Origin of the sequence: Brevibacterium linens ATCC 9172 (assembly GCF_900169165.1) — a bacterium.
GTDB classification, from domain to species: Bacteria; Actinomycetota; Actinomycetes; order Actinomycetales; family Brevibacteriaceae; genus Brevibacterium; species Brevibacterium linens.
Map to the genome: position 1 here is coordinate 57,672 of NZ_FXYY01000012.1, position 55,527 is coordinate 113,198.

The 55,527-nt window shown below is 66.6% G+C and carries 50 protein-coding genes and 3 tRNA genes; 27 read left to right on the forward strand and 26 right to left on the reverse strand.

All coding sequences use genetic code 11. The features are described 5' to 3' along the window. Positions 1–40 precede the first annotated feature (40 nt). The 3 genes from BLIN9172_RS10655 to BLIN9172_RS18130 are packed head-to-tail and all read left to right on the forward strand — an operon-like array spanning position 41 to position 2,103. On the forward strand, positions 41–943 hold the full coding sequence (locus BLIN9172_RS10655) for a PhzF family phenazine biosynthesis protein (protein ID WP_101555066.1): 903 nt from the start codon (positions 41–43) through the stop codon (positions 941–943). Continuing rightward, a complete protein-coding gene (locus BLIN9172_RS10660; RefSeq protein ID WP_101555067.1) occupies positions 940–1,911 on the forward strand; it encodes a methyltransferase family protein in 972 nt (323 codons plus the stop codon). Before BLIN9172_RS10655 ends, BLIN9172_RS10660 begins: the two co-directional genes overlap by 4 nt. Before the next feature lie 45 nt (positions 1,912–1,956). Next, positions 1,957–2,103 (forward strand): hypothetical protein, encoded by a 147-nt coding sequence (locus tag BLIN9172_RS18130; RefSeq protein ID WP_170286892.1) that lies wholly within the window; start codon positions 1,957–1,959, stop codon positions 2,101–2,103. Positions 2,104–2,181: 78 nt separating this feature from the next. On the opposite strand, the gene BLIN9172_RS10665 is transcribed toward BLIN9172_RS18130, so the two are convergent. Further along, positions 2,182–2,613, reverse strand: coding sequence for a VOC family protein (locus tag BLIN9172_RS10665; RefSeq protein WP_101555068.1), 432 nt, complete (start codon positions 2,611–2,613; stop codon positions 2,182–2,184). A 99-nt stretch (positions 2,614–2,712) separates the two neighbouring features. On the opposite strand from BLIN9172_RS10665, the gene BLIN9172_RS10670 reads away from it, so the two are divergent. Continuing rightward, positions 2,713–3,195, forward strand: coding sequence for a MarR family winged helix-turn-helix transcriptional regulator (locus tag BLIN9172_RS10670; RefSeq protein ID WP_101555069.1), 483 nt, complete (start codon positions 2,713–2,715; stop codon positions 3,193–3,195). Between the two features lie 81 nt (positions 3,196–3,276). Here BLIN9172_RS10670 and BLIN9172_RS10675 read toward each other — a convergent pair whose 3' ends face one another. The 4 genes from BLIN9172_RS10675 to BLIN9172_RS10690 all read right to left on the reverse strand — a co-directional run bounded on the left by BLIN9172_RS10675 (position 3,277) and on the right by BLIN9172_RS10690 (position 7,449). After that, positions 3,277–3,750: a VanZ family protein gene (locus BLIN9172_RS10675; RefSeq protein ID WP_101555070.1), complete on the reverse strand. Its 474-nt coding sequence runs from the start codon at positions 3,748–3,750 to the stop codon at positions 3,277–3,279. Positions 3,751–3,829: 79 nt separating this feature from the next. After that, positions 3,830–4,297, reverse strand: coding sequence for a VanZ family protein (locus BLIN9172_RS10680; protein ID WP_240812057.1), 468 nt, complete (start codon positions 4,295–4,297; stop codon positions 3,830–3,832). A 156-nt stretch (positions 4,298–4,453) separates the two neighbouring features. Then, entirely contained in the window at positions 4,454–5,533 is a 1,080-nt protein-coding gene (locus BLIN9172_RS10685; protein WP_101555071.1) for an NAD(P)-dependent alcohol dehydrogenase, read from the reverse strand. A gap of 83 nt (positions 5,534–5,616) precedes the next feature. Beyond that, positions 5,617–7,449, reverse strand: a complete 1,833-nt coding sequence (locus BLIN9172_RS10690; protein ID WP_101555072.1) for a bifunctional 3'-5' exonuclease/DNA polymerase — start codon at positions 7,447–7,449, stop codon at positions 5,617–5,619. A gap of 173 nt (positions 7,450–7,622) precedes the next feature. Between BLIN9172_RS10690 and BLIN9172_RS10695 the strand changes: the two genes are divergently transcribed. From BLIN9172_RS10695 to BLIN9172_RS18565, 9 genes are all read left to right on the forward strand, one after another. Next, complete coding sequence (locus tag BLIN9172_RS10695) at positions 7,623–8,996, forward strand: FAD-binding oxidoreductase (RefSeq protein ID WP_101555073.1); 1,374 nt, start codon at positions 7,623–7,625, stop codon at positions 8,994–8,996. A gap of 159 nt (positions 8,997–9,155) precedes the next feature. Then, positions 9,156–9,590 carry a YciI family protein gene (locus BLIN9172_RS10700; protein ID WP_101555074.1) on the forward strand — a complete coding sequence of 145 codons (435 nt, stop codon included), beginning with the start codon at positions 9,156–9,158 and terminating at the stop codon, positions 9,588–9,590. A gap of 10 nt (positions 9,591–9,600) precedes the next feature. Beyond that, the gene (locus BLIN9172_RS10705) at positions 9,601–10,848 is read left to right on the forward strand and encodes an RNA polymerase sigma factor (RefSeq protein ID WP_101555075.1); all 1,248 of its coding nucleotides are present in this window, start codon (positions 9,601–9,603) and stop codon (positions 10,846–10,848) included. A gap of 84 nt (positions 10,849–10,932) precedes the next feature. After that, positions 10,933–11,895, forward strand: a complete 963-nt coding sequence (mvk, locus tag BLIN9172_RS10710; protein WP_164742731.1) for a mevalonate kinase — start codon at positions 10,933–10,935, stop codon at positions 11,893–11,895. After that, positions 11,892–12,908, forward strand: a complete 1,017-nt coding sequence (gene mvaD, locus BLIN9172_RS10715) for a diphosphomevalonate decarboxylase (protein WP_101555077.1) — start codon at positions 11,892–11,894, stop codon at positions 12,906–12,908. The genes mvk and mvaD overlap by 4 nt, the downstream gene beginning before the upstream one ends. After that, complete coding sequence (locus BLIN9172_RS10720; protein WP_101555078.1) at positions 12,905–14,008, forward strand: phosphomevalonate kinase; 1,104 nt, start codon at positions 12,905–12,907, stop codon at positions 14,006–14,008. Before mvaD ends, BLIN9172_RS10720 begins: the two co-directional genes overlap by 4 nt. Next, positions 13,998–15,158 carry a type 2 isopentenyl-diphosphate Delta-isomerase gene (gene fni / locus BLIN9172_RS10725; protein ID WP_101555079.1) on the forward strand — a complete coding sequence of 387 codons (1,161 nt, stop codon included), beginning with the start codon at positions 13,998–14,000 and terminating at the stop codon, positions 15,156–15,158. Before BLIN9172_RS10720 ends, fni begins: the two co-directional genes overlap by 11 nt. Further along, positions 15,155–16,258 carry a hydroxymethylglutaryl-coenzyme A reductase family protein gene (locus BLIN9172_RS10730; protein ID WP_101555080.1) on the forward strand — a complete coding sequence of 368 codons (1,104 nt, stop codon included), beginning with the start codon at positions 15,155–15,157 and terminating at the stop codon, positions 16,256–16,258. Before fni ends, BLIN9172_RS10730 begins: the two co-directional genes overlap by 4 nt. Beyond that, the gene (locus BLIN9172_RS18565) at positions 16,255–17,544 is read left to right on the forward strand and encodes a hydroxymethylglutaryl-CoA synthase family protein (RefSeq protein WP_101555081.1); all 1,290 of its coding nucleotides are present in this window, start codon (positions 16,255–16,257) and stop codon (positions 17,542–17,544) included. Before BLIN9172_RS10730 ends, BLIN9172_RS18565 begins: the two co-directional genes overlap by 4 nt. Before the next feature lie 179 nt (positions 17,545–17,723). On the opposite strand, the gene BLIN9172_RS10740 is transcribed toward BLIN9172_RS18565, so the two are convergent. Beyond that, positions 17,724–17,807: transfer RNA gene (locus BLIN9172_RS10740), tRNA-Leu, on the reverse strand. Positions 17,808–18,206: 399 nt separating this feature from the next. On the opposite strand from BLIN9172_RS10740, the gene BLIN9172_RS10745 reads away from it, so the two are divergent. The 7 genes from BLIN9172_RS10745 (at position 18,207) to pknB (ending at position 27,911) form a co-directional block, all read left to right on the forward strand. Beyond that, complete coding sequence (locus tag BLIN9172_RS10745; RefSeq protein WP_101555082.1) at positions 18,207–19,073, forward strand: DUF3662 and FHA domain-containing protein; 867 nt, start codon at positions 18,207–18,209, stop codon at positions 19,071–19,073. After that, on the forward strand, positions 19,070–19,579 hold the full coding sequence (locus tag BLIN9172_RS10750) for an FHA domain-containing protein FhaB/FipA (protein WP_101555083.1): 510 nt from the start codon (positions 19,070–19,072) through the stop codon (positions 19,577–19,579). Before BLIN9172_RS10745 ends, BLIN9172_RS10750 begins: the two co-directional genes overlap by 4 nt. 53 nt (positions 19,580–19,632) lie before the next feature. Further along, the gene (locus tag BLIN9172_RS10755; protein ID WP_240812056.1) at positions 19,633–21,000 is read left to right on the forward strand and encodes a PP2C family protein-serine/threonine phosphatase; all 1,368 of its coding nucleotides are present in this window, start codon (positions 19,633–19,635) and stop codon (positions 20,998–21,000) included. After that, positions 21,000–22,592, forward strand: coding sequence for an FtsW/RodA/SpoVE family cell cycle protein (locus tag BLIN9172_RS10760; protein ID WP_101555085.1), 1,593 nt, complete (start codon positions 21,000–21,002; stop codon positions 22,590–22,592). Before BLIN9172_RS10755 ends, BLIN9172_RS10760 begins: the two co-directional genes overlap by 1 nt. Then, positions 22,589–24,058, forward strand: a complete 1,470-nt coding sequence (locus BLIN9172_RS10765) for a peptidoglycan D,D-transpeptidase FtsI family protein (RefSeq protein ID WP_101555086.1) — start codon at positions 22,589–22,591, stop codon at positions 24,056–24,058. Before BLIN9172_RS10760 ends, BLIN9172_RS10765 begins: the two co-directional genes overlap by 4 nt. Then, positions 24,055–25,893: a protein kinase domain-containing protein gene (locus BLIN9172_RS10770; RefSeq protein ID WP_101555087.1), complete on the forward strand. Its 1,839-nt coding sequence runs from the start codon at positions 24,055–24,057 to the stop codon at positions 25,891–25,893. Before BLIN9172_RS10765 ends, BLIN9172_RS10770 begins: the two co-directional genes overlap by 4 nt. A 116-nt stretch (positions 25,894–26,009) precedes the next feature. Next, positions 26,010–27,911 (forward strand): Stk1 family PASTA domain-containing Ser/Thr kinase, encoded by a 1,902-nt coding sequence (gene pknB, locus BLIN9172_RS10775; RefSeq protein ID WP_101555088.1) that lies wholly within the window; start codon positions 26,010–26,012, stop codon positions 27,909–27,911. Positions 27,912–27,974: 63 nt separating this feature from the next. On the opposite strand, the gene BLIN9172_RS10780 is transcribed toward pknB, so the two are convergent. The 4 genes from BLIN9172_RS10780 to BLIN9172_RS10790 form a co-directional block, all read right to left on the reverse strand. Continuing rightward, positions 27,975–28,487, reverse strand: a complete 513-nt coding sequence (locus BLIN9172_RS10780) for a GyrI-like domain-containing protein (protein WP_101555109.1) — start codon at positions 28,485–28,487, stop codon at positions 27,975–27,977. Positions 28,488–28,646: 159 nt separating this feature from the next. Beyond that, entirely contained in the window at positions 28,647–29,291 is a 645-nt protein-coding gene (locus tag BLIN9172_RS10785) for an anthranilate synthase component II (protein WP_101555089.1), read from the reverse strand. After that, positions 29,288–29,458, reverse strand: a complete 171-nt coding sequence (locus tag BLIN9172_RS18135; protein WP_167193066.1) for a hypothetical protein — start codon at positions 29,456–29,458, stop codon at positions 29,288–29,290. The genes BLIN9172_RS10785 and BLIN9172_RS18135 overlap by 4 nt, the downstream gene beginning before the upstream one ends. 1 nt (position 29,459) lies before the next feature. Then, positions 29,460–30,533: a class E sortase gene (locus BLIN9172_RS10790; protein WP_101555090.1), complete on the reverse strand. Its 1,074-nt coding sequence runs from the start codon at positions 30,531–30,533 to the stop codon at positions 29,460–29,462. A gap of 309 nt (positions 30,534–30,842) precedes the next feature. Between BLIN9172_RS10790 and BLIN9172_RS10795 the strand changes: the two genes are divergently transcribed. Next, positions 30,843–31,535 carry a cell division protein CrgA gene (locus BLIN9172_RS10795; protein ID WP_101555091.1) on the forward strand — a complete coding sequence of 231 codons (693 nt, stop codon included), beginning with the start codon at positions 30,843–30,845 and terminating at the stop codon, positions 31,533–31,535. A gap of 395 nt (positions 31,536–31,930) precedes the next feature. Here BLIN9172_RS10795 and BLIN9172_RS10800 read toward each other — a convergent pair whose 3' ends face one another. Together BLIN9172_RS10800 and BLIN9172_RS10805 are read right to left on the reverse strand one after the other, a co-directional pair. Continuing rightward, the gene (locus BLIN9172_RS10800) at positions 31,931–32,626 is read right to left on the reverse strand and encodes a rhomboid family intramembrane serine protease (RefSeq protein ID WP_101555092.1); all 696 of its coding nucleotides are present in this window, start codon (positions 32,624–32,626) and stop codon (positions 31,931–31,933) included. 37 nt (positions 32,627–32,663) lie between these two features. Then, complete coding sequence (locus BLIN9172_RS10805; protein ID WP_101555093.1) at positions 32,664–33,206, reverse strand: peptidylprolyl isomerase; 543 nt, start codon at positions 33,204–33,206, stop codon at positions 32,664–32,666. Here BLIN9172_RS10805 and BLIN9172_RS18140 point away from each other — a divergent pair. Further along, positions 33,205–33,366, forward strand: coding sequence for a hypothetical protein (locus tag BLIN9172_RS18140; RefSeq protein ID WP_170286893.1), 162 nt, complete (start codon positions 33,205–33,207; stop codon positions 33,364–33,366). The genes BLIN9172_RS10805 and BLIN9172_RS18140 overlap by 2 nt on opposite strands. A 16-nt stretch (positions 33,367–33,382) precedes the next feature. Then, on the forward strand, positions 33,383–34,123 hold the full coding sequence (locus BLIN9172_RS10810) for a hypothetical protein (RefSeq protein ID WP_240812055.1): 741 nt from the start codon (positions 33,383–33,385) through the stop codon (positions 34,121–34,123). A 139-nt stretch (positions 34,124–34,262) separates the two neighbouring features. On the opposite strand, the gene BLIN9172_RS10815 is transcribed toward BLIN9172_RS10810, so the two are convergent. Both BLIN9172_RS10815 and argS read right to left on the reverse strand, forming a co-directional pair. Beyond that, on the reverse strand, positions 34,263–35,519 hold the full coding sequence (locus tag BLIN9172_RS10815) for an MFS transporter (protein ID WP_101555094.1): 1,257 nt from the start codon (positions 35,517–35,519) through the stop codon (positions 34,263–34,265). 29 nt (positions 35,520–35,548) lie between these two features. Then, on the reverse strand, positions 35,549–37,288 hold the full coding sequence (gene argS / locus BLIN9172_RS10820; RefSeq protein ID WP_101555095.1) for an arginine--tRNA ligase: 1,740 nt from the start codon (positions 37,286–37,288) through the stop codon (positions 35,549–35,551). An 87-nt stretch (positions 37,289–37,375) separates the two neighbouring features. Between argS and BLIN9172_RS10825 the strand changes: the two genes are divergently transcribed. Further along, positions 37,376–40,723 carry a S41 family peptidase gene (locus BLIN9172_RS10825; protein ID WP_240812054.1) on the forward strand — a complete coding sequence of 1,116 codons (3,348 nt, stop codon included), beginning with the start codon at positions 37,376–37,378 and terminating at the stop codon, positions 40,721–40,723. A 168-nt stretch (positions 40,724–40,891) separates the two neighbouring features. On the opposite strand, the gene BLIN9172_RS10830 is transcribed toward BLIN9172_RS10825, so the two are convergent. The 4 genes from BLIN9172_RS10830 to BLIN9172_RS10845 form a co-directional block, all read right to left on the reverse strand. Beyond that, positions 40,892–41,482 (reverse strand): hypothetical protein, encoded by a 591-nt coding sequence (locus tag BLIN9172_RS10830; protein WP_101555097.1) that lies wholly within the window; start codon positions 41,480–41,482, stop codon positions 40,892–40,894. 221 nt (positions 41,483–41,703) lie between these two features. Continuing rightward, entirely contained in the window at positions 41,704–42,141 is a 438-nt protein-coding gene (locus BLIN9172_RS10835; RefSeq protein ID WP_240812053.1) for a hypothetical protein, read from the reverse strand. Between the two features lie 123 nt (positions 42,142–42,264). Then, entirely contained in the window at positions 42,265–43,065 is an 801-nt protein-coding gene (locus BLIN9172_RS10840) for a family 1 encapsulin nanocompartment shell protein (protein WP_101555098.1), read from the reverse strand. Beyond that, positions 43,062–44,165: a Dyp-type peroxidase gene (locus tag BLIN9172_RS10845; RefSeq protein ID WP_101555111.1), complete on the reverse strand. Its 1,104-nt coding sequence runs from the start codon at positions 44,163–44,165 to the stop codon at positions 43,062–43,064. The genes BLIN9172_RS10840 and BLIN9172_RS10845 overlap by 4 nt, the downstream gene beginning before the upstream one ends. Positions 44,166–44,384: 219 nt before the next feature. On the opposite strand from BLIN9172_RS10845, the gene BLIN9172_RS10850 reads away from it, so the two are divergent. Continuing rightward, entirely contained in the window at positions 44,385–44,750 is a 366-nt protein-coding gene (locus tag BLIN9172_RS10850) for a DUF488 domain-containing protein (protein WP_101555099.1), read from the forward strand. A 66-nt stretch (positions 44,751–44,816) separates the two neighbouring features. Then, on the forward strand, positions 44,817–45,335 hold the full coding sequence (locus tag BLIN9172_RS10855) for a DinB family protein (RefSeq protein WP_101555100.1): 519 nt from the start codon (positions 44,817–44,819) through the stop codon (positions 45,333–45,335). Positions 45,336–45,472: 137 nt separating this feature from the next. Here the strand turns inward: BLIN9172_RS10855 and BLIN9172_RS10860 are convergent, their stop codons facing one another. Next, positions 45,473–45,850 carry a VOC family protein gene (locus BLIN9172_RS10860; RefSeq protein WP_101555101.1) on the reverse strand — a complete coding sequence of 126 codons (378 nt, stop codon included), beginning with the start codon at positions 45,848–45,850 and terminating at the stop codon, positions 45,473–45,475. Between the two features lie 114 nt (positions 45,851–45,964). Here BLIN9172_RS10860 and BLIN9172_RS10865 point away from each other — a divergent pair, with 114 nt between their 5' ends. Next, positions 45,965–47,338: an aldehyde dehydrogenase family protein gene (locus BLIN9172_RS10865; RefSeq protein WP_101555102.1), complete on the forward strand. Its 1,374-nt coding sequence runs from the start codon at positions 45,965–45,967 to the stop codon at positions 47,336–47,338. A 195-nt stretch (positions 47,339–47,533) separates the two neighbouring features. On the opposite strand, the gene BLIN9172_RS10870 is transcribed toward BLIN9172_RS10865, so the two are convergent. From BLIN9172_RS10870 to BLIN9172_RS10900, 7 genes are all read right to left on the reverse strand, one after another. Then, complete coding sequence (locus BLIN9172_RS10870; RefSeq protein WP_101555112.1) at positions 47,534–48,208, reverse strand: metal-dependent transcriptional regulator; 675 nt, start codon at positions 48,206–48,208, stop codon at positions 47,534–47,536. Positions 48,209–48,218: 10 nt separating this feature from the next. Then, positions 48,219–49,529, reverse strand: coding sequence for a calcium:cation antiporter family protein (locus BLIN9172_RS10875; RefSeq protein WP_101555103.1), 1,311 nt, complete (start codon positions 49,527–49,529; stop codon positions 48,219–48,221). Positions 49,530–49,669: 140 nt separating this feature from the next. Continuing rightward, a complete protein-coding gene (locus BLIN9172_RS10880; protein WP_101555104.1) occupies positions 49,670–52,291 on the reverse strand; it encodes an excinuclease ABC subunit UvrA in 2,622 nt (873 codons plus the stop codon). A gap of 125 nt (positions 52,292–52,416) precedes the next feature. Beyond that, the gene (locus BLIN9172_RS10885) at positions 52,417–53,865 is read right to left on the reverse strand and encodes an MDR family MFS transporter (RefSeq protein WP_101555113.1); all 1,449 of its coding nucleotides are present in this window, start codon (positions 53,863–53,865) and stop codon (positions 52,417–52,419) included. Positions 53,866–54,074: 209 nt separating this feature from the next. Next, the gene (locus tag BLIN9172_RS10890; RefSeq protein ID WP_205751045.1) at positions 54,075–54,848 is read right to left on the reverse strand and encodes a potassium channel family protein; all 774 of its coding nucleotides are present in this window, start codon (positions 54,846–54,848) and stop codon (positions 54,075–54,077) included. A gap of 176 nt (positions 54,849–55,024) precedes the next feature. Further along, positions 55,025–55,097 (reverse strand) — tRNA-Ala (locus BLIN9172_RS10895). Positions 55,098–55,268: 171 nt separating this feature from the next. Then, a tRNA-Ile gene (locus BLIN9172_RS10900) sits at positions 55,269–55,342 on the reverse strand. Positions 55,343–55,527: the final 185 nt, after the last annotated feature.

Consider the following 55,527-nt stretch of genomic DNA (forward strand, 5'->3'; position numbering starts at 1 on the left):
CCCGCTCGCCGCGTGGTCCGCATCTTGCGAAGGAGTGTCATTGTCACAGCACCGCCGATTCGCCCAGGTCGATGTCTTCTCTGCCGTGCCCTTCCAGGGCAACCCCGTCGCGGTCATCGTCGATGCCGATGGCCTCGATGAGTCGCAGATGGCTCGCATCGCGAACTGGACGAACCTGTCCGAGACCACCTTCGTCCTCCCGCCCGACGACCCCACCGCCGACTACCGCCTGCGCATCTTCACCCCGCACCGGGAGTTGCCCTTCGCCGGCCACCCCACCCTCGGTTCGGCCGCGGCCTGGCTCGACGCCGGAGGCGCCCCGAAACACGAGGACCGCATCGTCCAGGAATGCGGTGCCGGGCTCGTCGACATCCGCAGAACCCCTCGCCGAGGCGGCCCGACCGACCCGAGCGCCGATTCCCTGACCACGGCGACCGCCGAACCCTCCGAAACTCTCGCCTTCGCCGCCCCCGACCGCCTGCGCTCGGGTCCGCTCGACGACGCGTATGTCGATCAGATCGCGGTCGCCCTCGGCGTCGACCGCTCCGAGATCCTCGGCCACCAGTGGGCCGACAACGGCCCGGGCTGGGCGGCCGTGCGGCTGGCCGGCGCCGAGCAGGTGCTCGCGCTGACTCCCGACTTCTCGGCGATTCCCGATGCGAAGCTCGGCGTCCTCGGCGCCCACCCGGAAGGGTCGGAGCACGAGTACGAGATCCGTGCCTTCGTGCCCGGAGTCGGCGTCGCCGAGGATCCGGTGACCGGCAGCCTCAACGCCTCCGTCGCCCAATGGCTCATCGGTGAGAACCTGGCCCCGAACAGCTACACCGCAGCCCAGGGAACCGCCCTCGGTCGTTCCGGAGTCGTCTCCATCACGGCCGAGGACGACGAGATCTGGGTCGGCGGAGCCACGTCCGTCTGCATCCGCGGGGCGGTGCACACATGAATCGACATCTCACCGAAGTGAACAGACCGAAGAAACGACTGCGCATCTTCCACGGCCGCATGTACTTCGCCCTCCAGGCCCTCGCCGGAGCGGCGTGGTGGCTGGGCACCGCGATGATCCCCGGAGTGGCGACAGCGACGCTCGGCGGCATCAATCCGGTGCTCATCGCGATCGTCGACATCCCGCTCTTCGTCATCGCCTCCGCCCTGGCCGCGCTCAACTTCCGCTGGGCGGTGTGGATCGCCACCGGCTGGACCGTGCTCGTGGCGCTGGCCATGGTCATCTATGCCACCGCCACCACCGAGGCGGGACTCGGCGCCGTCCTCATGATCCTCGCCGCGCTCGGCAGCCTCCTTGCCGGGGTGCTCATGATCGTCGGCCGCATTCCGTCCGAGAAGCTCCTCATCGGGCCTTTTGCGTTCCACAGCTCCCACACGCGGGTGCGTTCCCGCCTACTCGTGCACACCACGGTTCAGATCGTCGTCTTCTGGGGCGTCTTCCTCATCATCATCCCGGTCATCATCAATGCCTTCGAAGACCGGTGGAACCTCGCCTACAAGTTCCCGATCCTACTGGTCGTCGTCGGCTTCGCCCTGCTCGCCGTCTCCAGCGTCATCGGCGTGTGGTCGGCGCGGGCGATCGCGAACTTCGGCTCCGGCACCCCGCTGCCCTCGCAGATGGCCCACCACCTCGTCGCCCGCGGCCCCTACGCCTTCGTCCGCAATCCGATGGCCATCGCCGGCGTCGTCCAAGGCATGGCGATGGGTCTGCTCATCGGTTCGTGGCTCGTCATCGTGTACGCGCTCATCGGCTCACTGCTGTGGAACTGGCTCATCCGCCCCCACGAGGAGACCGACCTGATCGAGCGCTTCGGCGACGAATACCGCGACTACGCCAAGCGGGTGCGCTGCTGGTGGCCGACCTTCTCGACCGCCGAATCGTCGCCCGACCTTGTCGACGAGGACTGATCGGCCTACGCTCGGTCAAGACCATCCACTCACCGAGGAGGCCGCATGGTCACGTTCACCACTGAACTCCTGACACTCGGCAACAACGTCGACATCGAAGTTCCCGAAGACATCGTCACGATCGAAGGCTGTTCCTATCCCTCCACGACCGCGGTGATGGGTGGGAAGTACCTGCTCCCGCTCGCCACGTAACACCGGGAGCAAATCGGCGTCGCCGGCGGTGAGACCCGTGACCGCCGGATTAAGAAGATCGTCGATTCGCTGCGCTGATCACCCCGCGTCGTGGAACGTCACCGCATAACCGTCGGGATCGGCGATCGCGAAGGTCAGCCCGAAGGGGCTGGGAGCGGGCGGCCGGAGGATCTCCACCCCCGCCTCGGCGAGGGAATCATGCAGTGCCTGCGCATCATCGCACCTCAGCCACAGTGCCACCCCGTTTCCCGGACGGTCACCGGAGTCGAGGTCGACGCCGGGCAGCGGCTCGCGCACGGCGAAGGGGATCGGTGAGGTCGTGAACACGACCGCTCCGGGAGGAGCAGCCGGGGCACGGGTGAGTCCGAGCCTGGTTTCGTAGAACTGTGCGGCCGCTTCCACGTCTCGGACCTGCAAGGCGACGAAGTCCGGTCCGCTCACGGTGCCGGTCTCCTCGGTGTCGGCGTTCGCGGCATCTGTATTCACAGTGTCGGTCGTCGATGCACTCATGTTCGTTCCTTTCTCTCGACGCCTCTCCACCTCATAGAGAGTCCGTCCTTCGAATGTGTCAGTATCCTGACATAGGCGAATGTATGTCAGAATACTTACATGAGTCAAGGGTCGAAGGATCACACTGCGGGAACCGGCGATGGACCGGTGGAACTCGAGTCGCTGCTGGGCTATCAGCTCAAGCATCTGCAGACGGCGCTGCGATCGACGATGGACGAGACGCTGCGGCCGCTGCAGCTGACCACCCCTCAGTACAACTGCCTCGAACAGCTGCGCAGGCGGCCGGGGGCCTCGAATTCCGAGCTCGCGCGCGGCGCCTTCGTCACCCGGCAGACGATGAATACGCTGCTGCGCGGACTGCAGGACCGGGGACTGATCACGAGGCCGGCCACGGCCGAATCCGGTCGCGTCCTGCCCACACGTCTCACCTCGGCCGGCGTTGAGCTGCTCGCTCGGGCCGTCTCCCGCGTCGAAGTGGTCACGACCCGAATGGTCTCACCGCTCGACGATGAGACTCGGACGATGGTCACCGAGGCGCTCGGCCGGTGCATCGCGGCCCTCGAAGAGCCTGAGAACCGCTGAGGACTGGAAGGTCGGGCCGTCAGCGACAGGACGCCTGGAAAGCCAACGGACAATCGGGGACCGGGACTGTCGTGATCGGACCTACACCAGCGCGAGCTCGTTTTCGGAGTCTCTCCTCGTCGACCGTTTCGGCCATGCGGCCAGGCAGCACAGGCCGAGGAGCGCCCCGATGCCGGCGCCGAGAGTGTTCGTGACGAGGTCGCTGAGCGTGGCGAAGCGGGTCTGTGTGAGCACAGCGCCTTGGAAGATCTCGATGACGGCGCTGAAACCCGCGCCGACGAGGAATCCGAGCCACCACCGTCGGCGTCCGAAGTGCAGGGCGGCGAGGAAGCCGAAGGGAATGAACATCGCCACATTGCCGAGCTTCTCGACCCGCTCATAGGTCAGCCACGCTGTCTCCCGATGAGCCGCGAAGAGGTCGAGCGCGTGCCCGATGAGAGTATCCGGGCCGGTGCCCATCTGCTGCGGGGTCAGCGTGATGGCGGCGATGAAGAGGGTGTAGAGGACGAGAAGGGCCAGCGGCGCACCGACTGTGCGCTGATCACGATCGGTCATCACCGCCAAATCTACGGCCGAATCCTGGGCACATCCTCAGATGCGGACCTGGCCCGCTCTCACCAAACCCCAGGATCCCTCACCGAACCTCATGGTCGATGGGGACTCTGTCCATCCTCGGCGGCCAGATCCTCATCACGATGAGTCCGACCACCGCTCCGATGCCGGCACCGAGGCTGTTCGTCACGAGGTCGCTGATCGTGGCGTAACGCGTCGGTGAGAGCAGGGTCGCCTGCGTGCCCTCGATGAGGCAGGTGAAGGCGATGCCCGCGACCCAGCCGACCCACCAGCGGTGAGGTCCGCACTGGAGGGCCACAAGCAGGCCGAAGGGAATGAACATTCCGACGTTCGCGAGCTTCTCGAGGATGACGTAGTCGATCCACGCGGTCGCTCGGTGGGAGGCGAGGAACTCGAGCAGTCCGGCGATGAACGACCCGGGGCCCGTGTCCAGCTGATTCGGTGTGAGCGTGACGAGGCCGATGAAGATCGTGTAGAGGATGAGCAGCGCCAAGGGCACCGTCCGCAGCTGTCGCCTCGCACCCGTCATCGTTCCCCTGTCCCTCGGCCTCCTTGTCCCTCGGCCCGGTCTCATTGTGCCCGCCTGCCGCATGAGGGTCGAGGGATTCCCGCATCGATTGCGGGAATCACCCCGACCATTGCGGATTCGCGCGGCATCACGCCGACGCATGTCAGCGGAGGCGGATCAGGCGATGGCCTCGACGTCATCGAAGCTCGCGGTGTCGATGACGACGCGGAAGCGCACGTCTCCGGCCACGACCCGATCGTAGGCGGCGTCCGCCTCGGTGACGGGGATCGTCTCGATCTGCGCGGCGATGCCGTGTTCGGCGCAGAAGTCGAGCATCCCCTGGGTCTCGGCGATGCCGCCGATGTTCGATCCGGCGATCGCCTTCGCCCCGCCGATGACGGCGCCGAACGAGAACTCCTGCTTCTCGGGCGGGAGGCCGACGACGGCCATGACCCCGCGCGGCTTGAGCAGACGCAGGTAGCGGTTGACGGGAATGTCGGCGCTGATCGTGTTGAGGATGAGGTCGAACTCGCCGGCGTGGTCGGAGAAGAAGTTCTCCTCGGTGGTGGCGAGCATCCGCGTCGCCCCGAGCTCCAGGGCCGACGCTTCCTTCTTCAGCGTGCGGGAGAGCACGGTGACCTCTGCGCCCATGGCCGCGGCGATCTGCACGCCCATATGGCCGAGCCCGCCGAGCCCGAGCACGGCGACCTGCTTGGGAGCGCCGTTCTTCTGCTCACCGGCACCCCAGCGGTTGAGCGGCGCGTAGGTGGTGATTCCCGCGCACAGCAGCGGGGCCGCGACGTCGAAGTCGAAGACGTCGGGGATCCGGCAGACGAAGCGTTCGTTGACGACGACCTTCTGCGAATACCCGCCCTGGGTGATCGTGCCGTCGACGTCTTCGACGTTGTAGGTGCCGACGCTGCCGTTCAGGCAGTTCTGTTCCTGACCGGCCCGGCATTCCTCGCACTCGCCGCACGAGTTCACCATGCAGCCCACGCCCACGCGGTCGCCGACCTTCCAATCAGTGACATCGGAGCCGACGGCCTCGACGACGCCGGCGATCTCGTGGCCGACGGTGAGCGGGAAGTGCGCCTCGCCCCATTCGTTGCGGATGGTGTGGATGTCGCTGTGGCAGATACCTGCGGCCTTGATGTCGATGACGACGTCATCGGGTCGGGGATCCCGGCGGTCGATCGTGGCCACGCGGAACGGCTGGTCCGGTCCCGTCTTCTGCAGTGCCTTGACGCTGATGCTCATGTGATCTCCTTGGACTTGCGTATCCGTTGCTGGGCCACGTCGTCCAGCGCTTGCGGCTGGCAGTCTATTCCATGCACATGGACTTATTCTTTGAGCGCCCGCTCACCGATGCTCAGGTCGAGAGGGAAATCGACGGGGGCATCCCCGAACAGCAGTCGACCCGCCGAGGCGGACGCCGCCCTGATCGCCTCCGCCGCCTGGTCGGCCTGCTCGGCCGGGGCATGGACGATGACCTCGTCGTGGAGGAAGAACGCGAGGTGGGCTCGGCGGGAGAAGACCGGCCCCGAGGCGGCCGCCGGGTGAGAGCCCGCCCCACCGTCTGGTGCCGCATCGATCTCCGGCAGCCGCGCCAGGCGCAGCCGCAGATCGGCCAGCCAGGCCAGCGCCCATTCGGCCGCTGTGCCCTGAACGACGAAGTTGCGGGTGAATCGTCCCTGGTCACCGGCGGCCCGCCGGGCCCGCTGCTCATCGGCACCGGTGGCATCGAAGCGGTTCGCCGCCCTCTGCAGTCTCTGCCACCCCTCGCCGGGCGGTGGGGAGGTCCGTCCCAACCAGGTGGACACGACTCCTCCCGCTCGTCCCGCCTCGGCGGCGGAATCGACGAGGTTCATCGCGGCGGGGAAATTCTGCCGCAGACGCGGCACCAAGGCCCCGGCCTCCCCGGTCGTCGATCCGTACATCGCCCCGAGCACGGCGATCTTCGCCTCCTGCCGGGTCGCGACGATCCCGGCGTCGACGAGCCCTGAGTAGAGGTCGCGGCCACGACCGGCCTCCGCCATCGCCCGGTCTCCGGACATGGCGGCGAGCGCACGGGGTTCGAGCTGGGCGACATCGGCGGAGACGAGCCGCCACCCGTCGTCGGCACGCAGGGCCGGACGCAGGTGCCGGGGGATCTGCAGGGCCCCTCCCCCGCTGGCCGCCCAGCGCCCGGTGACGACTCCGCCGGGCACATACACCGGCCTGTACCGCCCCTCGTCGACCCATTCATCGAGCCAATGCCAGCCGTTGGCACTCAGCAGCCGCGCCATCTTCTTGTACTCGAGCAGGGGCGCGATCGCCGGATGGTCGCTCGTCTGCAGCTCCCATTTCGAGGTCGAGGCGACGTTGATGCCGGCATTGCGCAGGGACGCGAGCAGCCGGTTCGGCGAATCGAGGTTGACCCGCGGATCGTCGAGTGCGGCTCGGACTTCCTCGGCCTTGGCCAGCATCTTCTGGGGCTTCCCGTCGCGGATCGGTCGGGGACCGAGCAGCTCGGTCAGGATCCGATCATGTTCGGCCTCGTCCCACGGCACTCCAGCCGCGCGCATCTCCGCGGCGACGAGCCCTCCGGCCGATTCCGCGGCCAGCAGCAGCCGCAGCCGCCCCGGATCGCTCGCGGAGTCCACGGCCGCCGTCTGCCGGGCGTATTCGGCCAGGGCCGCCTCGAGGTCGTGCGGAACCTGTGGGATGAATCCGCGTCCGGCGTCGACGTCGAAGAGAGCGGCCGCCCGTTCGGGTGCGGCGGCGTCGGCGGGCGCGGCATCCCAGTCGACGGCGGCACGCACCGCCTCCGGTGCAGTGACGAGTTCGGAGCGGGCGAGGATCGCATGGGCCAAGCGCAGATCGTGGCAGCGCTCAATGCTCACCCCGGCCTCCAACAGCGGCGGACACCACTTCGGGGTGTCGCTGACGACCCAGCGGGTCGGGGGTGCCGGAGCGCGATCCACGGTCCCACCGGCTCCGTTCTGCCCTCCCCCGGCCGCGTCCTCTCGGCCACGGACGAACTCGGGCAGGGCCGCCTCGGCGAGGTCGATCCGGCCGATCTCCGCTCCTGTCGCATCGAGATCGACGAGCCCGATCCGAGGCCCCTCGAATCCGTCGCCGGGCAGCGTCCCGAGCACGCAGGCCGCGGGGAGCCGATCGGGGGTGAGGGTCATGGGTTCAGCCTACGCCGCGACGACCTGCGGCTCGGTCCGCCGCGACGCTGTGCGGCACCGGGCGAGCGCGCCCTGTCCGCGCCCCGAGCCGACCGCCGCGGGCGACCGTGATCCTGGTAACGTCGAGAGCGGAATCCGGGTGCCGAACTCCGCTCGAAAGGCCGATACGCAACATGGACGTTGTCTCCGCTCTCACCTCCGCCCTGCCGGCCACGGCCGTCATCACCGATCCCGATTCGATGGACGCCTACCGCTGGGACCGCGCGAACGACCCCGACGCCGGAGTGCCGGTCGCGGTCGTCCGAGCCACCTCCACCGCGGAGGTGCAGACGGTCGTGCGCATCGCCGCCGAGGCGAAGGTCCCGATCGTGCCCCGCGGCGCCGGATCCGGGCTGTCGGGCGGCAGCTCCGCGATCGCCGGCGGGATCGTGCTGTCCCTGGATACGATGCGCGAGATCAGCATCGATCCCGTCACCCGCATGGCCACGGTCCAGCCCGGTGCCTTCAACGCCGAGGTCAAGGCCGCCGCGGCCGAACACGGCCTGTGGTACCCGCCGGACCCCTCGTCCTTCGAGTTCTGCTCCATCGGCGGCAACATCGCCACGAACGCCGGCGGCCTGTGCTGCGTGAAATACGGCGTGACCACCGATTACGTCCTCGGGATGACCGTCGTCCTCGCCGACGGTCGGGCCGTCAAGCTCGGCGGGCCGCGGCTCAAGGACGTCGCCGGTCTGCCGTTGACGAAGCTCTTCGTCGGCTCCGAGGGGACCTTGGGCGTGATCACCGAAGTGACCCTGCGCCTCATTCCCGCCCAGCTGCCCCCGACGACCGTCGTCGCGATGTTCCCCGAACTCGCCGACGCCACGAACGCCGTGCTCGACATCGCGAAGGCCATGCGCCCCTCGATGCTCGAGTTCATGGACAAACCCTCGATCAACGCCGTCGAGGACGAGCTGAAGATGGGCCTCGACCGAGAGGCCGAGGGCATGCTCGTCATCCAGTCCGACGAACCCGGGGAGCATTCGAGTGTGCAGGCGAAGATCATCGAGGAGATCTGCAACAACAACTCGGCCTCCGAGTGCTATCTCACTGCCGACCCGGATGAGGGCGAAGCCTTCGTCACGGCCCGCCGGATCGCAATTCCGGCCGTGGAGAAGAAGGGGGCACTGCTGCTCGAGGACGTCGGCGTGCCGCTGCCGAAGCTCGGCGATCTGGTGCTCGGGATTGAGAAGATCGCTGCCGACCGCCAGGTGACGATCGCCGTCATCGCCCACGCCGGCGACGGCAACACGCATCCGCTGCTCGTCCTCGACCCCAAGGATGAGGACCAGCAGAAGCGCGCGCAGATCGCCTACGGCGAGGTCATGGATCTGGCCACCGGGCTGGGCGGGACGATCACCGGTGAGCACGGCGTCGGCCGACTCAAGGCACCGTGGCTCGCGCCCTACCTCGGCGAGGACGTCATGGAACTCAACCACCGGATCAAGCAGGCCCTCGATCCGGACAACATCTTCAACCCGGGATCGGTCTACACCGGGCTCGTGTGAAGTTTCTGCCGTCGGGACTGGCTCGGTTAGTTCGGGACCGCGTCGGCGAAAGGGATTCCGTGGAAGAATCCCAGGCATGCTGTCGAATCGACGTCGATTCGATCGTCTTGTCTGTGAGCGGTCGAAATCCGGCCGCCGCACACAGAACGGAGCAGAACAATGCGCTATGCACTCGTCTTCCACGCGCCGGAACTCACCCCCGACGGCCCTCAACCCAGCGAAGAAGGCATCCAGGAGATGATGCGGCTCATGGACGACTACGCGGCAGCGCTCAACTCCGCGGGAGTCTTCGTCGCCTGGGAGATGCTCGCACCCCACTCCGAGACGAAGACCGTGACCCGGCGGACCGGAGAGGTCGTCATCGAGGATGGGCCCTTCGCCGCGGCGAAGGAGGCCCTGGCCGGGGTCGTCGTCATCGACGTTCCCGACGTCGAGGCGGCCCTGGCCTGGGCCGAGAAGTTCCCCGGCACGAGCTACGGCACCATCGAGGTCCGACCCGCGGCGACCTCGTTCGTCGACGGCACCTGGACCCGACCGGGTGACGGGCCGACCCGATCGGGCGACTGCCCGTCCCACCCGGACGGCTCCTCCTGATCGCCCGCCGATGACCGAATCTGCAGAGCCTGCCGAGCGCGCGATGATCCTGACCCAGGATGGTTGGGGCACGATCATCGCGCTCATCGCGGCTGCCGACGGTGACATCTCCGGCGCCGAGGATGCGCTGTCGGCCGCGCTCGAACGTGCCGTGAGCGCCTGGCGGGAACAAGGTCCACCGGCCAATCCCGAAGGCTGGCTCTACCGGGTGGCGCTCAACGCCCGCCGGGACGTGTGGAAATCGGCGGCGGCACGAACCGCGACCGCCCTCGACGAGGAGATGATCGACCGCATCGACGGCAGCAGCGGCTCCGGCGCCGATCCAGCCGACCACGATCCCGACGCCCTGCCCGACCGCCGGCTCGAACTCCTCGCCGCCTGCGCGCATCCGGACATCGACCCTCCCGCCCGGCCGGTGCTCATGCTCTCGGCGGTGATGGGGATGACGGCAAGGCAGATCGCGGCCGCCATGGCTCTGCCCGCCGCCACCGTCTCTGCCCGTCTGACGAGGGCGAAGAAACGCATTGCCGGTCTCGGTGTCGACTTCGGCAGTCCCGACCGTCTCGACCTCGAGTCCCGGCTGCCCGATGTGCACGAGACGATCTACGGGGCCTTCGCCATCGAATGGGCTCAGGCGGCCGCGCAGCCACGCGAGGGCATGATCGGCGAAGCCCTGTACCTGTCGCGCCTCGTGGCGCAGCTGTGCCCCGGCGACGGCGAATCCCACGGACTGGCCGCCCTCATCCACCTCTCAGCCGCCCGATTCCCCGCTCGTCGCAGCGGCGACGGCCGATTCGTCCCCCTGTCCGCCCAGGACCCGAACCGCTGGGACGGACCCCTCACCGAGGCGGGCGAGCGCCACCTCGTCGAGGTCCACCGCTGCGGTCACGTCGGTCGCTTCGGGCTCGAGGCGGCCATCCAACTCCTCCATATGGCCGGAATCCGCACCGGATCCACGGATTGGCCGATGCTGCTGCGCCTCCACGACGATCTCGGGCAGATCGCACCGAGCCTCGGCGGCTCGGTCTCCCGAGCCGCCGTCCTCGCCGAGGTCAACGGTCCCGCGGCGGGGCTGGCAGCGCTCGACGCACTCGATGCCGACTCACCACGCCCCTCGGCCTTCCAACCGGCCTGGGCGCTCCGGGCTCATCTGCTCACCCGCCTCGGCCGCACCGAGGACGCGGCCACCGCCCGTCAGCGCGCCCTCGACCTGACCACCGACCCGGCCGAACGCGCCTACCTCGCCGGACTCACCTGAGACGGACGTCACCTCGCCTTCGGGATGGGCGGGGGTACGGCATATGATGGTGAAATCAATCCACAGACTCCGAAACCATCCTGCATGCACAATTCCTCTCAGACCGAACCCGCCCAGGGCACGTCCCAGGGCTTCGCCCACGCAAAGGCGATCCTGTTCGGCGAACACGCGGTTGTCTACGGCTCTCCGGCCGTCGCAGTGCCATTGCACGGGCTCGGAGTCCAGACCGACATCCGCCAGTCCCCGCATCAGGAGACCCGGATCGAGAGCCAGCTGTTCTCCGGCAATGCGCAGACCGCTCCGGAGCCGATGGGCCCCGTCGTCGCCGGTCTCAACGCCGCCTTGACAGCCGTGGGGAACCCCGACGCCGAGGTGGAGCTGCTCATCCGTTCGGCGATCCCCCACAGCCGCGGCCTGGGTTCGAGTGCAGCCGTGGCCACCTCCGTGGCCCGCGCCGTCGCGAACCTGCATGCGACGGTCTTCGACGAGAACACCCTCCACGAGATCGTGCAGGCGGCCGAAACCGTCGCCCATGGCCGACCCAGCGGAATCGACGCCTGGGCCGTGGCCAAACCTGCCCCCATCCGCTTCCAGACCGGGTGCGCCCAGACCATCGACGTCGGTCAGCGCCTCGTCTTCGTCCTCGCGGACTCCGGTCATCACGGGTCCACCGCCGAGGCGGTCGGAGGGGTCCGTGCCCGCCGTGACGCCGATCCCGTGCGCATCGGGGGAATGATCGACCGTCTTGCCGAAATCACCGACGCCGCCGTCGACACCATCCGCTCCGGTGACCGTGAGACGATCGGCACGCTGATGAACGAAGCCCATGGACTGCTCGGCAGCCTCGGCGTATCGACCCCGACCCTCGATTCCCTCGTCGCTGCCGCCACCGCGGCCGGAGCCCGGGGAGCCAAACTCACCGGCGGCGGACTCGGCGGCTGCGTGCTGGCCCTGGCCGATGACGATGATTCGGCCGAAGAGCTCGCCGAGGCTCTGCGCAAGGCGGGAGCACCCCGCACCTGGACGACGGAGGTCAGACCGACATGAGAACGACGACGGCGCGGGCCTACCCGAACATCGCCCTGGTCAAGTACTGGGGCAAGGCCGATGAGGAACTCATCCTGCCCGCCGCGGGCAGCCTGTCGCTGACGCTGAACCACTTCGAGACCACGACCACCGTGGTGCCCGCTCCGGACGCCGAGACCGATGTCCTCGAACTCGACGGCGCACTCGCCGATCCCGGTCAGACCGACCGCATCTCGACCTTCCTCGACCATGTCCGCGCTCTGGCCGGACGCGATGACCGGGTCCTCGTCCGGTCCCGCAACTCCGTGCCCACGGGGGCCGGTCTGGCCTCCTCGGCGTCGGGCTTCGCCGCTCTGGCCACGGCCGCCGCAGCGGCCTTCGACCTCGACCTCGCACCGCGCGATCTCAGCCGGCTGGCCCGCCGCGGATCGGGGTCGGCCTGCCGCTCGATTCCCGACGGCATCGCCGTCTGGCACGCCGGCGACGACGCAGCCTCCTTCGCCGAGACCGTGCCCGCCCCGGATATGCGGATGATCATCGTCACCGTCAACCGGGCCAGGAAGGCCGTGTCCTCCCGCGAGGCGATGCGCCTGACCGCCGCCACCTCACCCTTCTACTCCGGCTGGGTGACCTCGACCGAGGACTATCTCGAGCAGATGGTCGCCGCGTGCGCGTCCGGGGACTTCACCCGTATCGGTGAGATCACCGAATCCCACGCCCTGCGCATGCACGGACTCATCCAATCCACCGTGCCGCCGATCCGGTTCCTCAATCCGACCAGCCACGCGATCTTCGACGCCGTGGCCGAAGCCCGCGAGTCGGGGATCGAAGCCTATTCGACCGCCGATGCCGGCCCGAACGTCGCCGTCATCGTCCGCCCCGCAGACGCAGAAGCACTGGCCGAGAAGCTCTCCGGCTTCGGCGACGTCCGCGTCGTCGGACCGGGCCCGGGAGCCCACCTGCTCACCGCCGATGACGCAGTCCCGCCCGCAGACGCAGTGAACCCGGCTGCGGGTGAGGGCAGCCGGGCATGATCGAGACCCGGGCGCCCGGCAAGCTGTTCATCGCCGGCGAATACGCCGTCGTCGAACCCGGACAGCCTGCCGTGCTCATCGCCGTCGACCGGTGCATCACCGTCCGGCTGACCGAGAGCGAGGGTGCCGGCCGCATCCACTCGAGCGAATACGGTCAGGCCCCCGTCGTGTGGCGGCGCGAAGACGATGGTGGGCACATCATCGTCGATGAGCGCCCCTTCGACTATGTGCTCTCGGCGATCTCCACCGTCGAAGAGCTGCGCTCCGGCCGGGGTGCCAGCCCCCGCTACTTCGATCTCGAGATCTCCAGCGAGCTCAATGACTCCGATGGCCGGAAGTTCGGTCTCGGTTCCTCGGCGGCGGTGACGGTGGCGACGATCGCCGCTCTCGATGAGTTCTATCGCCTCGGGCTGACCCTGACCGAACGCTTCAAACTCGCGGTCCTTGCGACCATCGCGATCTCCACGAAGGCCTCCGGCGGTGATCTGGCCGCGAGCACCTTCGGCGGCTGGATCCGCTACTCCTCCCCCGACCGTGCGGCCCTGCACGCTCACCGCGAGGCCCACGGAGTCGTCTCCGCCATGAGCTGCCCGGAGTGGGCGGGCTGTTCGGCCAGGCGGGTCACTCCACCGAGCTCGCTCGACCTCCTCGTCGGCTGGACCGGATCACCGGCGTCGACCGAGCATCTCGTCACACGCGTGCACACTCCGGCACCGGAGAGGCACCGCCCGCTGAAGTCCTTCGCGGCCGAATCGCACACCCTCGTCGACGATCTCGTGGCGGCCTTCGACGCCGACGACGCCGAGGCGAGCCTGGCCACGATCCGCTCCGTGCGCGCCCTGCTGCGGCGGCTGAGCGACTCCACGGGCAGCCTCATCGAAACCGAGGCCCTGCACGATCTGTGCGAGATCGCCGAAACCCACGGGGCCGCCGCGAAGCCCTCGGGAGCCGGCGGCGGCGACTGCGGAATCGCCCTCGCCCGAACACAGCCCGAAGCACGAACCGAAGCACACACCATTCTCAGCGGCTGGAAAGCCGCCGGAATCCGACCCCTGGACCTCGGTGCCCACCGAGAGGAAGGCGAGATCGATGAGTTCTGAGACCCCGGCATCAGCAGAGACCCCGGAGACCAAGGCCTCACGGGCCTCCCGCAAGGACGACCACGTACGCCTCGCCTCGGCGCAGCAGACCGAAGGCCCGCGACGCACCGACTTCGACGACCTCGAATTCGTCCACCATGCCCTGTCGGGAACGAACCCCGAGAGCGTCGACCTCACGGTGAACCTAGGCGATTGGACGTGGCCGACGCCCTTCTACGTCAACGGCATGACCGGCGGCACGGAGACCACGGCGAAGATCAACCGCGACCTGGCCATCGCCGCCGCCGAGACCGGCCTGCCCATGGCCTGCGGATCGATGAGCGTGGCCCTCGACGATGCCGAGGCAGCGAAGGGCTTCACCGTCATCCGCGAGGAGAACCCGGACGGCTTCGTCATGGGCAACCTCGGTGCCGGTCGCAGTGCCGATGATGCCCGCCGCGCCGTCGAACTGTTGGGTGCCGATGCCCTCCAACTGCACATCAACCCCGTGCAGGAGACCGCGATGCCCGAAGGCACCCGCGACTTCTCCACCTGGCTGTCCGGCCTCGAGGACATCGTCGCCGCCTGCCCCGTGCCCGTCGTCGTCAAAGAGGTCGGATTCGGCCTCAGCCGCCGCACCCTGAGACTGCTCGCCGATATCGGGGTCCAGTACGCCGATGTCTCCGGCGCCGGGGGCACGGACTTCCTGCGCATCGAGAACGATCGCGCACCGGCTTCGGACTTCTCCATGCTCACCGGCTTCGGCCAGTCGGCCCTGGCCTGCCTGCTCGACGCCCCGGCCGAGTGGACGACCGAGACGACGATGGACGACGGCGTCTCGAACCGCGTGCTCCTGGCCTCCGGCGGCGTGCGCAACCCCTATGATGTCGTGAAAGCACTGGCCTGCGGTGCTCGCGCCGTCGGCGTCGCCGGCACGTTCCTGCAGACCGTGCTCGACCACGGTCCGGACGGGCTCGTCGATCTCGTACGCACCTGGCAGACTCAGACCTCGGCTCTGTTCGCCCTGCTCGGGGCGCAGCGGTCCACGGACCTCACGGCCACGGACCTGCTCACGCGGGGCCGCCTCGGCGAGTTCGCCCGCCTGCGCGGAATCGACGTCACCGCGCTCTCGCACCGATCCGACGTCCTTTCGAGGAGGAATCAGCTGTGAATCAGCAGACCACGATCACCGGGATCCCCACCACGTGGGTCGGTCCCCTGCGGGTCAGCGGCGAAGCGCTGGCTCCCGAAGGCACCCACACCGAGGTGGCCGTGCCCCTGGCAACGTACGAGACCCCGCTGTGGCCCTCCGTCGGTCGCGGGGCGTCGATCTCCCGGGAGATCGAGGGTGGGATCCGCACCGTCATCGTCGATGAGCGGATGACCCGGTCCGTGCTGTTCGTGGCCGAATCCGCGATCGGCGCCGAGGCTGCCGCCCAGGCCATCCGTCACCGCACCCGCGAACTCGAATCCGTCGTCGAAGCCGGGTCCGGCCACTGCCGGCTCATCGAGATCCATCCGGAGATCGTCGGGAACCTGCTCTTCGTCCGCTTCGCCTTCCGCACGAACGACGCCTCGGGCCACAATATGGTCACCCAGGCCTCGGATTCGCTCATGGACACCATCCTGTCCTGGCAGCTGGGCCTCGACTACGGCTCGGTGTCCGGCAACTTCTGCTCGGACAAGAAGGCCACCGCGGTCAACGGAATCCTCGGTCGCGGACGCAATGTCGTCGCCGAGATCGTCCTGCCCCACGAAGTCGTCGAACGTCGCCTGCGCACGAGCGCGGAGAAGATCGTCGAACTCGTCGTGCGCAAGAACCTCGTCGGGTCGACGATCGCCGGAGCCCTGCGCTCGGCGAACGCCCACTATGCGAACATGCTGCTCGCCTTCTACCTGGCCACCGGTCAGGATGCGGCGAACATCGTCGAAGGATCGCAGGGCATCACCTATGCGGAGAACCGCCCCGAAGGCCTGTACTTCTCGACGACGCTGCCGCACCTCATCGTCGGCACCGTCGGCAACGGCAAGGATCTGCCGCATGTCGATGAGGCGCTCGAGCGTCTCGGCTGCCGTGAGGATCGTGAGCCGGGAGCGAATTCGCGTCGCCTGGCCGCGCTCATGGCCGCGACCGTGCTGTGCGGTGAGCTCTCACTGCTCGCCGCGCAGACGAACCCGGGTGAGCTGATGGACACTCACCGTCAGATGGAACGCAAGGCTGAGGAAGAGCGGGATTCCGCCGCTCAGCGAGAGGACGGCGAGGCCGCATGACATCACACACGGCTGCGGGCACTGCACCGATCGGCATCGATGACATCGAACTGGCCACCAGCCATCATGTCGTCAGTCTCGATGACTTCGCCGCGGCGAACGGAACCGATCCGAACAAGTTCCGCCTCGGCCTCGGCCAGGACGAGTTCAGCTTCCCGGCCCCCGATGAGGATGTCGTGACCATGGCGGCCGCGGCCGCCGCGCCGATCATCCGGCGCAGCGGTTCCGAGGGCATCCGCACCCTGCTGTTCGCCACCGAATCGGGTATCGACCAGTCGAAGGCCGCCGGTATGGCCGTGCACTCGCTGCTCGACCTGCCGTCGCAGATGCGCGTCGTCGAGGTCAAGGAAGCGTGCTATTCGGCGACGGCGGCCTTGCAGGCCGCCGTCGGCATCGTCACCCGGTCTCCCGGACAGCGGGTACTCGTCATCGCCTCGGATGTCGCGCGCTACGAGATCGACACCCCCGGTGAGCCCACTCAGGGCGCCGGTGCCGTGGCGATGCTCGTCTCCGCGGATCCGAAGCTGCTCGAGATCGAACCGGTCTCGGGTCTCAACTCGGCCGAGGTCGATGACTTCTGGCGCCCGAACGATTCGACGACCGCGATCGTCGACGGAGCACTGTCCGTGACCGCGTACCTCGACTCGCTCACCGGAGCGTGGACCGATCTGGCCGCGCAGGGCGGACCGGCGATGGCCGAGATCGACCGCGTGCTCTACCACCAGCCGTTCACGAAGATGGCGAAGAAGGCGCAGGTCCACCTCGCCGAACTCACCGGTGAGGATCTCGAGACGGAGATCGTCGCGGTTACCGGCGCGGGCGCTGATGCAGCCGGCGCGGGCGCTGCCACCGCCGCGGGCGCAGATGCTGTCGGCGCCTCGGATGCGGGCCCCACCGGCCCGCGCGATACCGGGCTGGCCACGAGCACCCTGTACAACCGTCGCCTCGGCAACTCCTATACCGCTTCGCTCTATGCGGGACTGTGCTCACTGCTCGACCACGATGAGGATCTCGCGGGCAAGCGCATCGGATTCTTCAGCTACGGATCGGGCAGCGTCGGCGAGTTCTTCACCACCCGCGTCGTCCCCGGCTACGAGCAGCATTCACGCCGCCAGGCCGTCACGGACGCGCTCGACGCCCGAGTGCCGCTGTCCATCGACGCCTATCGCGCGCTCCATGCGACCGAACTCTCCAGCGCCGACGACGTCACGACCCCGAAAGTGACCGCGGGACCGTTCCGCTTCGCCGGGATCAAGGGCGGTGCCCGCCTCTACGAGCGCGCCTAGGCGGCCCACCCGACGCCCCACGCATTGCGTAAGGCCCAGTTTGAGTTGAACAGCCCATGTTTGAAACAGGGCTGTTCAACTCAAACTGGGCCTTTCGCGAGTTTTCAATCGACCGCAGACACGACGAAGCCCCTCACCCTGACCCTGTCGGGACCCGGTGAGGGGCTTGTCATTCGCTGTGCGCGAGGGGGGACTTGAACCCCCACGACCTTGCGGCCACTGGCACCTGAAGCCAGCGCGTCTACCAATTCCGCCACTCGCGCGAACAAGGTAAAACTCTAGCATCGGAGACGGCGAAACTGAAAACCGAGGAAGCCGAAACCGCCCAAACGTGTCCACCTTCACATTCTCGCCGGTCGCCGCGTCGGCGACTCACCCCGCGGCGAAGGCCCCACTCGCTCCGCGGCTGCTGCGGTGACTCGCCCTGCGCAGCGACCGGCGCGCACGGTCTGCACTCCCTCGATCTTCCCAGGACGCGCGCAGGGAATCACGGCACAGCTTCGCCCTGCGAACACGCGTGACGTGAGTTGAGAGCCTCACCGCGTTAGGATTGGGTGTTGATGTGCCCAGAGTGCACGTGATCAGGACCACCTGGTCAGAGCACTCGGAGCCGCTTGGCGAAGAGTTCGTCCGGCAACGGCAACACCTGATGAGGAGGTGCCATGGGGTTACTCGATCGCTTCGAGAAGGGGCTGGAGAACGTCGTCAACGGCGCCTTCGCGAAGGCCTTCCGATCCCAGGTCGAACCCGTCGAGCTCGCCGGAGCCCTGCGCCGTGAGGCCGACAACAAGGCCGCCGTGGTCTCCCGCGGTCGCACCCTGACCGCCAACCACTACGTCATCGAGCTCTCGCAGACCGACCACGACCGGCTCTCCGGCCTCGAGTCCGAGCTGCGCTCCGATCTGCGCCAGGTCGTCGGCGATCACGCCGTCGAACAGGCCTACAGCTTCGTCGGCCCCGTCTCCGTCGAATTCGCTCTCGCCGACGACCTCGACACGGGAATGTACCGCGTCGTGTCCTCGACCCAGCGTCCCGACGGCTCTCCTGCCGCCCAGCCGGCCAACCGCGGCGGCTACGACCCGATCTCGCGGGCGAATCCGATCGTCGGCGAGTCCCCGAACTCCGGCTCTCGGCCCGTGACCCCGTGCCGCTCCCCGGAACCCGCCCGTTCGACCCCGGCCGCGGCACCCCGGCAGAACTCCGCCGCCCGTCCCGCACCGGCACCGGCACCCGCTCGCAGCATCGAAGCCAGCGTGACCATCGACGGTCGCACGCAGATGCTGCGCCAGGGCACGAACACCTTCGGCCGCTCCTCGTCGAGCTCCGATTTCGTCATCGACGATCCCGGCGTCTCGCGCCGTCACTTCGAGATCGTCGTCGAGGGTGACCGCGCCGTGGCCAACGACCTCGGTTCGACTAACGGCACACTGCTGCACGGACGCAAACTGACATCGGCGACCCTGTCCGACGGCGATGTCCTCCTCGCCGGAGAGGCCGAGGTCCACTACAACGAGCGGGACGCCCAGTGAGCGAATTCACCGTCACCGTCTTCCGGTTGGCATTCTTCATCATCCTCTGGCTCTTCGTCCTCGGAGTCGCCGGAGTCCTCCGTCGCGACATCTTCGGCCCCCGGAAAGCCCGCGCCGGACGGAAATCTCGCCGAGGCGGCTCCAAGTCCGCCCCACCACCACCGTCCCGTCCGGCTCCCGCACCTCGCCCGGCTGCCGCTCCGGCCGCCCACGCCCATCCGGGCACCATCCGCATCACCGACGGTCCCTTGGCCGGGCAGACGCTCATGCTCTCGGGGGCGCCTGTGACCTTCGGGCGGGCTCCCGACAACACGATCATCATCAATGACGACTTCGCCTCCAGCCATCACGCTCGGATCTCTGCGAAGAACGGGGCCTGGATGCTCGAAGACCTCGGATCGACGAACGGCACCATCGTCGACGGCTCACGCATGACCGGACCCATCCAGCTGGCTATCGGCACCCGGATCACCATCGGACATACGACCCTGGAGACCCAATCGTGACGACCGGCGGTACCATCACTCTCCGTTCGGCAGCCCGGTCTCACACCGGGCTGGTGCGTAAGAACAACCAGGACTCCGGCTATGCGGGACCCAATCTCCTGCTCATCGCCGACGGAATGGGCGGTCACGCTGGCGGAGATGTCGCCTCGGCGATCACCGTGTCCCGCCTGGCCGAACTCGACCGCGAACCCGGAGGCGAGGACGCCCTCGAACTCCTCCGCACCTCGATCCTCGAAGCCAATGACCGCATCTGCCGTGGTGTCGGTGAACAGCCCGAACTCGCCGGAATGGGCACCACCGTCACCGCTGTTCTGCGCGCGACCGGCAACCGCTTCGCTCTCGCCCATATCGGCGACTCGCGCGGCTATGTGCTGCGCGACGACAAGCTCCAGCCGATCACCCACGACCACACGTTCGTGCAGATGCTCGTCGACGAGGGCCGGATCACCCCCGAGGAGGCCGAGACCCATCCCCAGCGCTCGGTGGTGATGAAGGTCCTCGGCGATGTCGGGGCCTCTCCCGACCTCGATCTGTCCCTGCGCGAGGCCCAGGTCGGCGACCGCTGGATGCTGTGCTCGGACGGTCTGACCGGATTCGTCGATATCGACGACATCACCCGCGTGCTCAAAGAGGTGGCCGACCCCGACGAGGCCTGCCGTCAGCTCATCGACCTGGCATTGGCAGGAGGCGGCGCCGACAATGTCACCGTCGTCGTCGGCGATGTCCTCGAGGGTGAGGTCGAGACCACCGCAGGCGTGTCCGTGGGCTCCGTCCACCTCAACCCCCGCTACGCCGCGATCGGTGCGAACCCCGACGCCGAGGCGGCCGTGGACACCGAAGCCCATGCGACCTTCGCCGACGACGACGTGTCCGCCGACACCGCACCGATCCAGACCGTGGACGGCGAGGACCTCGAAGCTCGCGACGGCACTACTCAGCAGCTGCGAACGAACACCGCTGCAGACGAGGAGGCCGACCTCGACGATGAGGTCGAGAAAAGGTCCTACCTCGGATGGATCATCACCGCCATCGTGATCGTCGCGCTGGCCGTCGGCGGATTCTTCGCGTACAACTACGTCAGCCACCAGTATTATGTCGCCGATGACGACGGCAAGGTCTCCCTCTACCGCGGCCTCGACACGACGCTCGGGCCCATCGAGCTCAGCCGCCTCGTCGACACCACGGACATCGAGGTCGACAGCCTCAACAGCTACTCCCAGGACCGTCTGCGCGGATCGATTCCCGCCGGTTCACGTGATGAGGCCGATCGCATCATCGACAATCTGCGCAAGGAATCCGATCGCTCCTCCGGCATATCCGGCGATGTCGAGGACTCCACGAGTCCGAGCGACCCGGCCCCCTCACCTCCGGATTCGAAGTCCGCGGACCCCAGTGACGCCATCACCCGGGAGTCGCAGTGATGAACCAGGCTCCCTCGCAGACCGCGCGCCCCAGAACCTACCGGCTGGCCGAGCTCGGTCTCCTGATCCTGGCAATCGCCGTCGCCACCAGTGCCTACGCTCTCGTCGGCCTCGGTGTCGAAGACACCATCCCGGCCAATGTCTACGGCTATGCCGCATGGCTGGCCGCACTCGGCGTCATCCTCCACCTCATCGTGTGGATCAAGGCGAAATACGCCGATCCCGTGCTCGTGCCGATCGCGGTGCTGCTCAACGGACTCGGCCTGGCCATGATCTACCGCGTCGACCTCGGCCGCGACGAATACCTCGGTTCGGCGATGACCCAGCTGGTGTGGATGACACTCGGCGTGGGCCTGGCCATCGCCGTGATCTTCGTCGTCCGCGACCACCGCTGGCTGCGCCGCTACACCTATGTCTCGGGCTTCGCCGCCCTGGTCTTCCTCGTGCTTCCGCTCATCCCGGGCATCGGCAAGACCATCAACGGCGCCCGCATCTGGATCGGCGTCGGACCCCTGTCCTTCCAGCCCGGTGAGATCGCGAAGATCCTGCTGGCCATCTTCTTCGCCGGCTACCTCGTCACCTACAAGGACCAGCTCGTCGCCGCCGGACCGAAGATCCTCGGCATCCGCTTCCCCCGTCTGCGCGACTTCGGACCTATCGTCGTCGCCTGGGTCGCCAGCGTCGGCGTCCTCGTCTTCGAACGCGACCTCGGCACCTCGCTGCTCTTCTTCGGCCTCTTCGTCGCCATGCTCTACGTGGCCACCTCGAAGGTCTCGTGGATCATCCTCGGCCTCGGATTCTTCTCCATCGGTGCGGTTGCTGCGACGTTCCTCTTCTCCCATGTGGACCAGCGTGTGTCCGGGTGGCTCAATGCGCTGACCCCCGAGGAGTACAACAAGACTCCCGGTGGTTCCTACCAGCTCGTGCAGGGTCTGTTCGGCATGTCCAACGGCGGACTCATCGGCACCGGCTTCGGCGAAGGCCGACCGAATATGGTCCCCTACGCCGAATCCGATTTCATCTACGCCAGCTTCGGTGAGGAGATCGGCCTGGCCGGACTCTTCGTCATTCTGCTGTGCTACCTCTTCATCTTCCAGCGCGGAATCCGCACCGCTCAGCAGCTGCGCGACGGCTTCGGCACTCTGCTGGCCACGGGTCTGTCGTTCACGATCGCCCTGCAGGTCTTCGTCGTCGTCGGCGGCGTCACACGTCTCATCCCGCTGACGGGTCTGACCACGCCGTTCCTCGCTCAGGGCGGTTCCTCGCTCATTGCGAACTGGATGATCATCGGCCTGCTGCTGCGGATCTCGGACAATGCCAGGCGCCCCGTCGAGGAATTCCACACCGGAGTCCTCAGAATCACCGAGGATCCGCAGCCCGTTCGGGCAGGCGCCCCTGCCGAGGACACGGCCGCCTCGGCGCGCACCGTCGACGAGGATGCCCCCACGACGAACCTGCCGCCGGCGGACTCCCGCGTGTTCGACGACGAAGCCCCGACCACGAATCTGCCGTCCGCGGGCGAACGGGCCCGCGGCCAGGCACCGAACGACACCGATGCCGCCGACCAACGACCCACCGGAGGTGAACGATGAAGAAGCCATTGACGCATATCGCCGTCGTCGGATTCGTCATGTTCGCGCTCCTGTTCGGGTCGACGAGCTGGGTGCAGTACGTGACTGCGGATTCGCTGAACAACAATCCGCTGAACAACCGCCGGATCCTCGACCAGCTGGCCCGTGACCGCGGTCCGATCCTCGTCGACGGCACCCCGATCGCGTATTCGGAACCGGTCGACGACAAGTACAAGTACCAGCGCAAATACGGCTCGGACAACCTCGATCCGCGCGCCTACGCCTCCCTGACCGGCTACTACTCCATCGTGTCCGGGGCCTCCGGCATGGAGCGCGCCGCCGGTGACTACCTCTCCGGCGATTCCGACGCCCTCTTCTACGACAAGGTCGGCAGCTTCTTCACCGGTGAGCAGCCTCGCGGCGCCGCCGTCGAGCTGACGATCGACCCGAAGGTCCAGCAGGCGGCGTGGGACGGACTGGGCAACCAGAACGGTGCCGCCGTGGCTCTCGACCCGAAGACCGGGAAGATCCTGGCCATGGCCTCGACCCCGGGCTGGGACCCCAATGCCCTGGCCAGCCACGACGCGACCGAAGCCAGCCAGGCCTATAAGAACCTAGAAGCCGCCGACGGCAAACCCGCCTACAACCGCGCGATCGGCGGCAACCTCTACCCGCCCGGCTCGACATTTAAGGTCCTCGTCGCAGCGGCCGCCCTGGAATCCGGGGACTACGAGCCCGATTCGCAGCTCAACGGACCCGCCACGCTCGATCTGCCGCAGACCACGGCGACGATCGGCAACTCGCATCCCGGTGCCTGCCGCAACGGGGGCAAGCCGACCCTGGCCGATTCGCTCGCCGAATCCTGCAACACCTCATTCGCCTCCCTGGGCATGGACCTCGGAGAAGACGCGATCGCGAAGCAGGCCGAGAAGTTCGGATTCGGCGAGGATCTCGAGATCCCTCTCAATGTCACCCCGTCCTCCTTCCCGTCCGACCTCAATCCGCCGCAGCTGGCTCAGTCCTCGCTCGGTCAGTACGAGGTCAGGTCGACTCCGCTGCAGATGGCGATGATGACAGCGGGAATCGCCAACGGCGGAAAGATGATGAAGCCCCAGCTCGTCGACAGGGTGCTCAATGCGAACACCCTCGAGCCGATCTCCGAGACCCGACCGAGCCAGATGTCCCGCCCCGTGTCCGGAGATACGGCCGACAAGCTCACCGACATGATGACCGGTGTGGTCGAGAACGGCACCGCCTCGGTGGCGAAGATGGGCGACACGAAGGTCGCAGCGAAGACCGGCACCGCCCAGCACGCCACGGGCGCGGCACCCCATGCCTGGTTCATCTCCTTCGCCCCCGCCGACGACCCTCAGGTCGCGGTCGCAGTCGTGGTCGAGAACGGCGGAAACGCGGGCAACGAAGCTTATGGTGCGACGGTCGCAGGACCGATCGCGAAGAACATGATGGAAGCGGTGGTCGAGAAATGAGACCCGTCGAAGGCACCCTGTTGGGCAACCGTTACAAGCTCACCTCCCGCATCGCCGTCGGCGGCATGGGAGAGGTCTGGAAGGGTGTGGACTCCGTGCTCGGCCGCGAGGTCGCGGCGAAGATCCTCAAGGACGAGTACCTCTCCGAATCGACCTTCCTCGCCCGGTTCCGAGCCGAGGCCCAGAACATGGGTCGGGTCTCCGATCCGGGAATCGCCGGCGTCTACGACTACGGCGAGGAGCAGGGTTCGCCCTATCTCGTCATGGAATACGTGCCGGGCGAGGCCCTGTCGGCCATCATCGAACGCAGCGCGCCCCTGTCAGAGGCCGATACGCTCTCCATCGTCACCCAGGCCGCTGCCGCCCTCGGCGCCGCCCACAAGGTGGGCGTCATCCACCGTGACATCAAGCCCGGCAACATCCTCATGACTCCGGACTTCCGGGTCAAGATCACGGACTTCGGCATCGCCCGGGTCACCGATCAGGCCCCGTTGACGAAGACCGGGCAGGTCATGGGCACCGCCCAGTATCTCGCTCCCGAACAGGCCACCGGCAAGGGGTCGGGGCCCGGTTCCGACCTCTATGCACTGGGCATCATCGCCTATGAGGCCCTGGCCGGTCAGCGTCCTTTCACCGGAGACTCGCAGGTGGCCATCGCCATCGCCCAGGTCAACCAACAGCACCCGCCGCTGCCGGACACGGTCTCCGAACCGCTGCGCCGCTTCGTCGACTGCCTGCTGGAGAAGAAACCCGAACGTCGTCCCTCCGATGCCTTCAAGGTCGCCAAGGCCGCCGAGGCGCTCTCGGCCGGGGACATCGCCGGAGCCGAGGAGCTCGTGCCGCAGATGCGGCACGGGGCCGCAGCGTCCGAAGCCCTGACCCAGGTCTTCAACAACCCGGAGCCGGCAGCCACGACGAAGACCCTGCCCGTCACCTCGGCGAACGATGCGACCCAGGTGTACCCGAACGGGGCCGCCGCCGGATTCGCCGGGGCCGGGGCCGTCGGAGCCGGAGCTGCCGGTGCCGGAGCCGCCGCGGCGAATACGGGACAGATCGATCCCAACGATCCGCAGAGTCAGGATCTGGAGAAGGACACGCCCTCGAACAAGGGCCGCGTCCTCATCTGGATCCTCGCGATCATCGCCCTCATCGCCGTCGGCTCCCTGCTGTGGTTCTTCCTCGGCGGAGGCAATGCTGAACCCGAACCGGAACCGTCCACCTCGGCGCCGACGTCGGAGGCGGCGAAGACGATCGAGATCGATAAGAACGATTACATCGGACTCAGCGAATCCTCGGCGACGCAGAACCTCGAGAACAAGGGACTCGAGGTCGAGACCACGGACATCAACTCGGAGCGCACCGCCGGAACGGTCGCCGATGTGGGCGAGGGCGACAACGGATACACCTTCGAAGAAGGCGACACCGTGACCCTCTACATCTCCGCCGGTCCCGCCGAGGCTCCGGAAGAGCCGGCCTCGGATTCCGGTTCCGATCCGGGTCTGGGCAATGGCTCCGAGACGAACTCGGACTCCGGTTCCTCATCCGATTCGCAGGATCAGGGTTCGAACTCCGGTGACAACGGCTCGACCTCCGATCAGGAGTCCTCGAGCTCGTCGAGTTCGTCGTCGGACTCCGAGACCTCGACCGACTCGGGCTCCGAAGGGTCCTCGGAGACGTCGGGCGAGTCGGACTCATCGACTTCCGGGGATTCGGCCGACACCTCGGGAGGTTCGACCTCGTCCGGCACCGGGTCCGGAAGCGATTCGACGTCGTCGGGCAACGCGAACAGTGGTGAGGCCAGCGGCAACTCGGGCGGGAACAATGGCAATGAGTAGACATTGAACGATACCGAGCAGCGAGTACGAGAAACGAAGAGTTTGAGATACTGAAACTCGACCCGGTTCGGATGAGAACGAACCCACCGAACGGGTGAGACTAGCGGAGGACATACATGAGTGAACCCAAGGTTCTGTCGGGGCGTTACGAAGTTCGTGCGCTCCTCGGCCGTGGGGGCATGGCAGAAGTGCATGAGGGCGTCGACAACCGGCTGGGACGTCGCGTGGCCATCAAACTTCTGCGTTCCGATCTCGCCCGCGATCCGTCGTTCCATACCCGGCTCAAGCGCGAGGCCCAGTCGGCAGCCGGTCTCAACCATCCCGGAATCGTCTCCGTCTACGACTCCGGTGAAGAGGAATTCGTCGAATCCGGCGGCTCATCCGTGTCCGTGCCGTTCATCGTCATGGAATACGTCGAGGGTCAGACCCTGCGCGAAGTCCTCAACGAGCACGGCACACTCACCGTCGACGAGGCCCTCAACGTCATCGCCGGAGTCCTCGCCCCGCTCGAGTACTCCCACCGCAACGGCATCGTCCACCGCGACATCAAACCCGCGAACGTCATGCTCACCCCCGGGGGCGACATCAAGGTCATGGACTTCGGCATCGCCCGAGCGCTCAAGGACAATTCGGGGCTGACACAGACCCAGTCGGTCGTCGGCACCGCCCAGTACCTCTCCCCCGAGCAGGCCCGCGGCGAAGTCGTCGACGCCCGCTCCGACCTGTACTCGACCGCCTGCCTGCTCTACGAGCTGCTGGCCGGCCGTCCCCCGTTCGTCGGCGACTCCCAGCTGGCCGTGGCCTACCAGCATGTCGGGGAGACCCCGCAGCCGCCGAGCTTCTTCAATTCGGACATCCCACCGGCCGTCGACCGGCTCCTCCTCCACGCGCTGCTCAAGGACCGTGACGCCCGGTATCAGGATGCCTACACCTTCCGTGAGGACGTGCTCGCCGCCCGCGACGGCCGCCCCATGAGCTTCGAAGACGATGTCGAAGCCACTCAGGCGTACCCGATGATGGCCCCGCCCATGACCGCCCCGATGGCCCATGCCAACGAGGCCGATACCGCTCCCGAGACCGGACCGGTGTCGACGATCATGACCAACCAGGAGGAGCGTCCGCCGCAGAAGCGCTCCCGCGCCTGGGTCTGGATCGGCAGCATCTTCGTGCTCCTCGCCCTCGCCGCCGTGGCCCTGTGGGTGTACGAGATCAACAAGCCCGAACCGATCGTCCAGGTCGAAGTCACGGATGTGGCCAATATGGATGCCGACGAGGCCGAGGCGGCCCTCATGCAACAGGGCCTGCGAGTGAACACGGACGAGAAGTACAGCTCGGAAGTCGACAAGGGCAAGGCCATCGAAACCGATCCTCCGGGCGGTCAGAGGGTCGACAAGGACAGCGTGGTCAAGCTGATCATCTCCTCCGGCCCCGAGTCCGTGACGATCCCCGACGTCTCCGGAAAGACCGAGGAGGCGGCGCGGAAGATCCTCAACGATGCGGGGCTGCAGGCCGGCACCCATATCTCCCAGAATTCCCCGGATGTGGAGAAGGGCGTGGTCATCGAGACCAAGCCCGGTGACGGTCAGGAGGTCGATGTCGATTCGAATGTCGATCTCGTCGTGTCCTCAGGTCTCGTCGAGGTCCCCGATGTCACCGGCCAGACCGCCGAGAAGGCCTGCAAGACCCTCGAAGGCGATGAGTACCAGCTCACGTGCAAGACCGAAGAGGTCGAGACCGACGAACACGATGAGAAGAAGGTCTTCGAACAGTCCGCGACCGGCGGCAGCGAGGTCAAACAGGGCTCGGAGATCACGGTGAAGGTGGCCAAGAAACCGCCGGAGCCGTCGCCTTCGATTCCCTCGATCCCCGGAGGAATCCCGACCTCACCCGGCGGCGACAACGGCGGAGACGACGGCGGCGGAGATGACGAAGACAAGGACAAGGACAAGGACAAGGACAAGGATTCGATGGGCGGAGGGCTCTTCGACAACTGGACCGAAGGCATCATCGGCAACTGAAGCTCTCGGTCCTCGCAGCGCACAGCGGCCGGGTCAGTCATCGACTGGCCCGGCCGCTGTCTCTCACTCCAGGGTGAGGAACAGGTCGGTGCGCATATCGGCGGGATCCGCCTCGGGGCTTGGTTCGGTGACATAGAGCTCGATGAACGGCAGTCCCGGACGATGCCCGGCCGCCACCGCGTCCTTGAGCAGCTGTGCCCAGGATTCCCCGAGCCCGTCATATCCGCCGAGGTGGCTGCGCACGGCCATGGAGCCGCCGGGCAGCTGAGCGGGGATGACGATATGACCGCCGGCGATCGGCTCCGCGCTCTTCAGTCCCGCCGAGGTGGAGATCCCCACCTGCAGATCCACCGTTTCGCTCGGCTGCCGGGTGTAGAGGGCGAAGGCCGGTCCTGCGGGTTCGATTCCCGCCTCGGAGAGCACGGGGAAGAGCCCGTTGAACGTGGAATCGAAGAGTTCCGGCAGGTCCGACATGGGCACTTCGCGGGCCTCGACGACCGCCGCCGGAGTGGCCGGGACCTCGATGACGGTGAGTTCGGTGAACGGTTCCTCGCGCAGATAGGTCGGTTCTGACATCGTCGCTGTCTCCTGTTCGTCGCTCGTGCACGACCACTGTGTGCGTGCACGGCCCCCGACGCACATGCGGATCATCTGCGCACAGGGATCGCTGTGCTCACGATCATAACGATCGGCCACCTCGGCGAGAACCCTGAGACCCGGGATCGGCGGGAATTCTCAGGCGATCGCGGTCGCCAACGGGGACATGCCCGCCGCCGCCTGGGCGGCACCGTCGAGACCGCACACCTCGAGCCAGTTGCCGAGCATGAGGTACCCGCATTCGGTGAGCACGGATTCGGGGTGGAACTGGACGCCGAACAGGGGCTTCTCCCGGTGTTCGATGGCCATGACGATGCCGTCGTCGGTGCGGGCGGTGACGGCGAACTTCTCAAGATCGAGGGTCTCGTCGACGATCGCCAGCGAATGGTAGCGGGTGACGGTCAGCGGACTCGGGCAGCCGAAGAAGATGCCTTCGCCGTCGTGGGTGATGGTCGAGGTCTTGCCGTGCATGAGCACGGGAGAGTGGGTCACCTCGGCGCCGAACACCTCGCCGAGGGCCTGATGGCCCAGGCAGACGCCGAACACGGGCATGCCTGACGTCTCCGCCCAGGACAGCAGGGGCGGGCAGACTCCGGACTCGGCGGGCACGCCGGGACCCGGGGACAGGAGGACGCCGTCATAGGCGGCCACGGTGGCGGCCACCTCGGCGGCGGGGATGTCGTCGTTGCGGACGACATCGACGTCTGCGCCGAGCTCACGCAGATAGGACACGAGCGTATAGACGAAGCTGTCGTAGTTGTCGATGACGAGGATTGAGGTCATTGTTGTCCGGTCTCCGTCACGGTGGCGTTGTTGAAGGGCATGTACGGGGCGATCACGGGGAAGACGTACTGCATGAGCAGAAACACGACCGCCGCGATGAGGATGAGGGCGAAGATGAGTTTGACGACCCAGTTGCCCGGGAGGATCCGCCAGATGAATGCGTACATATCAGGCACCGCCGTTCTTGCTGACCTTGTCGTAGGCCTTCGAGTCCTTGATATTGTCCGGTGCTCCGTCGGTGGCCGGCGTCCAGTCCGTGAGTTCGGCATAGGCGACGTAGCGTTCCCTGGCGGAGAACATCGGGTTGCATGCCGTCATCGTCAGGATCCGGTCCTTGCCCTTGAAGTCGGGTGCGTCCGGCACGGGTGAGAGCACTTCGACGGCATCGGGGAGGATGATGTCGAAGTTGCGGAAGGTGTAGGTGTAGAAGCCGTCCTTCGTCTGGACGATGATCTCGTCGCCAGGGCGCAGGTTCGCGATCTGGTTGAGCGGCTTGCCGTAGGTCACGCGGTGGCCGGCGATGGAGAAGTTGCCGACCTCGCCGGGCATCGCCGAGTTCGGATAGCGGCCCACGCCCATCCGGTTGAGCACGGGTTCGAGGTCGACGCCCTCGGCGACGGTGCGGTAGTAGTCGTCGCCGAAGCGCGGGATGTAGAAGATGCCGAAGGCCTCGTTCTTGCCCGCGGGTTCGGCGACCACGGGTTCGTCCGGATCGTCGGACAGTTCGTTCGGGTCCTGATTCGCCCAGTCCTGAGTGAGTTCGTCGGCGAGCACTTCGTTGTCGCGGTTGGCCTGGATGTCCGTCCACCACAGCTGCCAGACGACGAAGAGGATGAGGACGAGGCCGGCCGTGATGCACAGTTCGCCGAAAGTGCGCACGGTCCCGCGGATCGGGCCGAGCGGTTCCTTCGCCGTGGGCTGACGCCGACGCCGCTGTCGGGTTGGGGGAAGCTGGGGCTGGTCCTCGCCGAGGCGGCCCTGCGGGGATTGTCCGCCGTGACCCTGCGGGACCGCGGGCGGGGCTTGAGTGGCCTGGGCGTGCGTGGGCTGAGACTGTTCGAAGACGGGCGGGACGTCGGAGTATACGGCGGTCGGTTCGCCCTGGACTGCGGCGGCCTCGGCTTCCCTGCGCCGCAGCTCGCGTCGGCTGGGCAGCGGCTGGTCACCGGCGGCAACGGAGCCGCCCGCGGACCGAGCGGATGAGTGACCGACCGGCTGATCGGCAGAGTGGGAGGTGGACATCCGTCTCTGAGCAGGACGGATAGTGGGTCGCGAGGGCGGATTCACGCCCGGTTCGTTACCCGAGGAGGAACTATTCACCACTTCTGCTCCGTGACTGTCACTGCATTGTCGGGGGCCGTCGAAGAAGACAGGCGGGGACACCCCTATGCACCTTATCCTATGGGAATCTTCGTTCGGGGCGCGCTCGGGGCGCTTTCAGGGTAGTCGGAGTTTTTCACTGTGACCCCCGCCCCGAGTAGACTGGTCTGCGATCGTCCCCAACCATTCATTCGGCGACCCCAACGACGGTCGACCGACAAAGGAGTACTTGTGGCCAAGTCCAAAGGACGCCCCCAGCGCACTTCTCGCACTTCGTCGGCGGCCAAGGCGAAGCAGGCCGAGTCCGCTGAAGCGGTCGAGGCCGCCGAGGTCGAGGAGCTCGAGACCGATTCGCTCGACACCGATGTCACCGATGCTGCGGACGAAGAATCGGCTGCGACCGAATCCGCTGCGGACGATCTGACGGACGATTCCGCGGACGAGGACGCTGAGAGCGACGAGGACACTGAGGGCAAGGCCTCCGACAAGGATTCCGCGAAGGACTCCGAGACCGCGGCTGCCGGGAAGAAGGACGCGGCGGCCAAGGGTGCGAAGTCGTCGAAGACCTCGGACTCGAAGACCTCGGACTCGAAGGCCTCCGGTTCCACATCATCGGCCTCCAAGGCAACCGGTTCGAAGGGTGCGGCTGCCAAGCGCACCTCCCGTTCGGGCAATCCGGCCAAGCGGTCCCAGGGACGCAAGACCGCGAGCTACACCTCGACCTCGGGCCAGCAGACGATCAAGCCGAACCCGAGCTGGTTCCTGCCGGTGCTCATCGGCCTGCTGCTCGTCGGCCTGATCTGGCTCGTCACCTTCTACATCACTCAGGGTGCTTTCCCCGTCGAAGCCTGGGGCAACTGGAACATCCTCATCGGCTTCGCCTTCTTCGTGGCGGGTCTGATCATGTCCACACGCTGGCGGTAGCCGGTCCCGGCCGCAATCGCTTCGATTGTCTGGTCGGTCCGCGGTGATTCTCACGCTCAGAACACCGCGGATCGACCAGACATTCTGCATTCACCAGGACTTTCGCGCACCCCGCCAGCCGCTGCCCCGTATCAACAATCCACAAGCGCCGAGTTATACCCAAGCCGGGTTCGTCACTTGTGGAAAACTTATTTTGGCTCTCTGACCAGGTTAAACACACACGTGTAAGTTATCCACGTTGTGGATAGAGCTTGTGGACAAAGATTTTTCCACCGAAGAGTGCACACAGATCGGCTTTTGTCTGGTAAAAGCCTGACAACGCCGAGGAGGCTCTCCGCACCTGCCGATCGTCTCGAACTCAGAGGCCGAACCCGGGAGCGGAGCCCGGACCGCGCTCACAGCCCGAGGCCGGCCATCTTCCACGCCCCGCCGACCGCCATGAGCACCACCAGGCCGACCGAGCTCGCCGTGAACACGAACGTCCGGGACCGCTGTGGTCCCAGCAGCCCAGCACAGCCGAGCACGAAGCCGGTGATCAGACCGCCGAGGTGGGACTCCCAGGACACCCCCGGAACGAGGAGTCCATAGCCGAAGTTGAGCGCGACGAATACGAGAACCCCGGTGATGTTCCGGTCGAGGCGGCGTGTCGGGGCCAAGAGGACGCCGATGATCGCGAACACCGCGCCCGACGCACCGATGTGGTTCGTCACCCAATCGACGCTGAAGGGGTCTGCCAGCAGGAGCACCATGGCCGAACCACCGGCGGTGCCGATGATGTAGACGGTCAGGAACGTCCAATGCCCCAGGGCTCGTTCGACGAAGGATCCGAAGAAGAACAGCCCGATCATGTTCGCCAGCAGGTGGAACGGTGAGGGCTCCTCGTGGACGAGGGCGACCGAGAGCACCCGCCACGGCTGGTCGAGCGTGAGCGCGGGAACGAAGCTCAGCCGCCGCAGCAGGTCGAGGCCGGGTATGAGCTCCGCGAGAAAAGCCACGATGGTGACGATGAGGAGCGTGCGGGTGATCAGCGGCGGGGATGCAGAGAGGGCCCGGCCGGTTTCCCGTGCCGAGCCCTCCTCAGGTGTGTCCATCACACCATGGTACTCAGTGTCCTCTGCGGACGGTGACTCACTTCGCGGTGATGTCGACCTTCTCGATGACGACCGGTTCGACCGGCTTGTCCATCGCAGCGGTGCGCACACCCTCGATCTCGTCGACGACCTTCTGGCTGGCTTCATCGGCGACCTCGCCGAAGATGGTGTGCTTGCCGTTGAGCCAGGGGGTCTCGGCGGTGGTGATGAAGAACTGCGAGCCGTTGGTGCCGCGTCCCATCTGCTTGCCGGCGTTGGCCATGGCCAGCAGGTATTTGCGGTCGAACTGCAGTTCGGGGTGGATCTCGTCGTCGAAGGTGTAGCCGGGTCCGCCGGTGCCGGTGCCCAGCGGGCAGCCGCCCTGGATCATGAAGTTCGAGATGATGCGGTGGAAGCCGAGTCCGTCGAAGAAGGGACGCTTGGTCGGCTCGCCGGTCGAGGGATCGGTGAACTCACGCTCGCCCTGGGCCAGTTCGACGAAGTTGGCCACGGTCTTCGGAGCATGGTTGCCGAAGAGGTTGATGGTGATGTCACCGTGGTTGGTGTGCAGGACTGCGGTATGCGTTGAGGATGTAGTCATGACTTCATTCTTCCACGCCGAGGCGGCGAATGCAGTTTCGCACCATGCCCGTTGCCCAACCTGTCAGGCGATCCGCAGACAATTCGATGACATCCGCTGTCCCCAGGTTTGCCCCGAGGCCGTAGACTGGTCGGTGATCACCTTGACCACCGACATCTAAGGATTGGGAACAGTTTATGTCGAAGAAGCCCACTCGAGATCAGCTCACTTCGAAGCTCGATTCCGCGAAGCAGACGTCCCTCCGAGTCCTGGCAGATGCCAGCGAGACCGCAGCCCCGAAGCTGCGTGAGGCCGCCGACAAGGCCCGCCCCCAGGTCGAGGCACTGGCAGGCAAGGCCGAAGAGTTCGCCGAGAAGGCACGTCCGCAGGTCGAAGCTCTGGCCGACAAGGCCAATGATCAGGTCCACAACTGGGCCGACAAGCTCGAGTCCTACCGTCCCGAAGCGACCGAACGCGCAGGCAAGTTCGCATCGAACGCCGCATCGTCGCTGTCCGCGGTCGAGACCCCGAAGCTCATCGATGATCTGGCTGTCCGCCTCACCGGTGATAAGAAGGCCATGAAGAAGGCTCGCAAGGCCCTCGCCAATGCCGGCAAGCGCATCGAGAAGGACACCGCTCGCAAGTCCGGTGGCGGAAAGGCCGCACTCGTGTGGACTCTCGTCATCGGTTCGGCCGCCGGAATCGGCTACTACGTGTGGAAGAAGGCCCAGCCGGTCGAGGATCCCTGGTCGACCCCGCTGCCGAACAACCGTCCCGCCGATGCCCGTCCGGTCGGTTCGACCCCGGCTTCGCGTCAGGCCGCCGCCACCGAGGTCTCGCAGACCGCCGTGCCGTCGACCAAGGCCGAGGCCGCGGACGAGGTTCCCGCTCCGAAGCCGGCTTCGAAGTCCGCTGAAGGCTCGGACGTCAAGCACTGAGTCACGACCGTCACCGAGGCGGCCCACCAATACGGTGGGCCGCCTCGTCGTTTCTACGGGTATTGAGCCCTTATTGCTACCTGACGGCGGCTCAGCAACCTCGCGCGAGGTTGCTGAGCCGCCGTCAGGTAGCAATTGCTTATTCGGGGTCGAGGACCTCGCGCCCGTTGCGAGGGAGTCCGCCGGCTCGGCGGGCGGCCACGAGCCCTGTGATCGTGAACGCGAGGGTGGCGGCGAGGATGAGCAGCAGCGTGGCCGTCCATCCGGCGGTGGCGGTGTTGAGCCAACCGGCGAACGGCGGGGCCAGGGTCGCGGCGAGGTAGCCGCCGAACTGCACACGCGCCGAAGCGGACGCGGTCTGGGCGTCGCTGCCGGCGGTGCGGGCGATGATCGAGAAGATCGCCGTGAACCCGCCGCCCTGGGCGATGCCGCCGGTGGTCGCCCACAGCCAGTAGGCGCCGGGTGCCGCCAGCAGTCCCACGGGCAGGGACAGCCAGAGGACCGCGACGATCGCCACGGGCACCCACGGCTTCGACTTCACGGCCAGCAGCGGCACTCCGAAGGCACCGAGGATCGCCGCGATCTGGAACAGGGACGCCGTGCCTCCGGCGGCGGTCGGGGCGAGCCCGATCGTGTCACTGAGGTAGCTCGGCAGCCACGTCGTCGTCGTGTAGTAGGCGGTCGACTGGCCGGAGAACGTGATGATGAGCAGGGTGATGATCAACCGGAAAGAGGCCGGAGCCTCGGCCCACGAGGGCTTCACGACGGGGGCGGCCGCCTCGGTGATGGACGCGTCGTCAGCGGAATCGACGGCCTCCGCGGCAGCGCGGGCAGCCTCACCCTCGCGGCGCACGCGCACGCGGATGAGCACCATCCAGAAACCGAGGCCTGCGAAAGCGAGACCGCCCCATGCGGCCAGCGCCCAGCGCCAGCCGAAGGCCGCGGCCAGCGGGCCGGTGCCGATGAGAGTGGCCATCGACCCGACGTTCATCATCGCCGAATACAGGCCGGTGACCAAGGACACCTGTTCCCACGGGACCTCGCGGCGGATGATCACGGGCACGACGATATTGCCCAAGGTGATCGCCAGGCCGATGATGCCGGTGCCCGCGAGCACCAGCCAGGACGGGCCGACCGAACGCAGAACGGTACCCAGCAGGACACCCGACAGGCACGCGAGAACCGTGGCTTCGGCCCCGAGGCGGGTGATGAACTTCCCCGCCAGCGGCGTGGCCAGAGCGAACAGCAGGACCGGCAGGCCGGTGAGCAGACCGAGTCCGGCCGCGCTGAACCCCGTGCCCTCCTGGATGTCGGGCAGGATCGCGGTCGGCGCGATGATCGGGGTGCGCAGATTGAGGGCGAGGATGACGATGCCCAGAACGATCCAGGGCAGCATCCTCTTTGCGGTCGGCCGCTGAGGCGAACTCACATCCGCTCGGGCACGCGGATGCCGAGCACCCCGAGACCGGCCTGGAGGACCTCGAGCACGATCGCCGAGAGCCGCAGGCGGGAGTCGCGCAGCTCAGGGGTCTCGGCGATGAGCACCGGGCACTGCTCGTAGAACGAGGTGAATGCCTGGGCGAGATCGAACAGGTAGGTGCACAGTCGGTGGGGCGTCGACCCGGCGGCCACCTCGGTGACCACATCGGCGAAGCCGAGGATCGACAGCGCGAGCTCGCGTTCGGCAGCCTCGCCGAGGCTGATCGCGGCGTTCGCGACCTGGGAGGCGTCGACGCCTTCGGCTTCGGCTTTGCGGCCGATGGAGCGGATGCGGGCGCCGGCGTACTGGAGGTACGGGGCGGTGTTGCCGATGGGGGCGAGCATCCGATCGAGATCGAAGGTGTAGGAGGTGTCGTGCGCGACGGACAGATCGGCGTACTTCACCGCACCGATGCCGACGATGCGGGCGACCTCGTCGGCTTCCGCAGGCTCGAAGTCCACACTCGACTCCGCCAGTGTCGCCTTCGCCCGGGTCACTGCCTCTTCGAGGAGCTCGGCCAGGCGCAGCGGGGCGCCGGAGCGGGTGCGCAGGATCTTGCCGTCGGAACCGAGCACATTGCCGATCTTCACGTGTTCGGGACTGAAGGTCTCCGGCAGCCAGCCGGCTGCGCGGGCGACGGTGAAGACCATGTCGAAGTGCATGGCCTGCGGGGTGCCGACGACGTAGAGGGCACGGTTCACACCGAGGTTGACCGCCCGGTTGCGCACGGCGGCGAGGTCCGTCGTGGCGTAGCCGTAGCCGCCGTCGGATTTGCGGATGATGAGCGGCAGGGGTTCGCCCTCACGGCCGGTGAAGCCTTCGGGGAACACGCACAGCGCACCATCGGAGATCGTCGCCAGGCCTTTGGCTTCGAGCTCGTCGCAGACCTCGGCCAGCACATCGTTGTAAGTGGACTCGCCGGCGAGGTCGTCGTCGGTGAGGGTGACGTCGAGGAGCGAGTAGATGCGGTTGAAGTATTCGCGGGAGTAGCCGACGAGCGTCGTCCACAGACCCAGGGTCTCTTCGTCGCCGCCCTGGAGCTTGACGACGCGGGCCCGCGAACGCGTGGCGAAGGCCTCGTCGGAATCGAACTTCGCCCGGGCAGCCTGGTAGAAGGCGTTCGGGTTCTCGGACACCTCGGAGGCCTCGGCCGAGTCGACGCCGACGTCGAGGAGGTGCTCGATGAGCATGCCGAACGGTGTGCCCCAGTCGCCGATGTGGTTCTGGCGGATGACCGTGTTGCCGAGGAATTCGTGGGTGCGGGCCAGGGCGTCACCGACGACGGTGGTGCGCAGGTGGCCGACGTGCATCTCCTTGGCCACATTCGGGGCCGAATAGTCGATGGCGATGGTCTGCGGATCGGTGTTCTCCGGGGCGGCGGCGACTCCGCCTGCGGTCAGGGTGGAGGCGAGGAATTCGGGGGTGAACGTGAGGTTGATGAACCCGGGTCCCGAGATCTCCGGGGTCTCGCAGACGCCCTCGAGGTCGAGATTCTCGACGATCTGCGCGGCGATATCGCGCGGCTTCGACTTCAGTTCCTTGGCCAGCGGCAGGGCCACATTGGCCTGGAAGTCTGCAAACTGGCTGCTGCGGATGACGGGATCGCGCCTGGCGAAGTCCTCACCGAAGGCCTGGATGAGGGCGGCGGCGAAACGGTCCGTGAGCACAGAAGTCAGAGATGGCATATGGCCATTCTATTGCCGGGTGCAAGTTGCCTGGACATCGGTTCCGGCCCTCGGTCGCCGCACAGTCGAGCTTGTAATGTGGGTCACGTGACTTATCTTCGCTATCCCCATATCCAGTCCGATCTCATCACCTTCACCGCCGACGACGATGTCTGGCTCGTGCCCTCCGCCGGCGGCCGCGCCTGGCGCCTGACCTCCGATCATGCGCCGGTCCGATCACCGAGGATCTCGCCCGACGGAGCGCATGTCGCGTTCGTGTCCTTCCGCACCGGCCAGCCGGAGCTCATGGTCGCCGAGGTGGCCACCGGGGCCCTGCGCCGGCTCACCTGGATGGGTTCGACGGCGTTGACGATGCTCGGCTGGGCCGATGTGACCCATGTCCTCGTCGGTGCGAATGCCGGGGAGTTCGAGGTCCGCAACCATGTCGTGAAGTCAGTGAGCCTGAACGGTGACGTCGATCGGCTGTCGTTCGGTCGCGCTTCGGGTCTGGCCCGGCACCATACGGGAGTGACGGCGCTGTCGACCCCGTTCTCCCGTCCGCCGGCACACTGGAAGCGCTACCGCGGAGGCACCGCGCCGAGGCTGTGGCTCGATCGGGTCGGAGGCTCGAATGCCGACGGCATCGGCGATGGGTCCGGGGCCCGGTGGCAGCGCCTGCTGCGCGAGGACGAGGCCTCGCTGACGGATCCGCTGTGGGTCGGCGATTCGCTCGTCTTCGCCTCGGACCGGGCCGCGACCTTCCCTCACCATGCCGATGAGCAGGCGAACCTGTGGATCATCGACGGTCTGGCCACCTCGGCGAATGTGGGTGGGGCCGCCTCGACGAACCCGGACGCCGCGATCGAACCGCGCCAGCTCACTCACCAGACCGAGGCCGACGGCTATGTCCGTGACGCCACGACCGACGGCACCCGCATCGTCTGGCACTCCCGTGGGCAGATCAAGATCCTCGATAGCCTCGATGCGGCCGTCCGCACCCTCGCAGTGACTCTGCCGGGCACTCAGGTGCAGCCGCTGAGCCTCGATCCGAAGACCGGGCTCAACAGCATCAGCCCTGACCAGGCAGGCAATGCCTCGGTCGTGGAATGGCGCGGCAAGACCTTCTGGCTCGCCCACCGCGAAGGTCCGGCCCGGGCACTGTGCGCGGATTCGTCGATCCGCACCCGCGAACCCCTCGTCCTCGGGGACACGGGTTACGCCGCATACATCACGGATGTCGAAGGGGAGGACGCGATCGAGGTCGCGTCCGTGACCGGGGACAAGCCGCCTCGGCGAATCGGGGCCGGAGCCCTGGGACGGGTCCTTCACCTGCAGGCGGATCCGGCGGGGAAGATGCTCGCCACGATCTCCCACGACGGATCGATTCGGACCGTCGAGGTGGGCAACGGGCGGACGCGGCTGGTCGGGCATTCGAGTCATGGCGAGGCGCGGGATCCGCGGTTCTCACCCGATGGGAAGTACCTCGTGTGGTCGCAGCCGACGCAGGGTGAGGAGCTGCTCGCGCAGCTGATGATCGCCGAGGTGAAGTCGGATCGTCAGGCCCAGCCGCTGACGACGGGCAAGTTCAACGACTTCTCACCGACCTTCACCCGCGATGGGAAGTTCGTCGCGTTCCTCTCCGATCGCACCTTCGATCCCTCGTACAACCAGCATTCCTTCGACCTGTCGTTCAACGGCGTCACCCGACCGTGGCTGCTGCCCTTGGCCGCCGATGAGCCCGCACCGTTCGGACCGAGCGCCGGCGGGTGGGCGATCAGCGAGGTCACCGAGGAGGCCAAATCCGAGCGTGGACGCGGGGACAAGACCGTCGCCACCGTCGAGGTCGAACTCGAGGGCGCGGAGGAACGCATCGTGCCGTTCCCCGTCGCCTCGGGGGTCTTCCGTGATCTCGACTCCGCCGAGGGCGGCCTCGTCTGGCTGCGCACCGGCGACGTCGAGGCCGGTGAGCTCGGCACACAGAGGGCCGGAGATACCGGTGACAAACCCGCCGAGGTGGTCCAGTACTTCGACTTCGCCAAGCGGAAGATCACCACCGTCGTCGACAAGGCCGACGAGTACGAGATCTCAGGAGACGGCAAGCTGCTCGTCGTGCGCAGCGACGATGCGATCAGCGTGGTGCCTGCGAACCGGAAGGTCGAGGCCGACGATGATGAGTTCGTCTCCGTCGACCTGTCGCGTCTGCGGTTCGAACTCGACCGTCGGGCCGAGTGGCTGCAGATGTTCGAGGAGAACTCGCGGATCATGCGCGACCACTATTGGCGCGAAGACATGAACGGGGTCGATTGGGAGTCGGTCACGCTGCGCTGGCGTGCCGTGGCCGCGAAGGCCCTGACTCACGACGATCTCGTGGACGTGCTGTGGGAGACCGTGGGTGAGCTCAACACCTCGCATGCTTATGTCAGCCCGCCGTCGGGGCTCGGCGATGGGTCGAAGAAGCTCGGCTTCCTCGGTGCGGATCTCGCCAAGACGGCGGATGGATGGACGATTGAGCGCATCCTTCCCGGTGAGAGCAGTGAACCGGATGCCAGGTCGCCGCTTCGGCAGGCTGGCGTCGGGGCCCAGCCCGGCGATGTCATCGTCGCCGTGAATGGTCAGCCCGTCGACGAGGCGGCCGGTCCCGCCGCTCATCTGCAGGGCGCCGCGGACACGATCGTCGAGCTCACTCTGCGCCGCGGTCGCAAGGACCGCACGGTCGCGGTCATTCCGCTGGCCAGTGAGGAGAAGCTGCGCTACCAGGATTGGGTGCGTTCGCGCCGGGAGTATGTGGCCGAGAAGTCCGCCGGCCGCATCGGCTACGTCCATGTCCCGGACATGACCTCCTACGGTTGGGCGCAGCTTCACCGGGATCTGCGACAGGCCATGGGCTGCGAGGGTGTCATCGCCGATGTGCGTTTCAACCGCGGCGGGCACACGAGCGCGCTCGTGGCCGAACGCTTCGCCGACCAAGTGGTTGCCTGGGGTGCGGCTCGCAGCTATGACCAGATGGACCGGGACCCCGAGGATGCTCCGCGCGGCCCCGTCGTCTTCGTGGCCAATGAGTTCTCCGGATCCGACGGCGACATCATCAACGCGCGGGTGCAGGCCAGGGGCATCGGCCCGGTCGTCGGTGTGCGCACGTGGGGCGGAGTCGTCGGCATCGACGGTCGCTACGACCTCGTCGACGGCACCGGTGTGACCCAGCCGCGCTACTCCTTCTGGATCGAGGGCAAGGGCTGGGACGTGGAGAACTACGGCGTCGAACCCGATATCGAGGTCGAGCACGATCCCGGTCAGCTCTTCGCCGCCGACGATCCGCAGCTCGATCGCGCCATCGCCGAGGTGTTCGCCGGCCTGGAGGACCGTCCCGCCGCTCAGGCACCGGAGTTCCCACCCCCGCGCGTGCAGCCGCTGAAGAAGGACGGATCCGGCGTCCCCGAGGCTCCTGCCGAGGACTGATCTCCCGCCACCGAGTGGCCGCCAGCGCACGCGAAGCGACGTGAGGGGCCGCCCGGTCCGGCCATGTCGTGGGGAGTCATCGGGTTCTGATCCAGTCATCGAGTTTTCTCCCGATGACTGGATCAGAACTCGATGTGCAACCGTACAAAACCCGATGCGTTCCAGGCTCTACCGTTCGGCCGGGATAAGGGCCCATATGGCGAAGGCGAGCAGCACGAAGCCCGAGATGACGCCGCTGATGACGGGGATGAACGCCGGAGCCGCCGCGAAGAAGGCGATGAACCCGCCGATTCCGCAGAGGGTGACGACGGTGGCGAGCACATGGAAGCGGTCGAGCCCGAACACGCGGCCGAGCGCGTAGAAATGAGTGCCGACGACCACGGCCACCCATGCCACTCCGAGTCCGGGGTGGCCGAGGCTCGAGAGCACCCGGGCCCCGGCGAAGAGTGCGATCGCCTCGATGAGGACGATGATCCAATACGCTCGGCCGAACGGCGGCTCGCGGCGGCGCCCGGGTTCACGATCCTCCGCTGACATCGTCTGCCTGCGTTCGGCCCGGAGACGCACGAGGGACCGCACCGCGACGACCGCAATGGTTCCGAAGGCGATGATTCCCGTGGCCATGACCAGCGTCCGGCCCAGCGAGGAGAACGATGAGCTGTTGATGATGAGGAACAGCAGTCCGAATGCCCCTCCGATCAGGGCGCCGATCTCGGCTCCTTCGGCGGTGCGGGGTCGGGTGGCGGGGGATTCGGGCATCGTCGTCCTGTCATGGTGAGCGCGTCGACCCTGTTGACCGACACAAGTGTGGCGCTCGTGCACGCTCCATTCTTACACCGCTTCGACCCCCTGGACGGGGAATTGCCGCGATTGATTGCCATCAGCCTCTGCATCCGGGTCCCAGTGCATCCGCTCACGCCGCCGGCCAGACGGTCCGTCGATCCGAGAGCCAGACGGACCGAGGCCACGCAACGGCGCACTCAGATGCCGTAGAACTCGACGAGGTCGTCGGTGGTGACATTGGCACCGCTCGCCGCGGGAATGATGTCGGCGGCAAGGACACGTGTCGCGGCATCGCCGCTCGGATGCCCTTCGACCCGGACGAACGCCGTGTCCGTTCCGGGCTGGTCCACATAGGTTCGGATGATCGTCTCCAGGACCGCATGCAGGGAGTCAGCCACCTCGTAGGAGCTGCTGCCGGCGAGCGTGAGCACCCCGCCGATCGTGGTCCCGGCGGAGAAGCTGTCCTGGAACTGCACCTCGCCGTCCAGATGCTCCGGCATGGCTGTGACCGCGGAACGGAGGACATCGGCGACCGCGGCCGGGTCGGTCTGGGCCTGCCGAAAGCATCCGGAGAGGGCGATGCCCGCGACTCCGAGTGAGGCGGCAAAGAATCCGCGGCGTCCAAATCGTCCCATGCGGTCATTGTGGCATGGGCGAGCGCCCGGCCGCGGTCACACGACCGTCTCCGGGTCACTTACGCACCTTTTGCCATTGGGCAAGACCTGCCCGCCCCACCTCAGACGCTCATCAGCCGCTCATCAGAGGCTCAAAGGCACACTGGATTCGTCGGTCAGCGCGAGGAATCCGAAGGTCTCCTGCAGATAGAGTTCGACGGTCTCGCTGTCGTGGCTGTAGTAACCGATCGACAGGTCCTGGCCGAGGTGGAGCTCGTAGTCACCCCCGCGCGTGGAGACGAGCAGCGCCCCTTCGAGCGCGGGCGCCCAGATGATCTCTCCGGCGCCGAGCTGCCGGGAGAGGTGCTCGCGGATCGGGTAGCCGTGGTCGGTGGACTCGGAGACCTTGGTGTACTCCGCGGAGGAGAGCAACAGGCTGTAGGGCCCGTCGACTCCCACCGTGCGCAGCACACTCAGCGCCTGGGCGACGGCGTCCGCGAAGTCCTCGACGGCGTCGGGGATGGCCACTGCGGCATTCGAGCTGCCGGGAACGATTCCGCCGATCCCGGCCGCATCGAGCCCGTGGAGAATGGCCCGATCTTCAGCCATCGCGATCGTCGTGGCCGCATCCTTGACGGGCTGCCAGTCCGAGTCACCGGACCCGCGGGCCACGTCATCGATGGCCTGCCGAGTCACGGTGAATGGGGTCCGCAGCTCGATGTATTCCTGCACGATGCGCTGCTTAACCTGCAGTCCGCTCGTCTCCGACTGGACGTCTCGGATGTGGCCAGTGGTCACCGCGGAGGTCTCGAAGCCCGTGGGCCCTGCGACATCGACGATCCGGCGGCCGGCGATATTGCGTTTGAATGTCCGTCGAGCCTCCTCCTCGATCTCCGCCCAGGCCGGGCCGGGGATGGGGGCAAGCTCGCGATAGAGGTTATTCACTGGTCTCTCCTTCTCAGGCTGCCGATGCCGAGGCTGTCGTCGGCCGGTGCGGGGTCGTCGGCTGATGCGGGATTGGGTGGGTCTGTTTCCTCGACCCTCGCCGAGGCGGAGGCCGGGTCGTCGTTCTGCGCATCGGATGGCTCGGCGGCGGCGAGCTCTCCGTCGGGATCGTCGAGGAAATCCTGGGAGGGGACGAAGAAGAGGCCGCCGGTCTGCGCGGTCGAGAAGTCGAGGATCCGATCGTAGGTGCCGCGGGGGTTGCCGATGAACATGTTCTCGAGCATCTGTTCGGTCACGCTGACGTCGGCGGCGTAGCCGATGAAGTAGGTCCCGAACTCGCCGGACTCGACCGATCCGAAGACCATATTGTCACGCACAATCTTGTGCTCGGTCCCGTCTTCGTCCTCGATCGTGTTGAGGATGAGATGGGAGTTCGGCGCCTTGTCCTCGTCGGGGAACTCCATATCGGAGAGTTTGTGCCGACCGAAGGCCGCCTCCTGGTCCTCGACGCTCAGCGCCTCCCATGCGGCCATGTCGTGGGTATACTTCTGCACGATCACATAGGTGCTGCTCGCCGGGTCATCTCCACCGGTCGGCGTGAACACCGAGTCCACGGCCTCCTGATCCTCGGGGTTCTCGGTGCCGTCGACGAAGCCCATGATGTCGCGTTCGTCGAAGTAGCGGAAACCGTGCACCTCGTCGACGACGGACACGGCGTCACCGAGTTCGCCGACGAGCTGGCGGGCGAGTTCGAAGCAGAGGTCCATCCGCCGGGCCCGGATGTGGAAGAGCAGATCACCGGGGGTCGACGGCGCGGTGTGGACGTCTCCGCGCTGTTCGATGAAGGGGTGCAGCCCGGCCGGGCGCGGGGCGTCGAACATCCGGTCCCAGAGCTCGGCGCCGATGCCGGTCACGCAGCTGAGGTGATCCTCGCGAGCGCGAAAGCCCACGGACCTGACCACCCCCGCAATGTCGCCGAGGAAGTCCTTGGCCTCCGCCTCGGCGCCGGATCTCACGGTGAGGACGAGGAACACGGCGGCCGGAGCCGGCGGACCCAGCACATGCTGCGGCGTCTTTCCGTTCGGAAAGGCCTCGGTCATGACCGTCACTGCATCATCTCCTCGCGAAGTGAGTTCGCCGTCGACGTGCCCTGCATCATCACAACGGCGCTTGGCTCACCAGTATACGCTTCGAGCGCGAACATGGAATGACCGTCGAACTTGCTTCTTCTCACCGGTGCTGACCTGCGCTTCTGTCCGCTCCTTGCATCGCCGGAGACGCGTCATAGACTGAAGACGACCACAGAACGGAGGTCACTGATGGCCGCACAGAAGAACGCCCGGGTCCGCCGCATCTACGATGACCCGGAGAACTCCGACGGCACCCGCGTCCTCGTCGACCGGGTCTGGCCGCGCGGAGTCAGCAAGGACAAAGCCGAGCTCGACGACTGGGCGAAGGCCGTCGCCCCATCGACCGAACTGCGCAAGTGGTACTCCCACGACCCGGAGAAGTTCGAGGAATTCTCACGTCGATACCGAGAGGAGCTCAAAGCCGAGGAACCCGCCGAGGCGCTCGAGAGCCTGCGGGGATACGCGAAGAAGGGCAGGCTGACCCTGCTCACGGCCGCGAAGCGCGATGACATCAGCCAGGCCACGGTGCTCGCGACGATCATCAACGGTGGATGACACCGCGCCGAGGTGGGAGCCACCTCGGCGCCGGTGGGAATCCAAGCTTCAGGGAAGGACACGACCATGGACGAGATCACCCCGGATACGCGTGACTGGGCCGAGGTCATCGACGGCGGGTGCGCCGAATGCGGCTTCACCGGAGTCGAGGACGTCAGCACCGCCCCGGATGAGATCCTCTCCGCCGCCCAGTCATGGGAGGCGGTGCTCAGTCGCGCCGATGCCGGCCAGCGCGCGGATCCGCATCGGTGGTCGGCGCTCGAATACGGGGCACATATGCGCGACGTCCTCGACCTCTTCCGCGAGCGCACCCGGCTGATGATCGCCGAGGAGGGGCCCACCCTGCCGAACTTCGACGGGGATTCGGTCGCCCTCGAATCCGACTACGCCCATGCCGACCCCGCTGAGGTGTTCGCCGGCCTCCGCTCGGCCGCCCAGGGATACTCGGCGCAGCTCGCCGACGTCGCCAACGACGAATGGAATCGCACGGGATACCGGGCCGATGGTCGCGAGTTCACGATCACCTCGCTGACCAGGTACGGTCTCCACGAGGTCAAGCACCACCTCCAGGATGTGGGTGCCTGAGCCTCGGGGCTGCGCTCAGGAGAAGATGCCCCACACCACGGCCCCCACGACAGCCGCGACGAAGAGCAGCGACCACGGACTGCCGAAGTTGACCGTCCATCCGGTTCAATCCGTCCACGGACGGGCTCACCCGATGGTCACCCCTGTTCTTCCGGCTCCCACAGCTCGATCCGATTCCCTTCGGGATCGGTCACCCAGCCGAAGCGTCCGATTCCGTCCATCTGCTGGGTCTGGTCATCCACCTCGGCGCCGGCAACGCGGAGCTGCGCGATCATCGCGTCGAGGTCGGCGACACGGAAATTCAGCATCGTCTGCTGCCGATCCTGGCCTTCCGGCCGCGTCCCGAAGTAGTCGGTGTCGGCTTCGAAGAGCCCGATCACGGTCGGTCCCGCCGGCTGCTGCCACAGTCCGTGATCGCCGAAGTCGACCCCGAGTACGTCGCGGTACCACGTCGTCATCGCCTCGGGGTCGGAGGCCCGCAGGAAGTATCCGCCGATTCCAGTCACTCTCTCCATGCCCGAATCCTATTCCCGATTCCCAATCCCAGGGATGGACTCAAGTGTCGCGGAATGTCGGGAGACTGTAGTTTGTTACAGGGCACAGATCGTCAACCCGTGAAAGGACGTTCCATGAGCAAGTTCGCTGTCACCAATGCCAACACCGGCGAAGTCGAGGAGGAGTTCGCCTCCGTACCCGTCGATGAGATTCCCGCCTACATCGATCGTGCCCATGAGGCGCACCTGGCATGGAAGGAGACGCCGCTGCATGAGCGCGCGGCAATCCTGCGGAAATTCGCCGATCTCGTCGATGAGAACGCCGATGAGATGACCGACATCATCGGACGCGAGATGGGCAAGATCAAGAAGCAGGGACTCGGCGAGGTCGACAAGGTCGCCCGCACCGCCCGCTGGATGGCCGACAACGCCGCCACTCATCTGTCCACCACTCACCTGGCCGCTGCCGGCGCCGCCAGCAGCTATGTCGAGCACCAGCCGCTGGGCGTGCTGCTGGGCATCATGCCGTGGAACTTCCCATACAACCAGATCGCCCGCTTCGTGCTGCCCAACCTCATGGTCGGCAACTCGATCATGATGAAGCAGGCGTCGATCTGCCCGAAGTCCTCGCAGTACTTCGAAGACCTCCTCACCGAGGCGGGTCTGCCGAAGGGCGTGTACCAGAACATCTACCTCGACTCCTCCCACGCCGAGGAGGTCCTCAAGGACTTCCGCGTCAAGGGCTTCTCGCTCACCGGGTCGGAGGGTGCTGGTGCCTCGGTGGCTGCGATCGCCGCGAAGTACTACAAGCGCGCCGTCCTCGAACTCGGCGGCAACGATCCAGCGGTCGTCCTCGACTCGAAGGACGTGGCGTCGGTGGCACAGAAGCTCGTCGGCCTGCGCCTGGCAAACGCCGGTCAGGTCTGCACCTCGCCCAAGCGCATGATCGTCGTCGATGATCTCTACGACGAATTCCTCGCCGAGGCGGTCAAGGCCGCCGAGGCGACGAAGGTCTCGGACTTCGACGACCCCGAGGTCGGCATGGGCCCGGTCTCCTCCGAGGGTGCTCTCAACGAGATCGTCGAGATGATCGACAAGGCCGTGTCCGACGGCGCCACGCTGCACACCGGCGGCAAGAAGCTCGACCGTCCGGGCTGGTTCATGTCCCCGGCCGTGATCTCCGACATCGACCCGAAATCGGACCTCGGCTGCAACGAGCTCTTCGGACCCGCCGTCATGGTCTACCGGGCCAAGGACGAAGAGGATGCTCTGCGTCTGGCCAATGACACCGAATACGGCCTGATGAGCTCGGTGTGGACCGATGACCTGGAGAAGGGTCAGGAGTTCGGCAAGAAGATCAACGCCGGCATGACGCTGATCAACTCCCACATGGAGTCGGGACCGGAGTACCCGTTCGGCGGCATCAACCGTTCGGGCTACGGCCGCGAGAACGCCCAGTGGGCCTTCCAGGCGTTCACCAACGAACACCTCATCCGCGTGCACGCCTGATCTGTTCGCTGCCGGGCCTGAGCCCCGCGCAATAGTCGACGCCCGGTCTGCTGCAAGTCATTCGCAGCCGACCGGGCGTTGTCGTATCTGTCGCAGTTGTCGTATCTGTCGTAAGCGGACGAGGCGGGGAGACTCTCGCCCCGATGTCCGCACTGATGCCGATCTGCAGGCGTCTGACAGGCGGTCGTCCAGCCCTCAGCTGGGTCGGGGTCCGACGTGGATCGCGTCGGCGGCGTCGAGGGCGAGCTCGATGCTCTCGTCGCCGATGCTGACCGCGATCGCCGAGGCGGCCGAGCTGATCGATCTCACCTGCAGCTTCGTACCGATGACGATTCCGCGTTCGGTGAGGTACCGCAGCAGCTCGGGCGAACGGTCGGAGACGCGCACGACTTCGACCTCGACGCCCGAGACGGTCTCCCTCAGCCGCCTGCTCGGGAATTCAGCCGTATGCCCGTCGACATCGGGGATCGGGTCACCGTGCGGGCCTCGCTCCGGATTCCCCAGCGCCGCGTTCATCCGCTCGAGCACCAGGTCGGAAACCGCATGTTCGAGCCGGTCCGCCTCATCGTGGACCTGGTCCCAGGTCAGGCCCAGAGCCTCGACGAGGTAGGACTCGACGATGCGGTGGCGCCTGACGATCTCGACGGCGATCTGCCGGCCCACATCCGTGAGCACGATCTGTCCGTAGGGTTCGTAGTCGATGTAGCCGTCGCGGGCGAGCTTCTTGAGATTCGCCGAAACGGTCGAGGCGGTGACTCCCAGCTGCTCGGCCATCTCGGTGGTGGCGGGGCGACCGCCCGGGCATTCGTAGGCTTTCCAGATGAGGGTGACGTAGTCCTCGACCATGCGAGTGACAGCGGGGCGCGGCATGATCGTCATTCTACGCGCGGCGGGCACCGGGCGAATTCGGGTCGGAGGACGCCGTGGCGATCGATTCGCGGTTGGGTTCGGCCGCCTCGGTGATGTCCGACCCACCGAAATCGGCCTGAGGCCTGCGGAACGGGGCCGCGAGGGTGGGGAGGATGTCAGCCCGGTGGAGGATGAGGAAGACGATCGCCAGCACCGCCTGGATCGCGGAGAGGATGCAGCGTCCAGACGTGTCCGTGACGAAGAACTGCACCCCGAACAGAGCCGCCAGCCCGAGCGCCGGTGCCCAGTGGAAGCGCAGGGCCAGGATGATGGCAACGCCGAGGATGGTCTGCGTGGCCGTGAGTGTGAATTCCTCGATCTGGCGGCCGTCCAGGGGCAGCCCGAGGCCGCCGCCACCGGCGAAGTGGGCGATCGGCAGGGAGCCGACAAGCAGGCTCCATTGGTTGACCTTCGAGGCGATGAGCGTGCCGATGGCCGCTCCGCCCATGCCGCGCAGGGCGAACATCGCGGCGATGATGAACTCGGGCGCCTCGGAGGCCAACGGGGCGAACCACTGGACGAGGAAGTAGCTGTCGAGGCCGAGGCTCTCACCCGAGGCCACGAGCGCCTCGGCGAACGGTTCGGCAGACAGCAGGATGATCGCGGCCGAGACGACGAACATCGTGACCACCGTGGTCCGGCGGGCCTTCTTGGGCATGGCGACGATGAGGGCCGCGGCGCCGACGAACTCCTCATCGTCATCGCCTGCCACCTGGCCGGCCCGCCACAGGTAGGCCGCGAAGATGAGGACGAGGCCGATGCCGAACCACATGGGGATGCTGCCGATCAGCGGGATGGCGAAGGCGATCACGCCGAGGATGACGAGGAAGCCGATGTCCATCCGGCTGCCCGCATCCAGGCGCAGGGAATGCTGGACGGGGGACTTCGTCCGTTTGGCCAGGCGACGGGCGACGAAGAGGGCGATGATGACGACGAGCGGCCAGCCGAAGCCGAGGAGCAGACGGTTCGATCCGGTCATGTTCGCCGCCGCGAAGTGCAGGTAGTCCGGATCCGATCCGGAGCGGAACGCATAGTAGAGGTCCACGGCGTATTCGGGGAGGACCGCGATGAGGGCGAGCAGGGCGATCGCGAGGGCTCCCGAGATGTCCTTCTGCGCCGCCTCGGCTGCCCAGGCCAGCAGGAAGGCGGCAGCGACGATTGCGGCGCCGTAGGAGAGGAGCTCGAGGACCGGGGCGAGTTCGACGCCGGTGACGCGAAGCACCACTGCGGGTGCGGCGATGAGCAGGCAGATCGCGATGCGGCGAAGAATTGCTGTGGGCATGTCTCAAGACTTCCCACCGCAGATTGGGTGTGTCTACGGACAACTGAGACTTAGACGTCTCCAACAATTCTGGCAGGTCCCGGGATCGGCATGTTTCTGCGGATCTCGCAGCCTGCCGGGATCAGGGCGTGTGCCTCAGATCACCCGTGTTCGGACAGTGCTGCGGTGAGGTATTTCGCCGAAGGACCCGCACCTGCCGCGGCAACGTCAGCGGGTGCGCCTGCAGCGACGAGCCGTCCGCCGGCGTCACCGGCACCTGGGCCGAGTTCGATGACGTGATCGGCGACGGCCACGACGCGCATATCGAGTTCGACCATGACGACGGTGTTGCCGGCATCGACGAGTGACTGCAGGTGGGCGACGAGGCGGTCGGCATCGGCGCAGTGCAGTCCTGACGTGGGTTCATCGAGCACGTAGAGGGTGTCGCCGCGCCCGGAGCGCTGCAGTTCGCTCGCGAGCTTGACCCGCTGTGCTTCGCCGCCGGAGAGTTCGGTGGCGGGCTGGCCGAGACGCAGATAGCCGAGGCCGACGTCGATGAGCGCAGTCAGCGAACGGATGATGTCGAACTCGCCGGTGAAGAAGTCGTGGGCGTCTTCGACGCTCATCCCTAAGATCTCGGCGATGTTGCGTCCGCGCCACAGGATCTCGAGCGTGCTCGACTGGAAGCGGGTGCCGTGGCAGTCCGGGCACTCGGTATAGACCGACGGAAGGAAGAGCAGCTCGACCATGACGGAGCCTTCTCCTTCGCAGGTCGGGCACCGTCCGCCGGAGACGTTGAAGGAGAACCGTCCGGGTTTGTATCCGCGTTCTTTCGCCTCGGGAGTCTCGGCGAAGCGGCGGCGGACATGGTCGAACAGACCGGTGTAGGTCGCCACATTGGACCGGGGCGTCCGGCCGATGGGGTTCTGGTCGATGCTCACGACCCGACGGAATCCCGTGAGGTCTCCGGTGACGGTTCCGCGCAGCTCTTCGGTATCGTCGACGAGCAGCAGATCATCGCCCTCGGGAGCGGGGTCGTCAGTGGAGGTGGACGTTCCCAACCGGTCGCCGACGATTGCCGGCAGCGCCTGGCTGACGAGGCTGGACTTGCCCGACCCCGATACTCCGGTCACAGCGGTCAGCGCGCCGAGAGGCAGGTCGAGGCTGACATCGTGGAGGTTGTTGCGGCGGATGTTCTCCAGCCGCATCCACCCGTGGGGCTGACGTGGTTCGTGGGGTTCGAGTCCGCGGTTGCCGAATACATAGCCGCGGGTCACCGAGTCCTCGACCTCGGCAAGACCGGCAGCGGGGCCGCTGTAGAGGACGTGCCCGCCGCGTTCGCCGGCTCCGGGTCCGATGTCGACGAGCCAGTCGGCATGGCGCATGATGTCGACCGAATGTTCGACGACGAAGAGACTGTTGCCCCGCGCCTTCAGTCCGTCGAGGATGCCCATGAGTGCATCGACGTCCTGCGGGTGGAGACCGGCCGAGGGTTCGTCGAGCACATAGACGACCCCGAAGAGGTCGGAGGTCAGCTGTGTGGCCAGCCGCAGTCGCTGCAGCTCTCCACCGGAGAGCGTCGGCGTGGTCCGATCGAGCGAGAGGTACCCGAGCCCGAGATCGCTGATGGGCTTCAATCGGTCGATGAGGCCCTCGCCGAGGCGGACGAACGCGACGAGCTTCTCCGCCGAGGGATGATCGTCAACGGAGGAGTGATCCTCGGCGGCAGACTGGCGCCCAGGTGACGACGGCGCGTGATCGCCCGCGTCCATGGATGTTCTCGACTCCGCGACGGCATCGCTGAGGATCTGCATGAGTTCATGCAGCGGCAGGGCGGAGAATTCGGCGATATCGAGACCGGCGATCGTCACTGACAGTGCCTCGGGTCTGAGCTTCTTTCCCTGGCAGATCGGGCAGGGCGCAACGGTGAGGAACTCGGAGACCCGCCGCTTCATCGCAGCACTCTTCGTGTTCGCGAACGTATCGAGCACGTATTTGCGGGCTCCGACGAAGGTTCCCGAATAGGTCGGTTCGGCACCTGCTGCGATCGCTTCGCGCGCCTCGGCCAATGTCAGCCGGGAGTGGACGGGAAGGTGCGGGGTCTCCTCAGTGTAGAGGATCCAGTCGCGGTGCTCTCGCGGCAGATCCTGCCACGGAACGTCGACGTCGAAGCCGAGGGCCACGGCGGTATCGCGCAGCTGGTGGCCGTGCCAGGCGGTCGGCCAGGCAGCGATGGCGCGCTCCCGGATCGTCAGCGTCGGATCCGGGACCATCTTGTCCTCGGGCACCTCGTAGACGCGGCCGATTCCATGGCATTCGGGGCAGGCTCCTTCGACTGTATTCGTGGAGAACTCCTCGGCCAGCAGCATCGGCTGATCATCGGGGTAGTGGCCGGCACGGGAGAAGAGCATGCGCACGAGGCTGGACACCGTGGTGACGCTGCCGACGCTCGAACGTGCGCTGCGCCCGCCGCGCTGCTGCTGCAGGGCGACGGCCGGCGGCATTCCGGTGATCGAATCAACGTCGGGGACCCCTGCCTGGTCGATGAGCCTGCGGGCATACGGTGCCACGGATTCGAGGTAGCGGCGTTGGGACTCGGCAAAGAGGGTGCCGAAGGCCAAGGAGGACTTGCCCGATCCGGACACTCCGGTGAAGACGACGAGCGCATCCCGAGGCACTGTGAGATCGACGTTGCGCAGGTTGTGTTCCCTGGCACCGCGGACCCTCACGTCCGACTGGATCTCGGTCGAGGATGTCGGATCTGAGGGCACAGAGGAGGTCATGAGGCCACCGTACCAAGGTCGGGACCCCCGTTCACCTGGGCGCCCGACGACAGAACCCCTCGTTCCGGGAATTTCGGAACGAGGGGTTCGATGTGCCTCAGTCGGCCGCTGTCATGGGCCGACCGTCATTCGGCGGGGCTGGCCTCGGTTGGTTCGACCACCTCGGCGGGATAGTCTTCCTGATCCTCTGGCTTGCGGATGAAGAACGCGAGGACGACGGGGACGATCGCGATGACCGTCGCCAGCAGGAACGCGGCGTGGCCGCCGGGGGCTCCCGCCTCGGGGACGGACTTGCCGTCGGCCTGGCCGGCGTGCAATGCAGCGGAGTAGATCGAGATGAGCAGCGCGGTACCGGCGGCTCCCGCAACCTGCTGCAGGGTGTTGAGCGCGGCCGAACCGTGCGAGTACAGGTGACGGTCCAACGACCCCAGTGACGCGGAGAAGAGCGGAGTGAACGAACCCGCCAGGCCCAGGGACATGACGATCTGGATGATGATGAGCAGCCAGATCGGCGTGCCCACCCCGGCCGTCGAGTACGCGAACATCGAGGACGCGATCATGATCGTGCCGGGAACGAGCAGCGTCTTGGGTCCGCGAGCGTCATAAATCCGACCCATCACAGGGCCGAGCAGGCCCATGAGCACCGACCCCGGCAGGAGCACGAGACCCGACTGGGTGGCGCCGAGGCCGACGACGCTCTGCAGGTACAGCGGCAGCAGAGAGAAGGTGCCGAACATCGACAGTGCGACGACGGCCATGATGACGACCGAGAAGACGTAGTTGCGCGACTTGAACACGCGCAGGTCGAGCAGGGCGCGATCGCCCTTCTGCAGGACGAGCTGACGCCACACGAAGAGAGCGAGGAAGACGACTCCGCCGCCGATCGTCGCCCATGCCAGGGTGCTCGTCGATCCGCCGCCTGCCTCACCGCCGTGGCCGCCGCCGAACCGGCTGAGGCCGTAGACTATGCCGCCGAAGGCGAACACGGACAGGATGATGGAGACGATGTCGATGGGGGCGTGAGTCGACTCGCCGAGGTTGGTCATCCACTTCGCGCCGAGTGCCAGTGCGATGAGCGCGATGGGCAGGATGATTCCGAAGAGCCAGCGCCAGCCGAGCGAATCGAGGACGATGCCGGACATCGTCGGTCCGATGGCCGGGGCCAGAGAGATGACGAGACCGACTCGACCCATCATCCGACCCCGTGAGTGTGCCGGGACGACGTTCATCATCGTCGTCATCAGCAGCGGCATCATGATGCCGGTTCCCGCGGCTTGGACGATGCGTCCGATGAGAAGCAGGACGAACCCCTGCGAGACGAGGCAGATGAGCGTGCCCGCAGAGAACAGGATCATCGCGGCCAAGAAGATCTGGCGGGTGGCGAAACGCTGCAGGAGGAAACCGGTCGTCGGAATGACGACGGCCATGGTGAGCATGAACGCGCTGGTCAGCCACTGGCCGAGCTCCGGAGGGATGCCGAGGGCCTTGTTGAGCTCGGGGATGGCGATGGCCATCGTCGTCTCATTGAGAATGGCTACGAAGGCAGCCACGAGCAGCAGCCAGATGACTCGCATGCCGGCCGGGTCGATGGTGTCGCTATGCTGTGTCTGCGCCTGTGCGGGTGAGCTGTCGCTGGACAAGACGGTGCTCCGTTCGGATGTGTCTGAGGGTCCCGGGGCGTGGGCGGAAGTCGCACGCAGATGCCGAATCGACGCGCAGACGAAAGTGTCAACAGCATCTCAGACTAACGTATTCCCGTTTCGCGCCGACAGTGGGGAGAACCCTATTCTGTCCACCGTCCGGTCCTCATCTCCTCCGAATGTCTGGTTGCTGTCGATTCGCCGCCGATCTGCTCGGCGACAACGTCGAGACTGCGGGTGAGTTCGCTGATCCTGTCCTCGAGTCGGCGAACGTGGGCGACCGTCGCCGCTTGGTTCTCGTCGACGTTCGTCGAGACCTTCTCAACGATCCATGAGGCGAGCGTTCCCGTGACGACACCGAGCAGCGCGATGCCTCCGAGCATGAGGCACACCGCCAGCGTCCTTCCCACTCCGGTGACAGGTGTCATATCGCCGTAGCCGACAGTCGTGATGGTCACGAACGACCACCAGATGGCGTCTCCCATCGTGTTGATCGCAGAGTCCGTGTGCCGTTCGGCATCGAGCACGGCCAGCGAGGCGGCATAGACGAGCAGCGCCGAAGCCGAGGCGGTGTAGATGAGGATCCGGCCACGAACCGCAGTCCCGATCGTCCGATTGAGAACGTGCAGAACGGTAATCGCTCTGAGCACGCGCAGGGGACGCAGCAGCGGGAGGACGATGACGACGAGTTCGAAGAGGTGATGGACGAACCACTCCCACCGTCGCTGCGCGAGGATGAGATTGACGGCGTAGTCGACGATGAAGACGAGCCAGGAGGCGAACACTATCCCGTAGGCGATGTCTCCGGCTCGCCCGGTCGGCTCTCCGATGACCTGCCAGCTGTACGCGGCGAGAAAGATCACCGCCGTGGTGATGAGCGGCCATTCCATGATGTCCTGCCAACGTTGCGATGTCACGCGTCGACTCTAGCAGTGCCTTCCGGACATCGACGATGACACGTTCCATGACCGATGAGCCGGCGTTCTCTGCCGACCCTTCGGTACCGCTCATAGCCGGCGCAGACGACGAAGGCTCCGAACCGCAATCGGTTCGGAGCCTTCGTTCTACGAGTGCTGTCTCAAAACTACTCGAGTGGAGGTAAGGGGACTCGAACCCCTAACCCTCTGCTTGCAAAGCAGATGCGCTACCAATTGCGCCATACCCCCGAAATGGGTTCACACCCTCACACCGAGTCGGTGTGTTCGGACCATTCGGCCTGGGCACCCTGGTTGCGGTGCCGCCACCCGAAGAACACTCCCAGTCCCACTACAGTGAGACCGCTGAGAATCCATCTTCTCATGATCCTCCTCGAAAGGAAATCCTGTTGTGACAGGACGTGGGCCTACCTGGACTTGAACCAGGGACCTCTTCGTTATCAGCGAAGCGCTCTAACCGCCTGAGCTATAGGCCCTTATCGGGTGAACCCGAAGTAAAACAATACCCATCGACCGCAGCCAAACACAAATCGGCGACGTGCCTCAGCTATTTTGAGCGCGTAGAACCTGGTGGTGCCTCAAGCACTTTGAGCGCGAACTCCCAACAAACGGGAGCAGGCTTGCCCTATGGAAGGCAAGATCCCGATGACCGCCAGACGCC

What these genes read in the sequence shown, in the direction of transcription:
- BLIN9172_RS10660 (WP_101555067.1), top strand. Translation starts at nt 940, where the DNA reads ATGAATCGACATCTCACCGAAGTGAACAGACCGAAGAAACGACTGCGC.
- BLIN9172_RS18130 (WP_170286892.1), top strand. Translation starts at nt 1,957, where the DNA reads ATGGTCACGTTCACCACTGAACTCCTGACACTCGGCAACAACGTCGAC.
- BLIN9172_RS10665 (WP_101555068.1), bottom strand. Translation starts at nt 2,613, where the DNA reads ATGAGTGCATCGACGACCGACACTGTGAATACAGATGCCGCGAACGCC.
- BLIN9172_RS10670 (WP_101555069.1), top strand. Translation starts at nt 2,713, where the DNA reads ATGAGTCAAGGGTCGAAGGATCACACTGCGGGAACCGGCGATGGACCG.
- BLIN9172_RS10675 (WP_101555070.1), bottom strand. Translation starts at nt 3,750, where the DNA reads ATGACCGATCGTGATCAGCGCACAGTCGGTGCGCCGCTGGCCCTTCTC.
- BLIN9172_RS10680 (WP_240812057.1), bottom strand. Translation starts at nt 4,297, where the DNA reads ATGACGGGTGCGAGGCGACAGCTGCGGACGGTGCCCTTGGCGCTGCTC.
- BLIN9172_RS10685 (WP_101555071.1), bottom strand. Translation starts at nt 5,533, where the DNA reads ATGAGCATCAGCGTCAAGGCACTGCAGAAGACGGGACCGGACCAGCCG.
- BLIN9172_RS10690 (WP_101555072.1), bottom strand. Translation starts at nt 7,449, where the DNA reads ATGACCCTCACCCCCGATCGGCTCCCCGCGGCCTGCGTGCTCGGGACG.
- BLIN9172_RS10695 (WP_101555073.1), top strand. Translation starts at nt 7,623, where the DNA reads ATGGACGTTGTCTCCGCTCTCACCTCCGCCCTGCCGGCCACGGCCGTC.
- BLIN9172_RS10700 (WP_101555074.1), top strand. Translation starts at nt 9,156, where the DNA reads ATGCGCTATGCACTCGTCTTCCACGCGCCGGAACTCACCCCCGACGGC.
- BLIN9172_RS10705 (WP_101555075.1), top strand. Translation starts at nt 9,601, where the DNA reads ATGACCGAATCTGCAGAGCCTGCCGAGCGCGCGATGATCCTGACCCAG.
- mvk (WP_164742731.1), top strand. Translation starts at nt 10,933, where the DNA reads ATGCACAATTCCTCTCAGACCGAACCCGCCCAGGGCACGTCCCAGGGC.
- mvaD (WP_101555077.1), top strand. Translation starts at nt 11,892, where the DNA reads ATGAGAACGACGACGGCGCGGGCCTACCCGAACATCGCCCTGGTCAAG.
- BLIN9172_RS10720 (WP_101555078.1), top strand. Translation starts at nt 12,905, where the DNA reads ATGATCGAGACCCGGGCGCCCGGCAAGCTGTTCATCGCCGGCGAATAC.
- fni (WP_101555079.1), top strand. Translation starts at nt 13,998, where the DNA reads ATGAGTTCTGAGACCCCGGCATCAGCAGAGACCCCGGAGACCAAGGCC.
- BLIN9172_RS18565 (WP_101555081.1), top strand. Translation starts at nt 16,255, where the DNA reads ATGACATCACACACGGCTGCGGGCACTGCACCGATCGGCATCGATGAC.
- BLIN9172_RS10745 (WP_101555082.1), top strand. Translation starts at nt 18,207, where the DNA reads ATGGGGTTACTCGATCGCTTCGAGAAGGGGCTGGAGAACGTCGTCAAC.
- BLIN9172_RS10760 (WP_101555085.1), top strand. Translation starts at nt 21,000, where the DNA reads ATGAACCAGGCTCCCTCGCAGACCGCGCGCCCCAGAACCTACCGGCTG.
- BLIN9172_RS10765 (WP_101555086.1), top strand. Translation starts at nt 22,589, where the DNA reads ATGAAGAAGCCATTGACGCATATCGCCGTCGTCGGATTCGTCATGTTC.
- BLIN9172_RS10770 (WP_101555087.1), top strand. Translation starts at nt 24,055, where the DNA reads ATGAGACCCGTCGAAGGCACCCTGTTGGGCAACCGTTACAAGCTCACC.
- pknB (WP_101555088.1), top strand. Translation starts at nt 26,010, where the DNA reads ATGAGTGAACCCAAGGTTCTGTCGGGGCGTTACGAAGTTCGTGCGCTC.
- BLIN9172_RS10780 (WP_101555109.1), bottom strand. Translation starts at nt 28,487, where the DNA reads ATGTCAGAACCGACCTATCTGCGCGAGGAACCGTTCACCGAACTCACC.
- BLIN9172_RS10785 (WP_101555089.1), bottom strand. Translation starts at nt 29,291, where the DNA reads ATGACCTCAATCCTCGTCATCGACAACTACGACAGCTTCGTCTATACG.
- BLIN9172_RS18135 (WP_167193066.1), bottom strand. Translation starts at nt 29,458, where the DNA reads ATGTACGCATTCATCTGGCGGATCCTCCCGGGCAACTGGGTCGTCAAA.
- BLIN9172_RS10790 (WP_101555090.1), bottom strand. Translation starts at nt 30,533, where the DNA reads ATGTCCACCTCCCACTCTGCCGATCAGCCGGTCGGTCACTCATCCGCT.
- BLIN9172_RS10800 (WP_101555092.1), bottom strand. Translation starts at nt 32,626, where the DNA reads ATGGACACACCTGAGGAGGGCTCGGCACGGGAAACCGGCCGGGCCCTC.
- BLIN9172_RS18140 (WP_170286893.1), top strand. Translation starts at nt 33,205, where the DNA reads ATGACTTCATTCTTCCACGCCGAGGCGGCGAATGCAGTTTCGCACCAT.
- BLIN9172_RS10805 (WP_101555093.1), bottom strand. Translation starts at nt 33,206, where the DNA reads ATGACTACATCCTCAACGCATACCGCAGTCCTGCACACCAACCACGGT.
- BLIN9172_RS10810 (WP_240812055.1), top strand. Translation starts at nt 33,383, where the DNA reads ATGTCGAAGAAGCCCACTCGAGATCAGCTCACTTCGAAGCTCGATTCC.
- BLIN9172_RS10815 (WP_101555094.1), bottom strand. Translation starts at nt 35,519, where the DNA reads ATGCTGCCCTGGATCGTTCTGGGCATCGTCATCCTCGCCCTCAATCTG.
- argS (WP_101555095.1), bottom strand. Translation starts at nt 37,288, where the DNA reads ATGCCATCTCTGACTTCTGTGCTCACGGACCGTTTCGCCGCCGCCCTC.
- BLIN9172_RS10830 (WP_101555097.1), bottom strand. Translation starts at nt 41,482, where the DNA reads ATGCCCGAATCCCCCGCCACCCGACCCCGCACCGCCGAAGGAGCCGAG.
- BLIN9172_RS10835 (WP_240812053.1), bottom strand. Translation starts at nt 42,141, where the DNA reads ATGGGACGATTTGGACGCCGCGGATTCTTTGCCGCCTCACTCGGAGTC.
- BLIN9172_RS10845 (WP_101555111.1), bottom strand. Translation starts at nt 44,165, where the DNA reads ATGACCGAGGCCTTTCCGAACGGAAAGACGCCGCAGCATGTGCTGGGT.
- BLIN9172_RS10850 (WP_101555099.1), top strand. Translation starts at nt 44,385, where the DNA reads ATGGCCGCACAGAAGAACGCCCGGGTCCGCCGCATCTACGATGACCCG.
- BLIN9172_RS10855 (WP_101555100.1), top strand. Translation starts at nt 44,817, where the DNA reads ATGGACGAGATCACCCCGGATACGCGTGACTGGGCCGAGGTCATCGAC.
- BLIN9172_RS10860 (WP_101555101.1), bottom strand. Translation starts at nt 45,850, where the DNA reads ATGGAGAGAGTGACTGGAATCGGCGGATACTTCCTGCGGGCCTCCGAC.
- BLIN9172_RS10865 (WP_101555102.1), top strand. Translation starts at nt 45,965, where the DNA reads ATGAGCAAGTTCGCTGTCACCAATGCCAACACCGGCGAAGTCGAGGAG.
- BLIN9172_RS10870 (WP_101555112.1), bottom strand. Translation starts at nt 48,208, where the DNA reads ATGCCGCGCCCCGCTGTCACTCGCATGGTCGAGGACTACGTCACCCTC.
- BLIN9172_RS10875 (WP_101555103.1), bottom strand. Translation starts at nt 49,529, where the DNA reads ATGCCCACAGCAATTCTTCGCCGCATCGCGATCTGCCTGCTCATCGCC.
- BLIN9172_RS10880 (WP_101555104.1), bottom strand. Translation starts at nt 52,291, where the DNA reads ATGACCTCCTCTGTGCCCTCAGATCCGACATCCTCGACCGAGATCCAG.
- BLIN9172_RS10885 (WP_101555113.1), bottom strand. Translation starts at nt 53,865, where the DNA reads ATGCGAGTCATCTGGCTGCTGCTCGTGGCTGCCTTCGTAGCCATTCTC.